We start from the raw sequence: 57,671 nt of genomic DNA, 5'->3' as shown, positions 1-57,671 counted from the left end.
CGTCTGCTTACTCGAATAACATTTTATTAAATCATTGTACAACATTGATTGTAGAATACCCTAAACTGCTTTTTTCTAATTTAATTTGGGTAGTGATTCGTTCTTTCAGAGCGCTCACGTGCGAAATTACTCCAACTGATTTATCTCCTTCGTTTTGCATCTTTTCAAGGATTGTGATGGCCTGATCTAAAGTTTCTGGGTCTAAGGTTCCGAAGCCTTCATCGATAAACAGCGATTCTATTTTTACGTTTCGAGAGGCTATATCGGACAAAGCAAAAGCCATTGCTAGGCTTACCAAAAATGTTTCTCCTCCAGATAGCGTTTTTACCGAACGGCGGGCATTCCCCATATACTTATCAAAAACCTTTAAAGTATCGCTTTTATCGGCTTCTTTAGTTGTTGGAATATCGAGTAAATAACGATCGCTAAACTCGGTTAAACGTTTATTGGCAAAACCGATAAGTTGTTCCAAAGTTAAATCTTGTACGAAATTTGAAAATTTATTACCTGTTGCATCCCCAATTAGGTCGTTCATGGTTTTCCACAAAGCTTGATCTTTTTTAAGGGAATTTAGTTCGGTTATAAACAGTTGCTGTTTTGCTCGGGTTTCTGCATCTTTTTTTAGGCTCTCGGTAATTTTTCCGATTTTTTCTGAAAGTTCGCTCCATTTCTGTTTAGTCATTTCAAACGAATCGGTTAAGCTTTCCATTGAAATAGTATTATCATCCTTCTCGTTGAGCTCTTTCAATTCCTTGCAGATTGATTTCTCTATTGCAGACAATCGGGCAGCGCCATCTTTTAATTGCGCGTCTTTTTTTCGATAACTAGCTGCTATTTCTTCATCTAAAATGAAAGATTTTAATTGCGCTATGCTGTCTAAACCTTCATTTATAACTATCGTATCTAAAAAACTTTGCTTGATCGATTTTTCAGATTTTAATATACCGAGCTTGGCTTGTGTTTCATTACATTGCGAATTTAGACTCGAGATGCGCACGGTAGATTGTGTTATTTTAACGCTTAAATCACTTGTTTCTCGATCTATGTTGTTTCTCGAATACAGCTTTGTTCGTTCTTCTTTTAGGCTCTGGAATGTGCTCAATGTTTCTTCCCATTGTATTGTGCTTTTTTTGATGTCTTCAAGGATTGCACTAGCCTGAAATGCTTGTTTCGATTTTTCTAATAACTCAATTTGTGAATTTAATTGAAGACGTTTCGCTTGTAAAACCTCCAAATTGTCTTGATAATTCCAAGATAAAGATTGGGATAACTCTTTAAGTGTATTTATAAGTTGGGTGTATTCAGTAGTTTGAACCTCAATTTCATTTTTTACTCTTTCGTTAATTTCTAATTGAAATTTGACTTTTTGTCGGTGACCGATTTCTAATTCAGACTTTGTTTTTAGTAGTTTTTGGTTTTCTTTTAGAACATCTTCTTTTATATCAAAAAGTGGTTGCTCCGAAGCGTATGGGTGTTCCAACGATCCGCAAAGAGGGCAGGGATTGTGTGGTTTTAACTGTGCGCGGTGATCATCCAAACTTTGGTGTTTCCGTTGGTGTTCCAATATTAAAACTTGTGCTTCAATCTCTGATTCTAGAACACCTCTTTCTTTTTTAAGAAGCGTTATTGTTTTTGAATCCTTAGCAATGTTTTCTTCACCATTTTCCAAATTCTTTTTAGACGTTTGCAGGTCTTTTCGAAGCTTTATCGATTGTTGTTTTTTACTTAGGAATTCAACTGCAATATCGTTCGACTTTCGAAGCGAGTCTAATTTTGAATTTAAATTGGCAAGAGAATCAATACCTGAAGCTTCAATGCTTTCCTGAATTATTTTGTGAAGTGACTTTAATTCGGGTTTGAGTTCTGAAGGGTTTTTAGGTTTTTGAAAATTATATCCTAATTGAATTATGTTTTTTCCATATCCAAGAATTTGAGTAAGAATAAGGTTAGCTTCAGTTTGCTTGGTGTTTTCTTGGGCCTGAATATTTGTAATTTTTGTTCTAAACTGTGCTAATCGCTCATTAGCATTTGAAACGTCAAGTTGTTCATGAACCAATTCAGAACTGCTTTTTAAATGCATTTTTAGTCTAGTTTCTTCCTCCGCTTTTTGTTTTAGTAAACTTGCTATTTGTGACTTGTGACTTTCAACTTCTTTTAATATAGCATTATAGTCACGTAAATCGTTGGTGTATTTGGAGAACTTTTCGTGTCGTTCAAGTTTCTCTTTATTTTCTTTAAACCTTTCAAGATGGTCCTTTAGAACTTTCTTGTTATTATTTAATGTTTGTTGCTCTGCCAGCTTTTTAAGTAATTCTTTCCGCGTACTTATTTTTTGGTTTGCACTTTGGTATGTTGCCTCAACCTCAGGCTTCGCTGCGTTTAAAGACTTTAATTCTTCAGTTTTTGCTTTAACAATTTCTGGGGCAAGGACATCCATACTTTCCAAGCCAGCTTCTTTAAGCTTTACTTGATCTTTAAAGTGTATATAACGTTGAAAAACTGCTTTACCTATTTCACGGTAGGAGCGTGCGCCGGTTATATCTTCGAGTAGCTTATTGCGCTCGTTTCTGGGTGCTTGGAGGAGTTTACTGAACTCTCCTTGAGAAAGCACCATTGCTTTCACGAACTGCTCATAGCTAAGCCCTATAATGCTTTCGTTTTTTTCAGGGGTTTTGGTTCCCGATTCTAAGATGGTTCCTGATGCTATTTCAACGAGCTCTTGTTTACGGTTGTTTAAATTGTTGTTTTTATTTCGCTCAATAGACCAATGGCTTCGGTAGGTCTTACCATTTACATGATATTCAACTTCGGCAAAACAGTGTTGCATATTTCGGGTCATAATGCCGCCATCTTCTTCTAGAACAGTTTTGGTTATAAACTTTTCTACTCGTGCAATGCGATTGTAAATGGCAAGCGTAATGATATCTAATAAAGTAGACTTTCCAGAACCAGTAGGCCCTGTTATGGCGAATAATCCAGCTTCTCCTAGGATTCCGCCTGCGAAATCTATTTCGTGCGTTCCTTTAAGGGAGTGAATGTTCTCGAAACGTATTTTTGTGATTTTCATGTTTTAAAGGTTCAATTCTTCTAAGATTTCGCGAAAAGCATTTTTTAATTCCTCTGTATTTTCCATTTCACTTAGCAGCTCGAGTTTCTTTTCAAACATTTGCATTGGTGTTACATCTGCAACATCGGTGCCCACAACGAACGCATCGGTAGCACCTCTGATTAACTTGGTGAAAATAAGTCGCGATTTTACGACTTCAATCTTTTCATTGGATTGTGAAGTGATTAATTCCTCGAATGCTTGTCGGATTTCTATACTTTCTGATTGTTCATGTACGATTATTTCAGCTAAGGATTTTAAAGTTGTTTGTTCTGAAAATGTGCTCAGGTTTTCTTGTACCATTTCTAAACTTCCTTGAAAAGTGATTAAGTTTCTGTGTTTTGGAATGGGTACTACTTCTACATTTTCGATTTTATTATTTTGAATATGAATTACGTTAATTTGCTTACAATCTTCCTTTTCAGAAAAACTCAAAGGAATTGGCGAACCACAATAATGAATGTTGTTTGTTCTAGAAATAACTTGTGGTTTGTGAATATGTCCAAGGGCTACATAATCTGGAACCCCTTCAAATATACCGGGTTCTATGCCTGCCTGATTCCCAATTTGAATATCGCGTTCACTTTCTGAAAGCTGACTCCCTTGCACATATAAATGGCCCATAAGAATGTATATTGCATCGGAATAATTGTTTTTATAATGTGCATTGATATTTGAGAAATATGTCTGCAATCCCATTTTTATTTGTTCGATTTTAGTCGCGTAGGTTTCGCCTGCAACAGATTTTCGAATATCCCGATCTTTTAGGAAAGGAATGGCTGCGACAACAATTTTTTCACCATTTTTTTCGAACTCGACGAACATTTCTGAAAAATCCTCGGTGGCACCGCCTATAACACTAATGTCAAAAGTTTTTAGCAATTCTTTGGGTGCATTCAATACGGAAGCGGAGTCGTGGTTTCCGCCAGTTAGGATAATCTTGCAGTCGAGATTTATCAATTGCTTTAATAGATCGTAATATTGTTTGTAAGCTGCTTGCGAAGGATTTGCTTGATCGAATATATCGCCAGAAATGAGTAGCACGTCGATGTTTTCATCCTTTATATAAGTAACAATCCATTCAAAGAAGTAATTTAAATCCTCGCTTAAATCGTATTTGTGAAGCTGTTTACCAATATGCCAATCGGAGGTGTGGAGAATTTTCATGTTTTAGAAGTGTTTGTCACAAATTTATTGAAACTAAAACGAAATGTTAGCGGTTTTTAGCTTTGAAAGAGTTGGTGGGCTCAATCTTTCAGATTAAAAAGAGCTTTATTTTTTATTTGACGCCATAAATGATGGAAAAATTGTAAAAAAGCAAACTTATTGTTGTTCCTCATCATTTTGTTTTTATCTTTGCACCCGCTAAAGTATAAGGTTGTATTTATACGAAGTTAAATGGCGAGGTAGCTCAGCTGGTTAGAGCGTCGGATTCATAACCCGGAGGCCTCGGGTTCAAGTCCCGATCTCGCTACAAAAATCCTTCTCAATTTGGGAAGGATTTTTTCGTTTATGAGGGTTTTGAAAAGCCACCAGCACGATTATGGATCAAGTACAATTGTTGTATTTATGCCAAGATTGTAGTTTACCTTACTAGAAAGAATTGTCTGTTATTAGCTCCTCTGAACTATACGGGTTCGACTGCGCTCACTCTGATTTACGTAAGTTTTAAAACAGTGTGTTTTATGGCAATTTATGTTCCTGGTTTACGATAGCAAAGCGTATTCTAAAAACCTCTTTTTTACGCAATATAAAAGGAAGGTTGAATGTATGATATATGAATGTAATACGGTTAATACACCCTAAAAATACCCTAAAAACACGCTATAAACACGCTATAAACACGCTATAAACACGCTATAAACACGCTATAAATACGCTATAAAGATACTGTAATCATACTTTAATTAAAGGGGGACTCGCTTTCTGGAATTGCTATTAGCTTGTTGTTGGATAATTGCGAAGGATGAGGAATACATCTAGAGATGATTAGTTGCTAATCAATACTATGCAAGTAATAGGAAAGATTATCCTTCATTTTGAAGTTTTTGTAATATTTTGAAATGGAAATATTATGACAAAAAAATGGGATAAAATTCAGATTCTATCCCATTTATCACGTCTAATTTAAATTTTACATTTAGTTATCCACCAAAACCCAATCTCCTTTATCTAGTAAAGGAATGGCTTGTTTAAACTTCATTGTTTTGTTTTCTCCACTAAGCACATTCTTGATAGTTACTTTTTCGTTGCGGTTTATTTTTGGCTGTTTACGCACAATGGTTTCTGTAACTTGCTGTTGTGTTGGAGTATTGCCCGCAGCTCTTGATTGGGCAGCACGCTCATCCATATTCGGGATTTCATCCTTCTGTTCGCTTAGTTGTTCTTTTCGTTTTACTTCGCGAGCTTCTTGAATTTCTTGTTGGTCTTGCTCTGGTAATTCTCCTTTGAAAAGGAAAGAAATTACGTCTTTATTCACCTTTTCAATCATCGCTTTAAAAAGCTCAAAGGCTTCAAACTTATAGATAAGTAACGGATCTTTTTGCTCGTGAACGGCAAGCTGAACAGACTGTTTAAGTTCGTCCATTTTACGAAGGTGTGTTTTCCAAGAATCGTCAATGATTGCTAGTGTGATATTTTTTTCAAAATCGTGCACTAACTGCTTCCCTTCGGTTTCGTATGCCTTCTCAAGGTCGGTAGCAACGTTTAAAGTTTTTGCACCATCGGTAAAAGGAACAAGAATACGCTTATACTTATCCTTTTGAGTTTCGTATACCTGCTTGATTACTGGGAATGCAATTTCTGCATTGCGCTCCATTTTTTGGTGGTAATGCTTGTATGCCGCTTTATACACTTTTCCAGCAATTTCTAACGTATCCATTTTTTCAAATTCCTTCTCAGAAATAGGAGAGCTCATTGAGAAATAACGAATCAGTTCAAATTCGAAATTTTTATAATCCTGGGTTAATTTGTTACTTTCGGCAATTACCTCGGAGGTATCATAAATCATATTTGCAATATCCACACGAAGTCGGTCTCCGAATAATGCGTGATAACGTCGTTTGTAAATTACTTCACGTTGGGCGTTCATTACGTCATCATACTCCAAAAGTCTTTTACGAATTCCGAAGTTGTTTTCTTCTACCTTTTTCTGGGCGCGTTCAATAGATTTTGAAATCATTGAGTGTTGTATTACTTCGCCTTCTTCTAGGCCCATACGGTCCATCATTTTGGCGATACGCTCACTTCCGAAGAGACGCATAAGGTTGTCTTCCAAAGAAACATAGAATTGTGAACTTCCTGGATCTCCTTGACGACCACTACGACCCCTCAACTGTCTGTCTACACGACGAGAATCGTGACGTTCGGTACCTACAATGGCCAAACCGCCTGCTTTTTTCACCTCGTCGCTTAACTTAATATCCGTTCCACGACCAGCCATATTGGTTGCGATAGTTACAATTCCGCTTTTTCCAGCTTCGGCAACAATATCTGCTTCTCTCTTGTGAAGCTTTGCGTTCAATACGTTGTGATGAATGTTTCTAATACTCAACATTCGGCTGAGTAATTCTGATATTTCAACCGAAGTAGTACCAATCAATACAGGTCTTCCTGCATTTGAAAGGGCTACAACCTCTTCAATTACGGCGTTATATTTTTCACGTTTTGTTTTATAAATTTTGTCTTCACGGTCAAAACGCGCTATTGGGCGATTGGTTGGGATTTCCATAACGTCCAATTTGTATATTTCCCAAAGTTCTCCTGCTTCTGTAACGGCAGTACCCGTCATTCCAGAAAGCTTGCGATACATTCTGAAATAATTCTGAAGGGTAACGGTTGCAAAAGTTTGTGTAACAGCCTCGATTTTCACATTTTCTTTAGCTTCAATAGCTTGATGTAATCCGTCACTATATCGACGGCCATCCATAATACGACCTGTTTGTTCGTCAACGATCATTACTTTATTGTCCATTACTACATATTGATCGTCTTTTTCAAAAAGAGTATATGCTTTAAGTAATTGAGTCATTGTATGAATTCGTTCACTTTTCACTGAGAAATCACGGAAAAGATTTTCCTTAAGCTCAGCCTCTTTTTCAGGAGGAAGTCCTTGACTTTCAATTTTTGCGATTTCGGTTCCAATTTCTGGCATCACAAAAAAGTCGGGATCGCCTTTTCCTGAAAGATAATCTACACCTTTGTCACTAAGTTCAATCTGATTATTTTTTTCATCGATTACAAAGTACAATTCCGCGTCTACTTTAGGCATTTCGCGGTTGTTGTCGCTCATATAATGATTTTCAGTTTTCTGAAGAATTTGTTTTACTCCTTCTTCCGAAAGGAATTTAATTAGCGCCTTATTTTTAGGCAAGCCTCGATACACGCGAAGCAACTGGAATCCACCTTCTTTATGGTCACCTTCTTTAATTAATTTTTTTGCTTCAGCTAACACACCTGTTAAATACTTCTTCTGTACTTCAACAATATCACTGATTTTTGGTTTTAGCTCGTTAAACTCGTGCCTATCGCCTTCTGGAACTGGTCCAGAAATAATGAGAGGAGTTCGGGCGTCATCAATCAATACCGAATCCACCTCATCGACGATTGCGTAATGATGTGGGCGTTGTACCAAGTCGTCTGGTGAATGCGCCATATTATCACGCAAATAATCGAAACCAAATTCATTATTTGTTCCGTAGGTAATGTCGGCTAAATAGGCTTTTGCACGTGCGGCAGAATTTGGACGATGATAATCAATGCAATCAATGCTAATTCCGTGGAATTGAAACAATGGTGCCATCCAAGCACTATCACGTTTTGCTAGATAGTCGTTTACGGTTACTAGGTGAACCCCTTTTCCTGCTAATGCGTTTAGGTACATCGGTAAGGTTGCAACCAGTGTTTTTCCTTCCCCGGTTTGCATTTCGGCTACTTTACCTTCGTGTAAAGCAATACCTCCAATTAATTGTACGTCGTAATGAACCATATCCCAAGTAATGGGTTTTCCTGCGGCATCCCAAGAGTTTTTCCAGATTGCTTTATCGTCTTCTAAGGTAACATACTCTTTTTCCGAAGATATTTCTCGATCAAATGGACTTGCGGACACCGTGATGGTTTCGTTATTTTTAAAGCGTTTAGCAGTTTCTTTCATTACGGCAAAAGCTTCTGGAAGGATTTTGTTAAGCGTAGTTTTTTCTATTTCATACAAATCGTCTTTAAGCTTATCGATTTGATTGTAATACTCTTCTTTTTTGTTGATGTCTTGCTCTTCTTCAGATTGTTTTTGAAGATCGTCTATTTGTTTCTGAACATCCGTCTGAGCGTCTTTTATAGTATTTCTGAAGTATTCTGTCTTTGCCCGAAGTTCGTCGTGGGAAATTTTTTCGAGTGCGGCCTCGTGTTTCTTAATTTCATTGACAATTGGCTGAATTTGCCCAATATCCTTTTTGGATTTATCTCCTACAAAAACTTTTATTACTTTGTCTAATATTCCCATAATGTGTTTTTATTTTGAAACGTTGTTGTAAATCAACGTCTTTCAGTCTGTTTTATTCGGTCTATTGGATGGTGTAATCCGTGTCCCAAATTAGTGATTTTAATTTAGCTTATCTATTAACAAACCCACGATTTACACGTATTCGTGTGTTAATTTTACAGCTATGTTGAACGAAAAAAAGCCTCTTAAAAGAGACTTTTTTTTCATATTTTATTTAATTCCCTGTCAAGGGGTTAATACTCATCTTCGTTCCAGAGATAATCATCGTCTGTAGGGTAATCCGCCCAAATTTCTTCGATAGAGTCGTACGAATCTCCTTCATCCTCGATAGCTTGAAGGTTTTCTACCACTTCTAACGGAGCGCCTGTTCTGATTGCATAATCAATCAATTCATCTTTGGTAGCAGGCCACGGAGCATCGCTTAAATAAGATGCAAGTTCTAATGTCCAATACATAGCGATTAGGTTTTAATTTTCTGCAAAAGTAATTTTTTAGATCAAAAAGTCAAGGAAAATCTCAATTATTTCTGCTATATTTTAAAGAACGTTGTTTGTTATCTGAAAACCAGCGAGTTGTGTTTAGAGGTTTAAAGGTGTTATTTCTTAGAAATCTGCAATTATTCGTAATTTTTAAGAAAACTACAGGTTTTAATTAATCTAGCTGCTCAGGAAGCCATTGAATTTCATCTGCATTTAAGTCATTTGACAATTTTCGTGCCAGTACAAAGAGATAGTCAGATAGGCGGTTTAAATATTTTAAAACTAGTGGATCTATGGGTTCTGTTTCGTTTAGAAGGGTGGCACGGCGTTCTGCACGCCTACAAACAGTTCGTGCTATATGACAATATGACACGGCAGTGTTTCCGCCAGGTAATATAAAATGAGTCAATTCTGGAAGCGCTTCGTTCATGGTGTCCATTTCAAGTTCTAAAAGCTCAATGTGAGCCTCATTTACTTTTTCTATCTTAAGTCTTTCCTTCCCGCTTTTTAAAACTGCTTTTTCTGGAGCTGTGGCTAATGTTGATCCAACAGTAAACAGCTTGTTTTGAATTTTAATTAATGTGTTTTTTGTGTGTTCATCAATTTCCTGACTACGAATCATTCCTATATACGAGTTGAGTTCGTCGACCGTTCCATAGCTTTCGATGCGCGCGTTATGTTTATGAACTCTGCTTCCTCCAAAAAGAGCTGTGGTGCCTTGATCTCCTGTTTTAGTATAAATTTTCATATTAATTGTGATGTTGCGTGAGTATAGAATTTTCAAAATTACAAATTACGATATTAATACTGTTCATATTTTACTTGATGTGTTAATGTGAATTTTAGGTCGTTTGGTTTTTAGGTTTTTATGAAATGAATACCCTCCAATTATCTAAATTTCAATTTTTAAAAATTCAGAAGGTCAATCTCCGTTAATTTTATACTTTTACGACCGTTTAAAAATGTATTATTAATTGCTGATTTGTGAAATATTCTTGTTTACAATAAGAGTTCAATTAAAAGCCAATATATTTTTTTCAAGTTATTGAAATTGGAGCCGTAATATTCGTAAGGGCTTAAACTCGGTTCGAGATGAATATGTTTTAATAATTGTATTGTTCTTGAGCTAAAGTATTTTGAGAATAGATGTAGCGATTAGAAATGTTTAATTTATAATAGAAATAGGTTTTTAATTAGTTATGAATAATGATATTTCACATATATTTTTGAGCGGGGTTTATTTGGTTTTTAACCATTGCACATTCGGCAATGCGAATTGCAGCACCAGCTTTTATTTACGCTCTATGTTTGTTAAACTTAAGCTCTGAGCCAGTTAAGAAAGTGCGTTTGAAAGTTAAGCAAAGTGATTCTGACGAAACTTCTTGATTAATATTATTCTGAAGTATAAATGAAACGAACAATCAGTATCCTCTATATAGGAAACAAATTAGCCAGTTCAGGCAGTACGGCAACTTCTATTGAGACCTTAGGTGGTTTTCTTCTTGATGAGGGTTACACGGTTATTACATCATCTTCCAAAAAAAATAAATTTTGCCGTGTTTTTGACATGGCCTTTACTGTTATTAAATTTAGAAAAAAGGTGTCTCTAGTTTTAATAGACACGTATAGTACACAGAATTTTTATTATGCAGTCCTAGTGGCAAGTATGTGTAGGCTATTCGAACTTGATTATGTTCCTATTTTGCGGGGAGGTAATCTACCTAATCGTCTCATCAGAAGTAAGCGATTGAGCCAAAAACTATTCTCAAAGGCGAAAACAAATGTTGCCCCTTCTCAATATTTAATGAGTTCATTTAAAAATAATGGGTTTTATAGCCTTACTTACATACCCAATACTATAGCATTGAATAATTATCCTTTTAAACTTCGAAAAGCTATTAAGCCAAAATTGTTGTGGGTGCGATCATTTGCTGAAATATATAATCCCCTATTGGCATTGGAAATAGTGGAAGGTTTAAAGAAATTAAGTATTGATGTAGAACTATGTATGGTAGGACCTGAAAAAGATGGTTCCTTGCAAAACTGTAAAAAAATAGCAACAGAAAGGAATCTTCCAATAACTTTTACAGGAATTTTGACAAAAGCTGAATGGATTGCACTTTCGCAGAACTACGATATATTTATAAATACCACTAATTTTGATAATATGCCGGTGAGTGTTATGGAGGCCATGGCACTTGGCTTACCTATTGTTTCGACGAATGTTGGGGGCGTTCCTTTTCTGGTTGATACAGATATAAATGGAGTTTTAATTCCTCCGAATAACCCTAAAGCCTTTATAAATGTTATTGTTAATCTTTGTGAAAATCCTTCTAGATCAGAGAAACTATCACTCAATGGACGTGCAAAGGTCGAAAATTTTGATTGGCAAGTCGTCAAAAAACAATGGTTTGAATTATTTAGCTCATAGGTGAAATTTTGTTTACTATATTTGCAACATTATTTTAAAGGTATTGTAAAGAATGAAGTTTAAATATGAATTTTAAACTCAATTAATTCAATTGTCAACGAATTACTACTTTCCCCACACATTGAAGTTTTCCCCCTCACGTTAAAAAGAAATTTATTAAAAAAAAACAATTATTTTTAACTACTTTTAAAAAACCATAACTAACCAATGCCTAATAATATTCATTTCGATATATCTGAAAGGAAGGTACTACTCAGAATATTGGACGTTGCTTCTGTTTTAACCTTATTATATTTAGTAGGTGTCATTTTCGATTTTGAGTATTTTATTATAAACTCCGAGCATTGGGTATGGTCTATTGTTTTAAGTGTCTACTTAACTGTTTTTGCGACAATTTTCGAGCTTTATAACCTTCAAAAGGCAAGTAAATTTGAGGTGGTAGTCAAAAATGTAATTATTACATCTTCTATTACGGTACTTTTTTACTTGTTAACACCTTTTTACACGCCAAGCTTACCAACCAATCGTTTGCAAATTGTCTATTTCTTTTTAGCTATTAATGTAGCCTTATTATTATGGCGATATGCTTATATTTCTTTCGTATCAGCTCCGCGATTTTATAAACGTACATTACTGGTAGCACACGGAGAACATGTAGATACAATAGTGGGATCTCTTCAGAAGTCTGACCCGAATTATAAGGTAGTTGGATATTTTGATACATCGTCAAATGATTCTATCGTGATAAGTGATCAAGAAATTGTAAAGCTTAATTTAGATGATTTTGCTCTCATGGCCGAAGACACCACAATTTCTGAAATTGTTGTGTGTACGCCACTCTCTGAGGGTATTACGCTAGAATTGAATAATAAACTTATCAAATTGCTTGAGCGAGGGGTGTCTATACGTGAGTATATTCAAGTATATGAAGAACTAACTCACCGGATTCCCGTTCAGCACGTGGAAAGGGATTTTTATAGATATTTTCCCTTTAGCCGCAATAATCAGAACAAGCTTTATTTGTTTTTTAATAGGATTTTAGATCTTGTGCTAGGTGGCTTGGGACTTGCTTCTGGTTTATTACTATTGCCAATTGTTCTTATAGGGAATCTTTTAGGTAACCGTGGTAGTTTGTTATACACTCAAATTCGAGTTGGTAGAAATGGCGAGCATTTTAAAATTTATAAATTGCGAAGCATGGTCAAAAATGCCGAGGAAAATGGAGCACAATTTGCACAGGAAAGAGATGTACGAGTTACCAAATTTGGAAGGTTCTTAAGAAAAACGCGGTTTGATGAAATCCCTCAGTTTCTAAACGTTTTAAAAGGAGATATGAGTGTTATTGGTCCGCGTCCAGAACGGCCAGAATTTGTTGAGAGTCTTGCAGAGAAGTTGCCATTTTATGAAGTGCGACACGTTGTAAAACCAGGCATTACCGGATGGGCTCAAGTTAATGCTAAGTACGGTTCAAGTGAAGAAGATTCTCTGGAAAAACTTCAATATGACCTTTATTACATTAAACATCGTAGCCTGTTCTTAGATGTGGTTGTAATAATTAAAACATTAAGTACAATCGTTTTTTTTAGAGGACAATAAACATTGGTATTCTGAATATCAATTTTGTTGTGATTGAAATAGATTTATTTTGAATATTTTAGCGACTTTTAAATTCTTCAAACATAAATATCTATTCAAATGAATAAACCTTTTCTTTTAATTTTTTATGTCTTTTTCTTAACTGCTAATTTCGTTAACGCTCAAACTGACGATCAACGCGCACAAATAATAAGTCATTACGACCTTCAGAAATTAAGTGAGCTGGAGCAACAATTTGATAAAACATTCATAGCAGAAAGGGCTAATGCACTACGTTTGGCTGCCATTAATGGATGGAAAGAAACAATTGAACAACCAAACGGAGGTGTCGCTATTTTGGTTGGTGTATTTAGCGATGGAACTCCAAAATATTACCAAACGCATAATCGTGGTGCAGGACAAACCACACGTGCCGATCGTGTACATACCAACGGTGGTGCTGAGTTAAATTTAAACGGTGAAAACATGATTGGCGGTGTTTGGGATGGTGGAAGAACTCGTGCTACCCATCTGCTTCTTGAAAATAGAGTAACGCAAATAGATAATCCTAGTTCGCTAAGTAGTCATGCGACACACGTTGCAGGAACGATGATTGGTACCGGAAGTGTAATAGTAGGAATCGCTAAGGGAATGGCACCAGAAGCTGAATTATTAGCTTACGATTTTCTTAATGATGAATCTGAAATGGCGGCAGCTGCTGCTACGGGCTTGTTGGTTTCTAATCATTCTTATGGGTTGAGAATAGAAAACCTGCCGTTGTGGCGTATAGGCTACTACGACGATAATGCACGAAATCTTGATAATATTGTTTACAATGCTCCATACTACTTGCCTGTATGTTCTGCAGGTAATGACCGAAGATCTGGGCAGAATTCAGGTGATGGAGGTTATGATTATTTGACTGATAAAAGTGTTTCAAAAAATTCAATTATCGCTGCTGCTGTTTATCAAGTAACAAATTATTCAGGGCCAAGCAGTGTTGTAATGTCCAGTTTTAGTAGTTGGGGACCAACGGATGACGGTCGAATTAAACCAGATATTTCAGGTAAAGGTGTAAACACGTATTCTTCAACAGCAAATACTAATAGTAGCTATTCTAGTTATAATGGAACCTCCATGTCATCACCGAGTATTGCTGGAAGTTTACTTTTACTACAACAACATTATAATAATATTCATGGCTTTTTTATGCTTAGTTCAACCTTGAGAGGTTTGGCTTTGCACACCGCAGATGAAGCTGGCAGTGCGCCAGGTCCCGATTATCGCTTTGGTTGGGGGTTGTTAAATATTGAAAAAGCTGCTGAAGTAATTTCCAATAATGGGAATGAATCTATAATTATAGAAGAAGAGTTGGCTCAAGGGGAGGTGTATACCTTTTCGGTACAAGCTGATGGTGTTAATGATCTTGTAGCTTCGTTAACTTGGACTGATCCAGCAGGAAGAAGTCCACAAGCTGGAATTAACGATTTAGACACTCCAATGCTTGTAAACGACCTTGATTTAAGAATTTCTGATGATGGTGGAATTACGTTTTATCCTTGGAAACTAAATCCAGCTATCCCCAATGCAGCTGCTACCAATGGTGATAACACTGTAGATAATATTGAAAAAATAGAAATCGCAAATCCTAGCGGTGAATATATAATTAGGGTTTCTCATAAAAATGTATTAACCAATGATTCACAGGTCTTTTCTTTAATTGTAACCGGTATAAACCGTGAGGATTTTGCCGTAACTACCCATCAAGGTTTTCAGGATTTTTGCCCTGGACAAATTAGTGCTACCTGTAATATTGATTTAGACTTTAGCGATGGTTTCAGTGACACAATTGACTTTTCAGTTTCAAATTTACCGTCTGGGGTTGAGGCTGTTTTAACACCAGATACGTTAAACTCTGAAGGGACGGTTATTCTTACATTAAATAATATCGATGCCTTAGCGCCAGGTGATTATCAAGTAAAGGTAACCGCTACTGGAGCTACAGAAACAGTAAATGTTTATCCAATTATACATATTGTTGATTCTCAGTTATCTGGTGTTGCTCTTACATCTCCCGCTAATGGTGAAATGAACCAACCTTTAGATATGAATTTTACCTGGGAAGACGCAGGTATGGACGCTGAAGAATACGATTTTCAGCTTGCTATGGATGCTGATTTCACAACCGTAATAGCTGATGTAACAATAGAAGAAAACTACACAGCAGTTGATAATTTACTTGAAAACACAGAGTATTTTTGGAGAGTTAGGGCAACGAATGCTTGTGGCGATGGGGAGTATAGTGATGTATTTAATTTCGTGACCGAAACTGTTGTCGGGGTTGATGATAATATGTTAAATGAACTGGTTATTTATCCTAACCCTGCTACTTCTGTTTTAAACATTAAAGCCAACAGTATAATAGATTCAGTAGAGATTATTAGTGTTTTAGGTAAGTCGGTTATACAGACTGTGGAGACAGATTCTAAGGCACAAATAGACACAGGTAATTTAAGAGCAGGCCATTATTTTGTGAGAATTATTTCCGAAAATAGAGTTATTGTCAAGAGATTTATAAAAAGGTAAGAAGCAGAATTTAGTCTACACTTTTTGCTGACAAAAATCTTTATTTTTATAAATACAAAACAGCCTTTAAATATATTTCTATTTTAAAGGCTGTTTTTTTGTTTACGAATAATTCTTAGTTGTCTTTAATTTTAAGAGCTTTAAAAAGGTATAAGTAGCGAATAGCTAAAGAAATGAGTAGCGGTAAAAGACCAATGGCAAATACTTGAACTCCGCTTATCCAATGAACTGTAAGTAACACTAATAATAATAAAAGAAGAAATACATACCTTTTTACAATAATAGAAATTTCTTTTTGTGCAATTACGACCGCCGTTACTATCGAAATAGGAAATGCCCAAAGTAAATTATAGTTATTAGCAGTGGCGGTATGATCTGTGGCAAACCAAAGGAATAACAGAAACACGCCAATCAATCCTGTGCAAAAGAAAATAATTAAGTCTAAAAAGCGGCTTCTAACGTTTTTCTTGTAATCCCTGAAGGTGATTAAAATTATTATAGATCCTAAAACCCCTAAAACGAACAGTGGACTAAGTAAAAAGTTATTTTGCGGCGGAGTAGGAGTGTTTTTAAAAACCGTTTTGGCTGATTTTACCAAAGGTTCGGCATCGTTGTTTCTATGAATAATTGCGTTACTTGAGCCTTCGTATATATAATTGGGTAGGAATTGATACTCAATCGGCTTAGCTTTTAGGTCTATTACGGCTCCTAAGGCTACATCAATCCCTAAACTGCCCCAAGTGTTCGCTTGAAGATTTTGTTGAATAAGATCGCGGAAGCTCAGCTCTTCTGTTATGTAGTCATCTTGATACTCTAATTTGTTTCCGAGCACTTCTTGTAATACATCACGGATTTTTGTAGCACAATTGTCAAAAAAGAAATCGTATTTATACTTTTTGTTTTCGGGAAGAGCGTTATTCCAAAGAAAATCAGAAATGGCCTGTTTTTCAGATTTGGTGAGATTTAGAACTTGCTCCTTTATCCATCGATTTTCTTCAACGTAACGCTGATAAAATGATTGATAATATTCAACTCTTAACTCATAAAGAAGTTTTCCTTGAGCAAATTTTGTGTAAAAGTTTGGAGTGTTAAAATCATAAACTCCATAATTAAAGGCAACGTCAACGCCGCTCAGGGAGTCTTTAATTCTAAATGCACTGTGGCCGAACTTGTCATAAAGCTCAGATCCCGGACCAATTGTGATTATGCTAATTTCTGCAGCAGGAGATAACGCCCCAAACTGCGCATTCGATGCAGTAGCAATAAAAAGTAAGAGTAAAAGAAAGAATTTTTTCAACACAGAGTTTTGTATTTCAACTTGAGGTTTCGTTTCTTGATAAGCTCAAAACTACCTGAATATTTCCCAGTCCAATTTTAGTGAAAACACATTGGAATATAATGCAACGCTTTGATCGCCAATATCGGTAAGAGCATAATCTACGTGTATTCCTTTATATCTGAATCCAACTCCAATATTTGGTTGAAACCCCACTGCATCACTTCCATCGAGTTGCACTGTATTTTGAAAATTTCCAACCCCAGCTCGAACATATACCATTTCGATATAGCCAAATTCAAGCCCTAAGGAAGGTGTAATGCTTGCAAATGAGGTCGAGATAACATCGTTGGTTTCAGCAAATCTGAAGTTAAGGTCTACTTCTGCTAAAAGTGAAAAATCATAATTGTAGACAAATTTGCGAGCTACTCCCAATTGTAATTTTGGAATCGTTATCTCGGTGGTTTCAGGTAATTCTTGATTTTCGCCATCTACAGCACCTTTAATTTCAGCAAACTTATCTTCATCTATACTCCACGCATTAAAAGTGGTTGTTATGTCCCTGGCCATTAAACCAAACATCCATTTGTCATTTTTAAATTGAATGGCGGCATCTAGACCAAAACCCCAGGACGAAGCAAAATCACCAATCACACGTCTTATAACTTTTGCATTAACTCCATAGTTAAAGCCATCGAGCGGTAATTTTCTGGCGTATGAGAATGTAAAGCCGTAATCGGCAGTAGAAAATAAACTGATTCTGTTGTAATCGATGTTTCCTTGTTCGTCTATCAATCTAGTTGTATTCAAGATGTCATCCACGCCAAAGCGGATAATTGAAAGGCCAACGGCACTTCGGTCGTCTAAAGGCATTGCAAAAGCAGCGTAATCGTAATTTGCGATGTTTGCAAAATACGATGCGTGCATTAGGGAGATTTGTTTGTCTTCTAGATTTACTAAGCCGGCAGGGTTCCAGTATCCTGAATTTACATCGGAAGAAGAAGCTACGACGGCATTGCTCATCCCGAAGGCAGCGGCGTCTACACCAATATTCATAAATTCATTTGAATACTTGCGTACTGTTTGGGCTCCTAAAACGGTGGAAAGAAGCATGAAAATAAGGAAGAGGTTCTTTCTCAAGTTGAAAATTTTGGACAAATATCTCACTATTTTGTAGAATACTAAACTATAAATTTGTGTACATATTGTGTTTTGATCCTAATAGACGAAAATACTTTGCTATTTTTACGATTTTATTTCAATAACGGTGAAAATAGAAATAAGGCAAGATTCAATCTATATTTTTTTGAATTATTTTTGCGAAAAAATTATACCTGTAATAGCAACTGACCAATGATAAAGCACATTCCAAATTTTATAACCGCTCTAAATATTTTATGCGGAAGCGTGGCCATTCTTTTCGCAGTTTCCGGAAATTTGATTGTAGCTGCAGTATTTGCTTTTCTTGGAATTTTCTTCGATTTTTTTGATGGTTTGGCCGCCCGGTTGTTGAATGCACAAAGTGAAGTTGGTCTTCAGCTAGATTCGTTGGCTGATGTTATTACTAGCGGCTTAGTTCCAGGAATTATAATGTTTCAACTTATGAATCTGGCTTTTGTGGGTGAAATGCAGACGTTAACCGACGTGTTTTCGGGAAAGGGTTGGAATGTTGGGGTAACTAATTATTTGCCTTTAATTGGTCTTTTAATAGTTGTAGCTTCTGCATATCGACTTGCCAAATTTAATGTAGATACACGCCAAACTACAGGTTTTATAGGTTTACCAACCCCAGCAAATACACTGTTGATTTTGAGTTTGCCTTTAATTATGGAATATCAATTTTCAGAACTGGCTGAAAGTTTAGTATTAAATAAATGGGTGCTAATTGGATTGACTTTAGTTAGTTGTATTCTGTTAAACGCAGAAATTCCTTTGTTTGCCCTAAAATTCAAAACTTGGGATTTTAAAAGTAATGCTGTTCGTTATGTGTTTATAGCGCTTTGTATTGCACTTTTGGTTTTGCTGAAGTTTTTGGCAATACCGATTATAATTCTATTGTACATAGTACTTTCCTTAATTTGGAAAGAGACGGATTAAAAGGTTTTTTTAATTCGTCCTTTTGAGCTTGCCTGCCGAAATTGCACGTAGGTAGGGGTAGGGGGCTAAAACTCTAATTTCTTTTTTCGAAGTTCAAAATTCTGTCCTAAATACACTTTTCGTACCATTTCATCTGCAGCTAGTTCTTCAGGAACTCCGTGTTTAAGAATGCTTCCTTCAAACATTAAGTAGGTTCTGTCTGTAATGGCTAATGTTTCTTGAACGTTGTGATCGGTAATAAGGATCCCGATGTTTTTATTTTTTAATTTTGCCACGATTCGCTGAATGTCTTCAACCGCTACAGGGTCTACTCCAGCGAAAGGCTCGTCGAGAAGGATAAAATGTGGGTCGGTAGCCAGAGCTCGTGCAATTTCTGTTCGTCTTCGTTCACCGCCACTTAATAGGTCTCCACGATTTGTGCGGATATGGTTAAGTCCGAATTCTTCCAAGAGCGACTCCATTTTTTCTCTTTGTTCTTTTTTTGTGCGTTTGGTAAGTTGCAGTACACTCAAAATATTATCTTCTACACTTAATTTTCTAAATACAGAAGCTTCTTGGGCCAAATAACCAATTCCGTGTTGGGCGCGTTTGTACATTGGATAATTTGTGATCTCGGTACCTTCAAGAAAAATTTTCCCTCCATTGGGCTTTATTAAACCAACAATCATATAAAATGAAGTGGTTTTTCCAGCGCCATTAGGCCCGAGCAAGCCTACAATCTCACCTTGATTCACTTCTACGGTAATGCCTTTTACGACTTTACGGCCTTTGTATGATTTTATTAGGTTTTCGGCTTTTAGCTTCATTCTAGTTTTGTTTCGTTTTTAGAAATAGAGGTTCGGAGTTTACCAGCTGCAATTTCAGAACACTACGAATATATCAATTATTTTTTCTTTCGTCTAGCGCTTCCCAATATTCAAATGCTCTTCTTAGGTGAGGAAGTACGATAGTACCTCCTATCAATAACGAGATACTCATTCCTTCAACCACTTCTTCTTTTGTAAGTCCTAGCTTATGGCATTCTTCTAAATGGTAACGAACACAATCATCGCATCTTAAAACTAATGAATTGCCTAATCCCAGTAATTCCTTAGTTTTCTTCGGAAGTGCTCCTTCCATGTATGCGTTTGTGTCTAAATTAAAAATTCGTTTGAGGATTTTATTATTGTCCTCAAGCATTTTTTCGTTCATTTTTAAACGATATGCGTTAAATTCATCTACGATATTATTTGACATGTGCACGTTCTTTTCTTTTTTGTTTCTTAATAACCATTTTTGAAATATAGATACTTACTTCATATAAAATAAGAATCGGAATAGCCACGATAATTTGGCTGGCAACATCTGGAGGGGTTATAATTGCTGATACTGCTAAAACCACTATTAGGGAGAATTTCCTATATTTTCTAAGTGCTTCGGGCGTTACCAAACCAATTTTGGTTAAAATGTATATTATTATAGGGAGCTCAAATATAATTCCGCTTGCCAATACTGAAGTTCGAACCAATGAAATGTAGCTGTCTAAATCGAATGAGTTAATCACTTTTTCGCTGACCTGATAACTTCCCAAAAAGTTAATAGATAGTGGAGTTATTACGTAATAGCCAAACAAAACCCCTAAAAAGAAAAGTAAGGAAGCAATGATTATAAACCCCCGGCTAGAGCTTCTTTCATTTTCTTTTAGTCCTGGGCTTATAAATCTCCAGAATTCATAAAGAATATAAGGAAATGCGATTATAATTCCTGCATAGATAGAGGTCCACATATGTGCAGAAAACTGTCCAGACATTGTACGGCTCTGAATTCGGAAGGGCATTTCATTAAAACAGAAGGCTTCCATTCCCATGGATCTTGAAACGTCGCAAAACAACCGATAGGTTGCAAAGTCTGGTCGGCTTGGTCCAAAAATAAGAACGTCAAAAATGAAACTTTTAAATATGAAAGCTACAACTCCGACAATTACAATTGCAAAAGTGGAACGAACTAAGTGCCATCTTAGTTCTTCCAAGTGATCCAAAAAGGACATTTCTTTTTCTGGGGAAGCTTTTTTCTTCATTAAATAATACCTTCCTTAGTAAGGTTATGTATATGTACTACGCCACAATATTTTCCGTTTTCTTCGGCAAGTATTTGTGTAATCCCGTTTGCATCCATCATTTCCATTGCTTCTACAGCCATGGCGTTATTAGATATTCTTTTCGGGTTTTTCGTCATAATATCTTTGGCAGTTAAACCAGCAAAATTGTCGGTTCTGGTAAGCATTCGCCTTAAATCACCATCTGTAATAATTCCAACAATATTACCGTTTTCAACTACAGCTGTAACTCCGAGCATTTTTTCAGATATTTCAACAATTACTTTCTTTAAGTCGGTGTCTGGGCTTACTTCAGGTTTTTCGTTAAGAGCTGTGAGATTGCTAACGCGCAGATATAGCTTTTTCCCTAAAGAACCTCCTGGATGAAATCGTGCAAAGTCACTACTAGAAAAGCCGTGTAGGTCTAAAAGGCACATGGCTAACGCATCGCCTATAACCAATTGAGCAGTAGTGCTCGCTGTTGGAGCAAGATTGTTTGGGCAAGCTTCTTTTTCTACATAAGCATTAAGTACAAAATCTGCCTGCTGTCCTAAAAATGAATCCCGATTACCTGTTATGGCTATTAATTTGTTGCCAATAGACTTAATAAGTGGAACTAAAACTTTTATTTCTGGCGTATTTCCACTTTTCGAAATACATATAACAGAGTCGAATTCTTGGATAGTACCCAAATCTCCATGGATTGCATCTGCCGCATGCATAAAGATCGAAGGGGTGCCCGTAGAGTTCAAAGTTGCTACAATTTTGGTTGCAATATTTGCACTTTTTCCTATTCCGGTTATAATTACCCTTCCTTTAGATTCAAATATATAGTTTGCAGCACCTGCAAATTCTTCGTCCACAAGGTTGGCTAAATTTGCAATTGCTTTACTTTCAGTTTCAATTGTCTGTTTGGCAATGGAAATTATTCTTTGTTGTTTATCCAAAATTTTAACGCTTTCTAATGTTTGTAACTCTTAGAGAAATTAGTATATTTAAAATTGAAATAATACTATCCAATATTTATGAACTGTTTTCCGTTCTCTATCGATGCGGGTATCGCATCAAGGTTACAAAATTACGATTGTTCTTGCTTTAAACAATATATTGCGTAACTTAATCCTGAATTGAATAACGAAAATTAAAACAACGTGGCAGAACTTGACCTTTATGCATCCTTAAAAAAATATTTTGGTTTTAGCCAATTTAAAGGATTGCAAGAAGAAGTGATAAGAAGCATTCTGGCAGGAAACAACACCTTTGTAGTAATGCCTACAGGAGGTGGTAAATCGCTGTGTTATCAGCTTCCCGCTTTGATGCAAGAAGGAACTTCAATCGTGGTTTCCCCCTTGATCGCTCTAATGAAAAACCAAGTGGATGTATTGCGTTCGCTTTCTTCAGAAGAAGGAATAGCGCATGTACTTAATTCATCCCTTAACAAAACCGAAGTTAAAAGAGTTAAAAGTGATATTGCAAATGGTATCACAAAGTTATTATACGTTGCTCCAGAATCCTTGACTAAAGAAGAGTATGTCGAGTTTCTTAGTGGTCAAAAAATTTCTTTTTTAGCTATTGATGAAGCCCATTGTATTAGTGAATGGGGGCACGATTTCCGACCTGAATATCGAAATCTAAAAAGTATTATACAGCGTATAGGCGACAATATCCCTATAATTGGATTAACAGCAACCGCTACGCCAAAGGTGCAGGAAGATATTTTAAAGAATCTTTCAATGCCAGACGCCAATACTTTTAAGGCATCATTTAACAGGCCCAATCTTTATTATGAAATAAGACCAAAAACTAAAAATGTTGATGCAGATATTATCCGATTTGTAAAACAGAACGAAGGTAAAAGCGGTATAATTTATTGCTTGAGCCGAAAAAGGGTGGAACAACTGGCTCAAGCTTTACAGGTAAATGGGATTAAAGCTGTTCCTTATCACGCAGGTCTTGATAGTAAAACAAGGGTTCGTCACCAAGATATGTTCTTGATGGAAGATGTAGACGTTGTGGTAGCAACAATCGCTTTTGGAATGGGTATTGATAAACCGGATGTGCGATTTGTAATCCATAACGATATTCCAAAATCAATCGAAAGCTATTATCAAGAAACAGGTCGTGCTGGTCGAGATGGAGGCGAAGGTCATTGTCTCGCTTTTTACAGTTATAAAGATATCGAGAAACTCGAAAAATTTATGAGTGGTAAACCAGTGGCGGAGCAAGAAATTGGTCACGCGTTATTGCAGGAAGTGGTTGCTTATGCTGAAACATCAATTTCTCGACGAAAATTTATTCTTCATTATTTTGGGGAAGAATATGACAATGCCACTGGCGAAGGTGGAATGATGGATGATAATATGCGACATCCCAAAAAACAGATTGAAGCGCAAAACGAAGCGAAACAATTGCTCGAGGTGGTTCAAAAAACAAATCAACAATATAAAACCAAAGAAGTGGTAAATGTATTGGTCGGAAAGGTTAACGCCCTAATAAAATCTCACCGGACAGACACACAGCCGTTTTTTGGTTCCGGTGGAGGAAAAGAGCCTGCTTATTGGACAGCCCTTTTGCGACAGTTGTTGGTAGCTGGCTATTTAAAAAAAGACATAGAAACTTATGGGGTTATTCATTTAACTGAAAAAGGGAAAGAGTTTATCAAGTCGCCCTCTTCGTTTATGATGACCGAGGATCATTCTTTTAAAGATGCCAATGACGACATAATTGTGTCGGCATCGCGAGGGGTTGAAACTGCAGATGAAAATTTATTTAAACTTTTAAAAGCAGAACTTAAAAAAGTCGCCCAAAAGTTAGAGCTTCCGCCATTTGTAATTTTTCAAGAACCTTCTTTAGAAGACATGTCATTGAAGTATCCGGTCACAATGGATGAACTTGCAAATGTTCATGGAGTAGGAGAGGGAAAAGCTAAAAAGTATGGTAAATCGTTTCTGAAGCTCATTCAAAATTATGTAGAAGAAAACGATATTATTCGCCCAGAAGACTTTGTTGTAAAATCTACCGGAAGTAATAGTTCTTTAAAACTTTACATTATTCAAAATGTTGATCGAAAACTAGCCTTACCAGATATTGCTGATGCCAAAGGACTTGAAATGCCCGATTTCATTAAGGAAATGGAGGCTATTGTTTTTAGTGGTACTAAATTGAATATAGATTATTGGATCGACGAAGTTTTAGATGATGAACAACAAGAAGAAATACACGATTATTTCTTAGAAGCTGATACTGACGAAATCGAGGTGGCTTTAGAAGAATTTGAAGGCGATTATGAAGAGGAAGAACTTCGCCTATATCGAATTAAATTTATAAGCGAGTTAGGAAATTAATGAATAACAAATTCATCGGATTTCGATTTAAATAAAAAAACAAAAAGCGTTCGCAATCTAGTTGTTGAACGCTTTTTTAATGTTTGCTAATCTTCGTTTATTATCCCTATCCTTAATAACTTCCCGTTTATCGTATTCCTTTTTTCCACGACAGAGTGCAATATCCATTTTTGCCAAACCTTTATTATTGGTAAAGAGTACCAGAGGAATAATAGTAAGGCCAGAGTTTTTAACTTCTTTTTCTAGTTTTTTGAGTTCACTGCGGTTTAGTAACAATTTTCGTTCACTTTTTGGACTATGATTAAAATTGCTAGCATGGCTATATTCTTGTACTGTCATATTTATTACGAATAATTCGCCGTTACTAAACTCGCAAAAACTTTCGGCAATTGAAGCTTTTCCTTCACGAATCGCCTTTATTTCTGTGCCACGAAGCACAATGCCTGCCGTATAAGTATCAAGGATTTCATACTCAAATCGCGCCTTTCGGTTTTTAATCTTTACGTTTTTCTGTATTGCCATAGTTGCAAAAATAAGATAATTAATTTCGAGAATTCAAAATTGAATTCAAAATCAAAATTGAATCTATAACTGTGTCATGTTATGCCAGGTGTGTATTCCAATTCTTTTATTTTACCGAAATGGTTTCCGCTATTGTATCTTCTCCTTTAATACTTACCTTAAAAAGTGTGGAGTTGTCATTATCGTCCATGTCTTTATATTCTTCTCTGCCAATGAGTGTGTTTACTAATGTTGGAATTGTATTGCTGTGACCGACAATTAGCACATTTTTTCCTTGGGTTTCTTTTAAAAAACGTTCTATTTCAATATTATGGGGGTCGTAAACAGTGGGTTCAATGTTTTTTTGAAGTGCTGTATTGGCTATTGTTTCTTTATTTCGAAGGTATTTTGTAGTGTAAATCTGGTCAATCTGATAATCTTCAAAATAAGTCGCCCAACGCTCTGCTCGTTTCAATCCAGCTGAATTTAAATTTGGGTCTTCGTTTTTAGGGTTCGTTCTGTCCTTTTCGGCGTGACGTATTAAATAATAGGTTGTTTTTTGTTCTACGGAACTCCTATTGTCAACTTGATGGTTGTTGTGTATCAATTCTGTGTTATTGGTTTGCTTACAAAAAGTAAAGATTGACAATAGAATTAACAAATAGATATAGCGTTTCATAGTAAGGAGTCTTTAAAATAACACTTTTTAAGATAGGTTAGCAAAGTTATAACTAAAACTCGGTATTCTTTAATATTCCTTTATCAATAATGTACGAGGTGAGGCAGTATCTTTATAAAAGTAAAAACGAATATTAATTTAACTAAAAACTATAATTATGAACGAGGATCAATTTAAAGGAAAATGGAAACAAATTAAAGGTGAAGTAAAGCAAAAATATGCTGATCTTACCGATGATGATTTGTTGTATGCCGAAGGAAAATCAGACGAATTGCTTGGTCGCCTTCAAGAAAAAACTGGCAAAAGCAAAGAACAATTAAAAGATGAAATAGCCAATTGGTAAACTAAAATCAATTTGAGATTTAGTTTCATTTGAAACAAAATCCCTTATTCCTCAAATAAATAATGAAGGATAAGGGATTTTTTCATGAAATGCCTTTATACTTTAATTTGTTTAGGGTTAGATTTATTGAGTTACTATGTTGATTATAAGGTGCAAGTGATTAATTTTAACGATAAAACTAAGCTTTGCCATAGCGATTAACTTATTGGTTGTTTATGAATATATAAGCATTTAATATTCAAACTGGAATAATTGAGCAAGGCTTTAAAAAATAATAATAAACCTTAAATATTTTGTTCAAGATTACCTAATTTTGCAGTCTAAAATTTATTTAGCAATCATAAATCTATGAAATTTCTATCTCCTCACATTTACCTACTTATTTTTTTTGGGTTTTCAACCTTTCTTCATGCGCAAGATGGAGTTGGAGTAAATACTACTACTCCTCGTACTACCCTTGAAGTGGCTGGTGATACACATATTAACGGAGCTATTAATGTTAATGTGTTAAATCAGGTTTCTGATTCCGATAATACTGCGATATTGGGACAAATTGACACAGACTTTATAAAAGAATTAAACGTCAATGCTGCCGGTACCGCAATTGCATATTTTCAAGAATACGACATATCAAATATGGGTGGTAGTGGTGATTGGATTCGCAACTTGAATACCAATGTGAGTTCCGCAAATTACGTTATGACAATCATTTCGGTTTATTTTAATAAAGAGCTGAGAATGGATTATGCTCCTAATAATTTTGTGATTCCTTATGCCTCTGCTTTTATTGAAAATGGAACATGGCATATAACAGCTGATTACGCTTCCGCTTATCCTGTTTCTAACACACCTGTAGGTCGATGGATAATAAGCACGCTAATACTTTCAAAAGATTTCTCTAAACAGTTCCCGCAACAAACCGTTAACTTATCTGGCACCAACAATGCTAGAAGAGGGGGTGCTGCAACAACTCCAGTAATTGATTAATTATGAAAAACTATAGTACACTACTTTTTATTTTCCTTTCGCAATTTATTTTTTCTCAAGTTGGTGTTGGTACAGACAATCCAACTCCTGGATATGCACTTGATGTGAACGGCTCTATGTTGGTTCAAGAGGATTTTAAAGTTAATGGGTATTCAAATGCGGGCATATCGAGTAACGATTTTAAACTTTTAGTAAGAATCCTTAATTCAACACCACCTGGTGAAGTGGCATATCTCGATATGGCTAATGTTGCTGTAGGCCCTGTAAATATCGCAGATTATGTTTTTACAAATCTTTCACGTGATAATGTAACAGATGTGGATTTACAATTTAGTGCTACAGATTATATTGTGGGGCTCGCAAATTTTCAATATATAGGACAGCATATTGTTAAAGGGTCGGGTGCTACTATCGGGCATTTTCGAACTAGAACTTTCATTCGAAATGGTACTTGGCATCTTGAAATGAGAAACGTTTCTAGAGATGCGGCTTCCAATAATGCGATAACATATAATGTAACACTCATTGTGTACGACAGAAGATATTTTAAAGAACTTCCTACTTTGTCGCTTGATATGAATGGTGGTGTTGATGGCAGTATTCCTGCCCCTGTTGGACTTTAATATTTTAAAATTATGAAATATAGTTTATTTGTTTTTTCAATACTTGTGTTGAATAGTATAAGTTTGGTGGCCCAAGTGGGTATTAACAATACCAATCCAACGGCAACCCTTGATGTGGTTGGCGATGTTTTATTACAGGGAAAGTTGTATTTAGAAGAGCCAGGCAAGTATACTTCTAGTCCCACTTCTAAGCTGTTAATGGTTGACAACGTTAACGGAGTAGTAAATAAATATGATATAGCCACTAGCTCGTTTGGTCCATTAAATTATGTGAGATTTGTTTTTATTAATACTTCAGACTACGGTCTTGATGCAGGATATGACACGAAAATTAGTGCTACAAAATATACAGTTGCGGTTCACGGTTATTCTTTTACCCGTAACGGTGATACTAACTTGACGTTGAGATCAACTACAAACAATACTTATGTTGAAGGACATCAATTTTATGCCTATGTAGATGGAAATACTAATACTTGGTGGCTAAAAGCTTTTGTAAATAACAGCCGATTTTATATAGGTACTAATTTAACACCTGTGGATTTATCTTTGGATTTAATTGTCTACAGAAATAACTTTATCACTAAAATTTGGGACACTCCGCAAACCGTAAATATGGGTGGGAACGCCACTGCTACAGCTCCTCTACCAGCAGGGTTTTAAAAGTATTAACGTTATTTTAAATCGTTTTATAACAGGCTCTATACAATTGTATTTAGCCTGTTTTTATTTGCTGCTAGTTCTCTATTCCTCTCTTTGAACAAGCCATTAAGCTATTGGTGTGTTACATTAGTACTAGTGGCTTTCATCAATCCTTTTTAAGCGAATAGTGTGATGGGTAAAAAATTTCAGTAAATTTGAAATGTGAAAAACTCCACCTCATTAACGGGCATCGCGCTCCAAAAGTTTAAAAGAAACTTCTGGGGCGTTTTCAGTTTTTGTTTTTTGTTAGGCTGCGTTCTGCTTGCCATCTTTGCCTACGCCTTGGCGCCAGATAATTCGCGCAATGCAAACCAAATGCATCTTTCAATTCATTCTAAAAACCCAGGGTTTACGGTGAAAATGTTAACCATTCCTAACGAGGTAGAAGAACAAAATCCGTTGTCTGTTTTTTTCTTCGGAAAGGAGAATGTAGATACGGAGATTCCAGTTTCAGAATTTTCAATGACAAGCGAAGGCATAGAAATTATTGAATATACTCCCGATGGATCAGGGGGTCTGCAGAAAGAATATCCGCTTTCACTTTTTCCGAAAGCTGCTGCTGTTAACCAAATCGCGGACACCTATATTTCAGAAAAGAAATTCTTGCTGGGCACGGACAAGTACGGTCGTGATCTATTGAGCAGAATGTTGATTGGGATCCGAATTTCCTTGGCCATTGGGTTTGTAGCAGTTTTTATTTCGTTGGTCATCGGGGTTACTATGGGAGCTATAGCGGGCTATTATGGCGGGAAGGTAGATACCGCTATTATGTGGCTTATTAACGTTACTTGGTCTATTCCTACCTTGCTTTTGGTCATTGCCATTACATTAGCGCTAGGCAAGGGGTTTTGGCAGGTGTTCATCGCCGTAGGCCTAACAATGTGGGTTGAGGTTGCCCGTGTGGTTCGAGGGCAGGTAATGGGCGTAAAACAGATGCAATACGTAACGGCAGCCCGAGCTTTGGGGTTTAACGATTTCAGGATAATTGTAAAACATATTTTGCCAAATAGTATGGCGCCAGTAATCATCATTTCGGCAGCCAATTTTGCAGGGGCTATTTTAATTGAAAGCGGGCTCTCCTTTTTGGGAATCGGAGCGCAGCCACCCATTCCGAGTTGGGGCGGTATTATAAAAGATCATTACGCCTATATTATTTTAGGAAAACCCTTTCTCGCCCTAATCCCTGGATTGGCAATTATGAGTCTTGTAACTGCTTTTATGCTGATAGGCAATGCGCTTCGGGATGCGATGGATGTGCGGGGATAGGTTCAAGAGCTCAGTGTTCAGTGGTCAGTAATCAGTGGACCACGAATACACGAATATTTTATTATCTGTACTCCGTGAATTGTTAAGAAAGAGCTGTTCTCAATTTTATTTAGAATGAACCGAAAATACATTTACCCGCTAGTAATTATAATTTTAACTGTCGTCTTGTATTATGCCGACGATTTGTTCGAAAAGGATATTACTTCAGTTTCGGATACTTCGATAGCAACGCAGCGAAATTCTGAAGAATTTGACGATACTTTCCTTTCTGCTTCCACCACGGGAGCCATTGTAAAACACAACTTTTACACCCTTTCCTATTCTGAAGCTCACGAACAGGCAGAGTGGGTGGCTTATGAGCTAAGTAAAAGTGACCTTTCCAGGAATGACTTTAAAAGGCCTTATTTTATTGAAGACAATAAGGTGAAGACGAAATCTGCGGACTGGCGAAACTACAAAAACTCTGGCTACGACCGTGGGCACTTGGTTCCGGCAGGGGATAGAAGAATGTCTATTGAAGCTTATAACGAAACATTTTTTACCAGTAATATAAGTCCGCAAGACCGTGAGTTTAATTCGGGTATTTGGAACCGTTTAGAGCAAAAAGTTAGGTATTGGGCAGATAAATACGATGGGGTTTATGTGGTAACTGGTGGAGTTTTAAAAGGAGATATGAAAACCATTGGCGATGAAAATGTTTCAGTTCCCAATGAATTTTATAAGATAGTCGTAGATGTAACCGATGGAAATTATAAAGCCATATCATTCATTATTCCGAACAGACCCTCCAGTCAAACTTTTTATAAATATGTCGTTTCCATTGATGAAATAGAAGCTAAAACTGGAATTGACTTCTTCCCAAACCTACCTGATTCTATAGAAACTAGCCTAGAACAACAGGTAGATGTAAAAGTGTGGGGGCGAAAATGATTTATATTGTTTTACATTAGTGTCCGATTAAAATATTTCAAAATTCCGTTCAGCCAAAGCTGACAGGCACTAAAAGAATTTTTATTAAAGCGATAGCTTGCTATTAAGCTCACCGCTAAAATGTAACAACTAAAAAGTATACTTAATCCATTTAACTTAACTGTCAACCCATTAAGAAGCAAGTCTTATGTCCTACGTCTTTCAGCGAAGCGGTCTTCCATCTTAATCGGACACGACTAATTATTTTATGAAACTTAGAACAATAATTGTTTTTACTATTTAAGAATGATACTAATTTGCTGCATCTAATTTCACAAATATAAAAAGTAGGATGGTAAAGCCCCAAAGTGCTGACCCTCCGTAACTAAAGAAGGGGAGAGGAATCCCAACAGTGGGAAAAACGCCTAATACCATTCCAATATTTACAAAAAAGTGAATAAATATGATAGCGGCAACACTATATCCGTAAACCCTGCCGAATTGACTTTTTTGTTTTTCTGAACGATAAATAATTCGGGTAATTAGTCCGATAAAGAGTAATACGACTACCATGCTTCCAAGGAATCCCCATTCTTCACCTACTGTACTAAAAATATAATCTGTGTGTTGTTCGGGCACAAAGTTACCTTTGGTTTGAGTTCCTTGCGTCCATCCTTTGCCAAACCATCCGCCATTGCTAATTGCAATTTCACTTTGGTTGGTGTTGTAACCAATGCCACGTGTATCTACTTCTTTTCCTAAAACGATATTAAATCGGTCGCGGTGATGTTGTTTAAATACGTTGTTGAAAATGTAACTTACAGAAAACGCGAATCCAATGCAAGCAGTTACAATAAAGACATATTTTAAAATTTTGGGTCGTTTTCGTCTATTCTTATAATATAAAATACCAGCTAATAAAACGATTGCAATAGCAGCCCAGATTACTCCAAAAGCGAGCGTTGAAACAAATATTACCGTTGCAAATAGCCCCAAAAGTAAGTATACTCCGTGTAAGCCTTCTCTATATAGCGGAAATACGAAAGCGGCATAAACCAACACGCTTCCTGGGTCGGGTTGCATAATAATTAAAACAACAGGCAGTGCTAATATTATGAAAGCACTAATTTGGTGTTTCAGTTCTTCCATATTTGTTTGAATATCACTAACGTATTTTGCGAGTGCAAGTGCGGTAGCGGCTTTAGTAAATTCGCTTGGTTGAATACTAAATCCGCCAAAGTCGTACCACGCAGTAGTTCCAGCAATTGTACGCCCAAAAACAAATAATCCTACCAACGAAAGCAAGGATGCAATGTAAATAACACTGGCGTAATTTTCATAAAATTTTGATTCTATGGCTAAAATGAAAATAATTAAGACTAAACTCAGGCCTATCCACATCATTTGTTTGCCATAAATTTGAGTAAAATCTAAATAGCCTTGAGCAGAATCACTTAATGACGCTGAATAAATATTAACCCAGCCCATAGAAACTAGAGCGATATATATAAATATTATCAACCAATCAAACCGTAAGTGTGTTTTTGTTGCTCCCATTATCTATTTATAGTAAATGGTTGTCCGCTATAGGGTTTGGCGTATTCGGCTTCTAGACTTCCGTTTAGAACAAATTTTTCCATATCTGTTCTAGTAATTTCACCCTTAAGATATTTTTCAATCATTAGCCCGGCAATTCGGCCCGCCCAACGAGATCCCCAATATCCGTTTTCAACAAATACTGCTATGGCAATTTTAGGATCGTCTTTAGGAGCAAATGCAACAAAAATAGAATGGTCGGTTAGTTGCATACGCTTACCATTTATTCGTGTATAATTTTCGGCTGTTCCGGTTTTTCCACAAATTTCGATTCCTGGAATACGAATTGATGCTGCGGTACCACGTTCATAAACTTGATGCATTCCTTCAACAACTGGCTCAAAATGTTCAGCAGATACGGTGCTGTAGTGCTTTTCTTTGAACTTACCCGGAATGGTATCGGGGCCAATAATATTTTTGATAATGTGAGGTGTATAGTAAAACCCGCGATTGGCAATTACTGCCGTAAAATTGGCCATTTGAATAGGAGTCAACAATACTTCTCCTTGGCCAATAGAATTTGAAATGGTAGCCAACGAAGACCATCTGTGTTGTGGATATTGGTGTATTCTATTGTAATATGTAGAGGTTGGTATATTTCCCCGCTTTCCGCTTGGCAAGTCGTACCCTAGAAAATCACCAAGTCCGAAACTGGATAAATGTGCCCGCCAATGGTCAATTCCTTCTTGAGGATTTGGATATTTATCCATTGTACTTTTATAAACAGTACAGAAGTAAGTGTTGCAAGAGTTTGCGATACTAGAAACCATTGAAACAGGACCTCGATGGTGACATCTTAAAACTCTTCTTCCAAAATGATATCCGCCTTGGCAGTTTACAATTTCAGATTCGCTTATAGCTTGTTCTTCTAAAGCAATGAGAGCAGTTAATGCTTTAAATGGCGATCCTGGTGGATATTCACCCATTAACACTCGATCATATAATGGTTTCGCAATGGTGTCATACCACAATTTGGTGAAGTTTCTTGAACGGTCTCTCCCTACTAACAAAGCAGGGTCGTAGCTAGGAGCTGTTATAAGAGCCAAGATTTCACCTGTAGCAGGTTCTATAGCAACGATGCCGCCTCGTTTATTAATCATTAACTCTTGTCCGTACTTCTGAAGTGTGGCATCAATAGTTAGTTGAATATCTTTACCTCTTGTAGGTAAGGTGTCGTAAATACCGTCTTTATAGGGGCCAATATCGCGATTGAATCTATCCTTTTGAATGTATTTTACGCCTTTTTCACCCCGTAATACATCTTCATATTCTTTTTCTACGCCGGCCGTTCCTATTAATTCCCCCATCTGGTAATACGGGTTTTTCTGAATAATAGCATTATTAACCTCGGCTATATAACCCATGACATTTGCAGAATGATCTACCTGATATTCGCGTAACGAACGTCGTTGTATGTAAAACCCTTCGTATTTATGCATTTTTTCAGACAGGGAGGCATAATCGGCTTTGTTTAACTGCGGAACCACTACAGAAGGCAATCGAGGGGAATACACTCTTGCTTTGCGGAGAATTTCTTTAAATTCTTCATTCGTGATTTTTAAAAGCCTGCAGAATTCTAAAGTGTCAAGTGGTTTAACGTCTTTCGGAATAACCATCACGTCATACGACGGTTGATTAGAAACCAACAATTTGTTGTTGCGATCAAACATATACCCTCGTTGTGGGTAGTCGTACATAATTTTTATCGCGTTGTTTTTATCTAAAGAATCTGAAGCGCCGTCGAACACTTGTAAATAGAAAAGCCGAGCAGTAAAAAGCACACCGCTTATTAAGACAAGTATGTAAAGAACAGCTTTTCTCACGTGGTTTTTTTAGTGAATATTATTAAGCTCCCAAGAATGAGTACAAATGTGAATATACCTGAAAATAACGTAGACTTCAACAAAAGTAAGGTGTGTCCAAAGCTGAAAATTTCAAGGGCAAACATTACAAAATGATGAAGAAACACGATTGATGCAACGTATAGGATACGCTCGGTTGCGCCAGATTTTTTAAGGTTTATGGTGTTGTATTCGTAACTAGTCCCAAAAGAGTATTTTAAAACTAATGGCCTGATGTAAGCAACGAAAGCGCAGGCCGCAGCGTGAACTCCTCCCGAATCTTCAAAAATATCAACAGATAAACCAAGCAAAAAACTCAGGAATATAAGAAGCGTTGTATTTCCGTCTGAAGGATATAGCAGAATAAAAAGTATGTACACATAAGGGTTTATATAACCTCCTAAGTTAATGTTATTCAGCAGAAATACTTGTAGAAAAACAAGCAGTACAAAACGGGCGATATTGATTAAGATTTCTTTAGTCTGCATCGTCCACGCCTTTTTCTAATTGCAATATTTCGGCAGCTTCATTGTTTTTAATTAAATAAACATGTTGAAGACTGGTCATATCGTTGAATAACTTTACATTGATATAATAGTAGTTGTCATCTTTATCTGAATGATAGTCTTGAACCACACCAATTAGGATTCCTTCCGGAAAAATTGTTGATCTTCCACCCGTAATAATTGTATCACCTTTTTCAATTTTCGCAATACGCGGAATGTCGATTAGCTGTACTACATTAGGATCTTTGGTGTTCCAAATTAAAGTGCCAAAGTGATTCGACTTTTTTAGTTTGGCGTTTATTCGGCTTCTGGTGTTTAGGATTGTCTGCACCATAGCATAGTTTTTCGAAATATCACTAACAATTCCTACAAGGCCGTGACTGGAAATTACTCCCATATCTATTTCAAGTTCATCGGCGCTTCCCTTATCTAAAGTTATTTGATTTTTGGTTTTTGAATAGTTATTGTTGATAACGGTAGCAGATAAATAGTCAAATTTTGGCAGGGCGATCGTATCTAATGCCGGTAAGGGTGCAATGTCTCTAAATTTTTCTAACCGCTTACGTAGAATAAGGTTTTCCTCTAGTAGTTTTTCGTTTGCAGTTCCTAAGTAAATATAATCGGTAAGACTGTTTTTAAATTTAAAAATACCTCCAGTTACATAGTTTGCAGAACTAATAAATTTATCGTTGTGATAATTATGAGTTTGGATGGTTAGCAGAATCGAGACAATAAACAGCACGGCAAACACCATGGAATTTTTGTTTCGGATGAAAAAGTAAATAATCTGCTGCATCGCCGTTCGTGCTTATTCAGGTATTTTAAGTCTCAGTTACAACCCTGAAGACATTTTTTTGCTTTGAATGGGAATCCCGAAAATTACGCCCATTTTATTAAGAATATTAGTGCTTGAATGTTCTAGAAGTGAAAATGAATTTATTTTATTAAAACACTTTTGAATTTGCTCAAGTTTTTAAGGCAGATTCCTGTACCCCGTACTACTGCGCGAAGTGGATCTTCGGCAATATAAACAGGAAGGTCGGTTTTTAATGAAAGTCGTTTGTCTAACCCTCTAAGCATAGAACCTCCACCTGCTAAATAAATTCCGGTATTATAAATATCGGCTGCAAGTTCTGGTGGGGTTTGTGAAAGCGTTTCCATTACCGCATCCTCAATTCGAAGAATAGACTTATCTAGTGCTTTTGCGATTTCCCGGTACGAAATTTCCACTTGCTTTGGTTTCCCAGTAAGTAAATCTCTTCCTTGCACTTCCATTTCGTCTGGTGGCGACTCAAGATCTTCTGTAGCAGCACCAATCTGGATTTTAATTTTTTCGGCAGTTCTTTCACCAACATAAAGGTTGTGTTGGGTTCGCATATAGTAAACAATATCATTGGTAAAAACATCGCCTGCAATTTTCACAGATTTATCACAAACAATTCCGCCAAGTGCGATTACAGCTATTTCGGTGGTTCCGCCACCTATATCTACAATCATGTTTCCTTTGGGCTGCATAATGTCAACTCCAATACCAATTGCAGCAGCCATAGGCTCGTGTATTAAATAAACTTCTTTTGCGTTAACGCGCTCGGCACTTTCTTTTACCGCTCTCATTTCTACTTCGGTAATACCGCTTGGAATACAGATAACCATTCGTAGTGATGGCTTTATCCATTTCTTCTTTAAAGCGGGAATATCGCTGATAAACATGTTTATCATCTTCTCGCTAGCGTCAAAATCAGCAATAACCCCATCTTTTAGTGGGCGTATTGTTTTTATGTTTTCGTGGGTTTTGCCTTGCATTAGTGCGGCTTCTCTACCTACAGCAATTATTTTTCCTGATGAACGGTCTCGAGCCACAATAGAAGGCGCATCCACTACAACTTTGTCGTTATGGATGATTAAAGTGTTAGCGGTACCAAGATCAATGGCTATTTCTTCAGTTAGGAAGTCAAAAAATCCCATATTTTATTATTCGTGGAGTTGGGGGTTAATGCTTTATGGTTTGGTTTTAACAAATGTAACAAAAATTAATGCTTAAAATGGCGAATTCCAGTAAATACCATTGCCATTTTATTCTCGTTACAATAGTCTATACTTAGGCTGTCTTTTATAGATCCACCTGGTTGGATAACGGACTTTATTCCTGCCTTGTTTGCAATCTCAACACAGTCTGGAAACGGGAAAAACGCATCGCTCGCCATAACGGCTCCTTCTAGATCGAAATCAAAAGATTGTGCTTTGTCGATTGCTTGTCGTAACGCATCTACTCTACTAGTCTGACCCGTACCACTGGCAAATAGCTGTTTTCCTTTTACTAGAACAATTGTGTTACTTTTTGTGTGTTTGCATATTTTAGATGCGAACAACAAATCTTCTAACTCGTTTGGGCTAGGCTTATTGTCTGTAGCGTGTGTTAAAATTTCTTCCGTGTCGGTTATTTGGTCCTTATCTTGAACTAAAAGACCATTAAGGCAAGTTCGTACAGATTTAGATGGTAATGTAACTTCTTTTTGAACAAGTAAAATACGATTCTTTTTGCCCTGCAGCAGGGTTATAGCTTTTGGCGTAAACGATGGCGCGATTACTACTTCACAAAATAGATCGTGAATTTCGTTTGCTGTAACTTCATCAATTTCGGTATTGCTGATTAAAACACCACCAAAGGCCGAAACTGGATCTCCAGCTAATGCAGCTAAATAAGCTTCTTGTAATGTATCTCGTTGTGCCAGTCCGCAAGCATTGTTATGTTTTAAAATGGCAAAAGTAGGAGCTTGGCCTTTAAATTCGCTCATCAAATTTACAGCGGCATCAACGTCTAATAAATTGTTGTAACTCAATTCCTTTCCGTGAAGTTTGTCGAATACAGCGTCAAAATCCCCAAAAAAATGACCTTCTTGATGCGGGTTTTCGCCATATCGAAGCTGTTGTCCGTTGGTCTCACTTATTTTAAAAGCAGGTAGCTTTTCTTCAGTATTGAAATAATTGAAAATTGCTGTGTCGTAATTTGAAGAGATGTTAAATGACTTAGCAGCAAATCGTTTTCGGTTTTCTAATGAAATAAATCCGTCGTTTTCAGAAATTAATTCAAGAAACTCAGCATAGTCTTCAACCGAAGAAACGCAGATGGTGTCTTTAAAGTTTTTTGCTGCAGCACGAATCAATGATATTCCTCCAATATCAATTTTTTCGATGATGTCTGCTTCCGAAGCTCCCGATGCTACAGTTTTTTCAAACGGATACAAATCTACTATTACAGCATCAATTTGAGGGATGTTATACTGAGCCATTTCGGCAACATCATTTTCGTTATCTTGCCTATTCAAGATTCCGCCGAAAACTTTTGGGTGAAGCGTTTTTACACGACCACCTAAGATTGAAGGGTAATTGGTAATATCCTCTACAGCTACTACTTTAATTCCTAGGTCGTTAATAAATTTTTCTGTTCCGCCAGTAGAATAAATTGTAACGTTTTGTTCGTTCAATTTTCTCACTATAGGAGCAAGGCCTTCTTTACTAAAAACAGATATTAATGCCGAAGTTATTTTTTTCGAATTGCTCATTTAGAAAACTATTTGAATGTCATTTTTTGGAAAGATGCAAAAGTACATAATTGATTAGTAAATTTGTAACGTATACACGTATAAAACGTCATACTTTTATCAACTTGTAAAAAGGAATTTTTTAATCGATAAAAATCCTTCAAGTTTGGTAGATTTAACAGGAAAATCGAATAGATGCTAATTTATTTAAGGGTTTTAAAGGAAAGTTTCAACTTCGCTCTCAATGCGTTGACAAACAATAAGCTACGAACTTTTCTTTCGCTAGTGGGTGTAACTATTGGAATTTTCTCAATTATTGCCGTCTTGGCAGCGGTAGACTCGCTAAAAAAGGAAATTGAAGGTAGTATTAGCGGGCTTGATAATAGTACGGTAATAATAATGCGGGTCAACTTTGGTCCTACAGATATTCCACAATGGAAATGGCAACAGTTTCCTGATGTTACCTACGATGAGTATCAATATTTAGAACGAAATACACCAAATTTAGATTACGCAACTTTCACGCTCAACGTTCCTAACGAAACAGTGAAATATGAAGATAACCAAGTAGATAATGTTCCGGTTGGTGCTGTTACCGATAGCTATTACAATATTGAATCGCTTAAGCTCGACGAAGGAAGATTTTTTAATGCATCCGAATCTAATAGTGGTTCTATGGTGGTGGTGTTAGGACATGAAATTGCAAACAAACTATTTGGTGGTTCTGCCAATGCTATTGGGAAAAAAGTTAGAATATACGGTAGAAAATTTTCGGTGATTGGAGTATTGGAAAAAGAAGGAGCTGGAATTTTTGGAAACTCAAAAGATACTTCTATGTACCTGCCTGTAAACGTGGTTAGGCGAATTTATGGAGATAATAACAAGGCGTCCTTCCCGCAGATAGTAATCAAACCCAAAAAAGGTGTTGATCAGGCCGAATTTAAAGCAATGTTAACGCAACAACTTCGTGTAAAACGAGGCCTGAAACCCGATCAGATTAGCAACTTCTTTGTAAATCAAATGCAAGGTCTTACAGATTTTATAGATGAAATTACAGGAAGCATGAATGTAATAGGCTTAATTATAAGTGGTTTTTCGCTCTTAGTTGGTGGCTTCGGAATTGCAAATATTATGTTTGTGAGTGTAAAAGAACGTACCAACTTGATTGGTATTCAAAAGTCATTGGGAGCCAAGAATAAATTTATCCTCTTTCAGTTTTTGTTTGAAGCAGTTATTCTAGCTGTAATTGGCGGGTTAATTGGGTTGGTCTTGGTGTATATTGCTTCGATAATCGTGTCGCAATTTACGGGTGACTTTCAATTTATTCTTTCGCCTTGGAATATGTTCCTGGGTACGGCAATTTCGGCTATAATTGGTCTTATTTCTGGAATACTTCCCGCAATTTCGGCTTCCAAATTAGATCCTGTTGAGGCTATTAGGACGGGAATGTAAAGCTGAGTAAATCTCAATTCACAAGTGTTAAATAACAAAAAAATATCCAAAGCTCAAACTCCAAACTCCAAAGGTTAAACAATTGGTTTTGGGATTTGTGTTTTGTATTTTGGAATTTAAAAAGTAATTACGCTCAGAATTTTAAATAAAAATGACTATAGTTTTTCGGCAACTACTTGGTTTACCCATTCTAGAAAGCGTTCGTCTTCTTCAGAAAAAGGATCGGCTACGTGAGAGTCTATGTCTATCTGACCAATGTTTTTACCATTCTTAAATAAAGGAATTACTATTTCAGATTTCACATTAATGCTGCAAGCGATATAGTTGTCCTGTGCTTTCACGTCGGGAACCACAAAATTTGAATTGGAAACGGCAACTTGCCCGCAAATTCCTTTTCCGAAAGGAATAACCGTATGGTCTGTCGCTTCACCTGCAAAAGCTTTTAGGTGCAACGTTTTTTCAGCTTCGTTTGCAAAATAAAATCCTACCCAATCGTAGTACTCAATGTTCGATTGCAACAGTTCACAAACTTCTGTAAGTAGCTGTTCATTGTTTCGGTTTTTATTAGCTAAAATGGTCTCTATCTTGGGTTTAAGTGAATTGAAAGACATACGATGTTATTTTGAATTTTGTTTGTTCAAAGGTATTTCAAAACTAAGACTTTGTGCATACAACAATTACTGTATATTTGTTAAAAATATAGAAAGAAATCCTTTGAAAGAACTCTTTAAAAAATACAAATCGGTCATACAGTTTCTAGCAATTTTCTTAGGAACTTATTTAATACTCAGTGCCCTCTACGCCTATTATTTAAAAGTTTCGGTTACTGGTGGATTTTATCCAGATTACATTACCAACCTTGTGGCAAGACAAAGTGCGGCGCTTTTAGAAGCTTTTGGATATGTTGCAAATCTGCAAGTAGATACTGTGCGCAAAGGGGTACTTATTATTATTGAAAATAATTATGCCGTTAACATTGTAGAAGGGTGTAACGCAGCAAGCGTAATCATTCTTTTCGTTTCTTTTATTATTTCGTTTGCCGAAAAATTTAAGAAAACATTCCTATTTCTTTTGGCGGGAGCAGTGTTAATTTATGTTGTAAACATTATTCGAATTGCGCTACTCACAGTTGCATTATACAAATATCCTGAGTATCAGGAAGAGCTTCATTCTGTAGTGTTTCCAGCTGTGATTTATGGAATGGTGTTTATACTCTGGATTGTTTGGGTAAAAACGTTGAACTCAAAACCTGCTAAGTGAAACAAGTAATTAGAATAGTAGGTATTGCTCTTTGTTGCATTCTTTTGCTCGCTATTCGTGCTTTTGAAGGCAGCTGGTTTTATGACCCGCTTCTTGAGTTTTTTAAAAGCGATTATAAGGAATTACCGCTTCCTGAAATGGATAACTTGGCACTATATGGTGGTATTGCAGCACGTTACTTGCTAAATACTTTGGCGTCATTGGCAATACTTTGGTTGGTTTTTTTTGATAAAGGAATAATCAAACTTTCTGCGTTACTATACCTTGTGCTCTTTGTGCTATTTTTCGCTGTTTTCAGTTTTATGATTTATACATCAGACGGAACAGACAACCTCTTGGTATTATTTTATATACGAAGGTTTTTAATTCAACCCTTATTTCTACTTATCCTGCTACCTGCCTTTTATTTTCAGAAGCGAAAAGTCAATTGAATTTTTGGTATCTTTGCCTTTCTAAAAATTTTACACACATGAAAAACCTATCAATTCTTTTTTTAGCGCTATTAAGCGTTTCGCTTTTTTCTTGCAAAGACAATACAAAAGAAGCTGAACTTGAAGTAGTAACTGTAGACACTGCTCCAGAATCAAAAGAAACTTACGAAGTGGCTCAAACCGATGCTGTTTTTAAAGACTCTAAGGTAGAAGCTGTTTTTAATCAATATATTAAAGTAGAAGCCGCCTTGGTTAATACTGATGCCCAAGCAACCTCAAGCGCAGCTAAAGATTTAGAATCTATGCTTAAGGAAGTTAAATTAGATGAAGAAGTTCAAAAAGCGGTTTCGATTATCGCGAGTTCCGATGACATAAAAATACAACGTGAGAACTTTGAGCATTTAAGTGATGGTATTGAGAAAATGCTTGAAGGTTCTTTAGAATCTGGTATGTTATACAAACAATACTGCCCAATGGCTTTTAATAACAGAGGAGCTTCTTGGATAAGCAGTAGTAAAGATATTTTGAATCCTTATTTTGGTGATAAAATGCTAAAATGTGGAAGAGTAGATGCTGAGATTAAGTAATCGGTTATCGGTGATAAGTATAAAAATTTTGATGCGATTTTATTCAGAATTATACTGTTTATCAAATTTCCGTACACACTTAAACTTATAAAAATTTAAACTCATAAACTTAAGTTTCTATAATTAAATGAAAAAAGCGATTTCCATACTTCTTTCCGTGCTTATGCTTGCCAGCAGTTCTGGAATAGCGTATGCCCAGCATTTTTGCAGCGGTATGGAAATCACTTCTCAAATTACCCTTGGCGAAAAACATCTTTCCTGTGGAATGGATGATGCCGCTGCTTCTTCGTGTGATGATGAATTGTTACTGATGGAAGAAGATCATTGTTGCCAAAACGAATTTACCCAAATTCAAACAGATGAAAACTTTGCGAAAGCCTCATTCAATATCGACTTTGAAAAGCCTTTCATCAATGCCTTTATTTCAGTTTTTGTTGTACAAAATTTTGAAATAAGCACTTCACAAAAAACTTTCTTCGCGGATTATAACCCGCCACCTATCGAACGGGATTTAAATATTCTGTACGATACTTTCCTGATTTGATTATATCCGCGCAGGCGGAAATCTCATGATTATAACTCCTTTTTTCTTAGGGGTTTTACATCGTTTTAATCAAATTATTAATTATGCATATCTTTTTAAAACAAAAGGCTGAGGTCGAAAATTCCATCACGGGAATATCGTTGATGTGGTTTGGTATTTAATTTTCGCTAAGAGACAATTTTAGGCGAATCATCTTTTTGTTTGAAAGTTTGTCTAACCAAAAATGTTTAAAAATGACACACACATATAAAATACGCGGAATGACTTGCAATGGCTGTCGTGGCCATGTCGAGAAGATTTTGAATTTAGTAAATGGAGTTTCAAAAGCATCGGTAGATTTAGAAAATGCAGAAGCAGTTATCGAAATGGAAAACCATATTCCTTTAAATGTTTTTCAACAAGCATTAAAAGATGATGGAGGACGATATAGTATTTCTTTAACTGAGGATGTTAAAGCAACTGAAGAAACTGGTGCGGAGACTCCTGCCGAAGTTTATACTGAGCCAACCCGAAGGGCAGGAATTACGTATAAAATACACGGAATGACCTGCAATGGTTGTCGTACCCATGTTGAAGAGCTTTTAAATTCGGTTGAAGGAGTTTCCAAGGCCACCGTAAATCTTGAGAAAGAAGAAGCTGTTGTTGAAATGGATAATAATACTTCCCTTCAAACCTTACAAAAAGCCCTTGCAGACGATGGCGGCAGCTACACTATCTCAAAGCTTGGAGATGAGAAGGCAGAAGCGCAACATAAAGCAAAAAAGGAAGCGGAAAAAGCTAAAAACAGCGGTCCAGGAACCTATTATTGCCCAATGCACTGCGAAGGCGATAAAACCTATGACAAACCTGGCGATTGCCCAGTATGCGGCATGGATTTGGTAAAAGAAGCAAAAACCTCATTGAGTCCCACTCAATATACATGTCCGATGCATCCAGAAGTTATAAGCGATGATCCCGGAGCTTGTCCAAAATGTGGAATGGATCTAGTCCCAATGGAAGCGGATGAGTCAGAAGAAAACAAATCTTACAAAGCGCTTCTAAACAAGTTTTGGATTGCAGTGGCCTTCACGGTTCCAATCTTCGTGATTGCAATGTCCGAAATGATTCCAAATAATCCGCTATACGATTTAATGTCATTGAAATATTGGAATTGGGTTCAATTCGCGCTTTCAATTCCTGTGGTTTTTTATGCCACTTGGATGTTTTTTGAACGCGCGTATCGTTCCATAAAAACGTGGAATCTCAATATGTTTACGCTAATCGGCATTGGTGCAGGCGTGGCTTGGATTTTCAGTCTTTTTGGCTTGTTGTTTCCTAACTTTTTCCCAGAACAATTTTTAACAGAATCGGGAACGGTTCACGTTTATTTTGAATCGGCTGCGGTGATTCTGACTTTGGTTTTAATGGGACAAGTACTAGAAGCACGAGCCCACAATAAGACCAATTCTGCTGTAAAAGAATTATTAAAGTTAGCGCCCAACAAAGCCGTTCGTATTGTAGATGGAAAGGAAGAGACAATCGCAATCGATAAAATTGAAGTAGGTGACAAACTTCGGGTAAAACCAGGAGAAAAAATCCCCGTAGATGGAAGCATTTTAGAAGGACAAACTTCTGTTGATGAATCCATGATTTCTGGCGAACCTGTGCCTGTTTCCAAGGAAGAAGGCGATAGCGTAAGTGCAGGAACTATCAACGGATCGCAATCTTTTGTAATGATTGCCGAAAAAATAGGTAGCGACACCTTGCTTTCGCAAATTATTGAAATGGTAAACAAAGCCAGTCGAAGCCGAGCCCCCATTCAAAAACTTGCAGATAGAATCTCGGGATGGTTTGTGCCTATTGTGGTTTTAACCTCCGTTATCACATTTGGTGTATGGGCGATTTTCGGACCAGAACCTTCGTATGTCTATGCTTTAGTTAATGCTATTGCAGTGCTTATCATAGCTTGTCCTTGTGCTCTTGGTCTCGCAACGCCAATGTCTGTAATGGTTGGAGTAGGAATGGGCGCTAGAAACGGTGTGCTAATTAAAGATGCAGAATCCCTTGAAACCCTTAATAAGATTGACGTCCTGATTATTGATAAAACAGGAACTATTACGGAAGGAAAACCTTCAGTTGAAAAAATAGGAGCCTCACAAGATGTTTCAGAAGAAGAAGTGCTTCAATACATCGCTTCCTTGAATAATTTAAGCGAACATCCACTTGCCGATGCTACGGTGAAATATGCGAAAGAGAAAAACACCGAATTCTTAAAAGCATCCAATTTCAATTCAGTTACAGGAAAAGGAGTTACGGGAGAAGTTAATGGAAAGAAAGTCGCATTAGGAAATCAAAAAATGATGGACGAAGCAAACGCTTCCCTTTCAGAAGAAATAAAAAAGGAGGTTTCTGAGGAACAGAAAAAAGGCAAAACAGTTCCAATGCTCGCAATTGACGGAAAAGTTATTGGCTTTGTAGTAATTTCAGACAAGATAAAAGCAAGCAGTAAGAAAGCTTTGGCCGAGCTTCAAGAACAAGGGATAGAAGTGATAATGCTTACAGGCGACAATCACGACACCGCAAAAGCCGTTGCTTCAGAATTGAATCTCACCAACTTTAAAGCCGAAGTATTACCGCAAGATAAATTAGCTATGGTTGAAAAACTTCAAGCTGAAGGCAAAAAAATTGCAATGGCGGGTGATGGAATCAACGATGCTCCAGCCCTTGCTCAAAGCGATGTTGGTATTGCAATGGGCACGGGAACCGATGTGGCGATTGAAAGCGCAGGCATCACATTAGTAAAGGGAGATTTACACGGAATTGTAAAAGCGTTTCATTTAAGTAAAAAAGTGATGAGCAATATCAAACAAAACTTGTTTTTTGCAATGATATACAACACCCTTGGAGTGCCAGTTGCCGCAGGAGTGTTATTCCCATTCTTCGGATTGCTACTGTCCCCGATGATTGCAGCTTTGGCGATGAGTTTCAGCTCTGTATCAGTAATTGCAAACGCACTTCGATTGAGAGGCGCAAAAATTGATTAACTAGGGTCATCTTGAGTCCTTAGGCTTTCGCTCAGGATGAACTAAAGTCGATAGATTTATCAAAAACGTCTCGACTGCGCTCGACGAGACAATTATTAAATAAAAAACAACAATAAATATTTGACTTAAAATGATGTTCGTAAAGCATTATTACGCTTTTTTAGTCCTATGTCTTAAGTCCTATTATCCTACGTCAACAAAGTAAAATATGAGAAAAATACTATTAATAATCCTCCTTTTCCCGTTATGCGTTTTTTCACAACAGAAAATTTCGGGTACTATAACTGAAACAGTTAATACAAAGGAAGTTCCCTTAGGTGGTGCAAACGTCTATTGGTTGAATACTTCAGTAGGTTCGGTTACAGATTTTGAAGGAAATTTCGAGATTCCCTATAAACCAGAATACAAAAAAATGGTCATTAGTTTTATCGGGTATAAAACGGATACAATTACGGTGAATTCTGCTAAAAAAATAACCCATTCTTTAAAATCCACAGCCGATTTGGATGAGGTTACAATTTCGTCGCGGCAAAAGGCTAGTTCACGGTCCTATCTGCAATCACAAAATGTTATAAACGTGAGTAGTGCAGAGCTACTAAAAGCGGCTTGTTGCAACTTGGCTGAGAGTTTTGAAACCAACCCATCCATAGATGTAAATTTTGCTGATGCTATTTCGGGAACCAAGCAAATAAAAATGCTAGGGCTTACTAGTCCTTATATAATGATAACTACTGAAAATGTTCCGAGTATTCGAGGAGCTTCTCAAGCGTATGGTTTGAGTTTTATTCCGGGAACTTGGGTAGAAAGCATTCAGATTACCAAGGGTTCTGGAAGTGTAGTAAACGGCTATGAAAGTATTGCGGGACAAATTAATGCCGAACTTCAGAAACCACTTACAGATGATCGGCTTTTTGTGAATGCTTATGGTTCAGGAAATGGGCGTTTCGAGCTGAATACACATTTGAATACTAAGGTCACCGAGCGTTGGAGCACCGGCGTTTATATTCACGGCAATATGCGCGATACTGAATTTGACAAGGACAACGATTCATTTTTGGATGCGCCTTTGATGAAGCAAGTAAACGTAATGAACCGCTGGCAATATACCGATCAGGAAAATGGATATGTTGGTTTTGTTAATGTTAGATATTTGAATGATGAAAAGCAGACGGGTCAAATTAATTTCAATCCCGATACAGATCGTGGAACGACCAATGCGTGGGGAAGTGAAATAAAAACGCAGCATTTTGATATCTCTGGGAAGCTTGGTTTCGTAAATCCAGATTTGCCGTGGCGTACAGGCGGATTGCAAGTAGCGTATAGCCATCACGATCAGGAATCCTATTTTGGGTTGAAAGATTATAATATTCAGCAAAACAGTTTGTACGCCAATTTAATGTACAACTCCATTATTGGCGATTCACGCCATAAAATTAAAACAGGAGTTGATGGCACGTACGATAGCTACGAAGAGCTGGTACTCACAGAAAATTTTAACCGCGTTGAGAATTCAGTCGGGGCATTTTTTGAATACAACTTCGACAACCTTGGTGATGTAAATTTGAGTGCTGGAATTCGAGGAGATATCCACAATAGGCTAGGAGCATTTTTAACCCCCAGATTTCATATGCGATATACTCCGTGGGAAAAATCGGCTTTTAGGGTTTCAGCAGGAAGGGGAAAACGAAGTGCGAACATTTTTGCTGAAAATCAAAAGCTTTTTGCAAGTTCACGAAACTTGAATATTTTAGGTGAAGGTGGAAAGATTTATGGCCTAGATCCAGAAATAGCTTGGACGTATGGTGTATCCTATATGCAAGGTTTCAATCTTTTTAAAAGAAAGGCCGATATCACGGTTGATTTTTACAGAACCGATTTCCAAAACCAAATTGTAGTGGATTGGGAAAACCCGAATGAAATTAATTTTTATAATTTAGATGGAGAAAGTTATTCAAACAGCTTTCAAGTAGAGTTTAACTATGATGTCTTTGAGCGTTTCGATTTACGTATGGCATATAAGTTCTATGATGTCGAAACGAATTATCAAAGTGGAAAAAAACAAAATCCACTTACCTCAAGTCATCGGTTTTTTGCAAATGCTTCATATGAAACCAACCTCGGAAATAAAGGAGGAAATTGGAAATTTGATGCCACTTATAATTATTTAGGAGAGCAGCGATTCGCTTCCACCGAAAGTTATTTGAATACCATTGGCCTTTCTGAATTTTCACCCAGCGTTTCCACTTTAAATGCACAAGTAACAAAAGTGTTTTCATCGAGTTTTGAAATTTATGTGGGTGGAGAGAATTTAACTAACGTAAAACAAAATAACCCGATTGTAGGGAGTGACGACCCTTTTGGGACAAGTTTTGATACAACCTATGTTTACGGACCAATTTTTGGAAGTTCGTATTATGCAGGTTTGCGATATAGATTAAATTGATAAATTTAGAATCACTTGCGTCGCCGATGTGTATGATTCAGCGCAGAATGCAGAGGATTTACATGAACTGAGATGGTTTGAGGTATTACGAGGAAAAACGTTCAAAAGAATAGAGAACTTCGCGACTTGGCGTCTTTGCGAAAGAATTTCACGCAGGGTATTGGCAGGAGCTAAAAATAAAGAATACTAATATTAATGATAAATATAATAAACATGAAAAAAGCAATAGTAATTATTGGAATGATGCTAATGGGTATCACAGGATTTTCCCAAAACAAAAATGCAAAAGCTTCTATCGAGGTCGATGGGGTTTGTGGAATGTGTAAAGAGCGCATTGAAAAAGCTGCTGTTAAAGCTAAAGGAGTGAAATCGGCTAATTGGAACGTTGAAACTCACGAACTAAAATTAATTTACAACGAAGGAAGAACCGATTTAGCTACAATACAACAAAGTATTGCCGACAGTGGCCACGATACAGAGAAATTTAGAGCTAAAGACGAAGTTTATAATGAAATAGATCCTTGCTGTAAATATCGCGATCCGAAAGTAGTTGATGACCATAGAGATGGCGGACACTAAACTTTTTTATTTTTTATAATTTATTTAATATCAGTGCCTAATTGAAATTTGTAATTTGAATCTCAAAACAAATATTATGAGAAACGAAAAACTAATTCACGCCTTAGGCAATTGTATAAACCACTGTAATTATTGTGCTGATGCGTGTCTCGATGAAGATGATGTAAAAATGATGGTCAACTGCATTCGTATAGATAGGGTTTGTGCGGAAGTTTGTAGTACGTTAAGTCAAATTTTAGCAACTGGTTTTGAAGATGTAGATGATTTAGTGCGTTATTGTATTAAAGTATGTACACTTTGTGCCGAAGAATGCGAAAAACACGATATGGATCATTGTAAACAATGTGCCGCTGCGTGTCGAAATTGTGTTACGGAATGCGAGAAGTATTTAGCGTAATTAAAAGAAGTTAGGCTCTTTTAAATATTACTTATAAGTAGTCATATTATAACTACTTTAAATAATAGTATAATCCATCCCTCGAAAGACGGATGGTTTTTTGGTTAAGGCTATTTTAGAGTGCTAATTGTAAATTCATCCTAATTGCATAAACCCATTCCCCAATTAACTAATCTCCATTTAACCATTTAACCAATTAACCCATCCCCAACTAACCATTCCCCATTCCCTCCCTTCCCCACAAAAAAAAAGGACTCTGCAGCAAAAACCGAAGAGCCCTTCTCTTTAAAACAAATCCTTAACAGCTATTGCTTCTCCAGCCAATTTCTAAGCCGTGTCAACAGGATTGTTACCGCAAAACTCGTTACTGTTCCAAATGTAGCCATACAGATGGTTGTCACAATATTCTCAATTGGTAAGTTGGGTAATATTCCGCAAACCATCCCTCCAAAAATACTGATCCTATAATTATTCATAACGAAAACACTATCGGTTAGTATTCAGCAGCGGATTTGACTCCGGCACAATCTGACCTTCGGGTGGGGGATTGTCATCGTCAGTACCGTCATTTATTACCGTCTGGCTTACTACGGTAGTAACAGTACCTGCAACTACTAAATATCCAGCTATTTGTACTAACAAAGGTGGTAGTAGTATAGGGCCGGCCATTATAGCTCCACCAATTGCCGTCAATCCAAGTCCAATATTCCGTAGCCTCCGAAAAAAATGAGGCGTAGGCCGTTCTAATCGTTCAAATAAATCCATAATCTATAATTTAAATTAATTCCTTTTTTCAATCATCTCGTTAGGTAACCCCTATTATCCTTATAGTTTAAAGTAAATGATGCAAAAAAATCTTCTAGCACCTGCCCAAGCTCTACTTTGCCAGACACAATTGCCTCTCAAATTAGTTTTGAACAAAATTCTTGAGGAATTTGACACTACAAACCTGTCATTCACAAGTGATTTTATTGTAAATAAACAATCAGAATAACCTCTCTGAGATAAACTAAAGTAAGTGGAGTTTGTAACCTTATATCTACTACCTGCCTGATAGGTCGGACAGGATTGTCAAAGTCACTTCCTCATCCCACTCCTTAAATCCTTCAATTCGCATTAAGAGTAGGTCAAGAGCCTTTCGAGAACCTAAACCCTTACCTATTCCTGTTAACTGTGAAACAGGAGCAATGCACCCACGTAATTCGTTTAGAGCATCATTGGCTGGGTGAGTCAGTATCCCGCTTCTGTCAACAACTTCTTTTACTCTCAGATTGTGATTGAAGCTAGGTGAGTAAAAAAGCTCTAGCTCGTATGTACCATCAGGAATACAGGACAAATTTGGCAAGTTAAGCCGCCAAGGAAGTTCAATGCTGAAGCAAAGAAACTGTTGCTTATGAAAAATAGCACCGTTCGTTCCATTCCTGTAGTGGATTCTGTGAAGATAGAGTTCCATAACTTTGGTGTTTTAAATTATAACTGGTCAACGCCAACAATGGCTAAGGCATTGAAAGATCCGATTCGTAAGGAATACATCTCTCCATTCACTTCTTGGAAGAAACTCACGCCTAACACTTGAATCACAGGAAGAAGACTACCCGCGGTAATTGACGAACTGAGAGTCAGAGCCGTCTGCTGTTGTTGATCCCAAGGGATTATCGGAGAAAGAGCTCGGTCTTCTTCAAATTTCCTTCCCGGAAAATCCAGCGCACAAACTCCTGTTGCTATTTGTACGTGTGTGTGCCCCGGGGAGCATCAATGGTCTCAATTGGCACAAATTCAGGTATCACGACCTCAAGAGTGCCGGTTGAACGGTCAAATGATGGTGTATAACCATTAAAAAACACCGTGTTTAGCTTCCCTTTCAGATTAAAATCAAAACCTTCCAACAGGCTCATATCACCATCTTGCACTGTTCTACGTCCTCGATCGTTTAATTGGTCTGTTTTAATCACACTCATCAACAACTGTAATAATCGAGACGTCAGTCTGCGGTCTCTGGCCTGGCGTATCAGCATACGCTCCGCTTTTCTAATAAGTTGGCCTCCTTTACCCGCAGTGCCAAATTCCATCCCATTTTCCCGAGTACGCTTAAATGCCGGATCAGTCAAAATGCGGTTTTTTTCGATTCCGCCCTTCTCGCGGGCTAAATATCCATCACCCGACTTGTAAAAGGTAATATCTCCCATAGTACCTTTTAATTTCAAAATTCCTTTTTGCTTTGCCATAATAACAAATTTTAATGTTAAACAATGACCCAAAACTACGACCCAAACCACTTAAAATCAGTTCTAAAAACATAAACAGACACTTTTTGCACACTTCTGCATATTACTATACAATCCTGCACATTTCTGCAATTTCTTACATTCTTTTAGAGGAGGTAAGGCAGGACGAAAGCTTTTGGTTCATCCGTATTATGGTGTCATCTCGACCTATTCACTGCGGTAAATAGCGGAGTCGAAGTGCAGTCAAAGTGCCGAGTCCCAATCCCCAATTAACTAATCAACCAACTACCTCCCCTTCGGGGAGGTCACAACTGCCTTTTCCGGCAGTTGTGAGTGGGGACAGTTCTAGGAGGAGACAATTACCTTCACGCCTAATTCACCAACCATAGAAGAGTAGGCAAGTGGAGAGACAAAATGTGGCACAATTTGAACCAAAATATCTGGCACTATGAAACCGAAATCATCGACACAAATCGAATAAAAATATCCAAGAGGAACAGGTTTGCCTACTATGCGTAAAACCATGAAACAAAATGGCTCTCCAAGCGCTATCTGCGAGAACGATGAGCAAAATACTTTTTTTGACCACCTTGCCTTTGTCAGCCTAGTGGTATTTCTCTGTTCTCTGTGCTTGTTTCTTTCCTCGAACACAACTAAAATCAAGGATCAATCTCAGAAATATTTTAGTAGATTTTCAAGAAAACAACTAATATTCACTATATTTCTCGAAAATTTACTACAATTGAACCTGTCCGACTTCATAAAAGAACGATTATCATTTGAAAGTTATGCTTTCAACTGGGACGAACTTCTTATTGCTAAAGCAGATAAGTCCCAAACTTCGATACAGAGTCAATTATCTTACGCAATACAAAAAGGAGACATCATTCCCTTGCGCCATCACTTTTATTTAATCATTCCACCACGATATTCAAAATTTGGGAAACTACCCATCGAGCTTTATGTGAATAGCCTATTTGAGTTTTTAGACCGTAATTACTATATAGGTTTATACTCGGCAGCAAGATCTTATGGTGCTGGACATCAGCAGATTCAAAAGGAGTACGTATTTCACGACAAAGCACCGTTGCTATCCATCTCTAAAAATTCCATCAATCTTGATTTTTTTACCGTGTCTAATTGGCCAACCAAAAATATAGTATCGAAAAAAGGAGATGCAGGAATGTACAATATATCCAGTCCTTGCCTAACAGCTGTGGATTTAATTTACCATCAAACTAAAATAGGCGGATTAAATAGAATGCTTTCCGTTTTAGAAGAGTTGACAGAAGAAATGAAAATGGAAGATGCAAAAGATTTGTTGTCTTGGTATTCACAAAAAAGCGTTTTACAACGTTTAGGTTTTTTATTGGACGAAATCAATCCCGAATCTGACATAGCGAATCTCATATATGAACATCTAAAACATAAAAAGTTCTATCCAGTTTTATTGAGTCCAAGGTCAAATGAAAAGGCAGGTGCGGTTGAGAATAGATGGAAAATTGATGTAAATATTAAAATGGAAAGTGATTTATGATACCAAGACCCGATATTGCAAAATGGCAGATGAATGCACCTTGGAGAGAGTTCTCACAGGTAGAACAAGATTTAGTGATCAGTCGTGCTCTTGTTGATATATTTTCTGATGAATTCTTAAATGAAAATCTGGCATTTAGAGGTGGTACGGCACTTCACAAGTTATACCTAAACCCTGCACCACGCTATTCAGAAGAATTCGATTTGGTTCAAATTAAACCAGGACCTATAAAACCAATTATGCAACGCATCGCTGAAGTGGTTACTTTTTTCGAAGAAAAAAGAAGCACTAAAATCGGTGGTCACTGTGCAAAGGCGATGTATCGATTTACATCGGAATATGAGAATATTCGACTGCGCTTAAAATTGTAAATTAATTGCAAAGAACATTTTAACGTGTTGCCTTGGATTGAATTTCCATTTGAAGTAAAAAGTAATTGGTTTGAAGGTAAAACCATTATCCGAACCTATGACATCAATGAATTATTGGGAACAAAACTAAGAGCATTGTATCAAAGAAGCACAGGAAGGGATTTGTTTGATTTGGATTATTCCAGATTAAACCACAAGTTAGAAATCCCAACAATTATCGATTGTTTCTATGAGTATATGAGCGTTTCCGTTGGAAAACCGCCCACTAAAAAAGAGTTTTTGCTCAATATGGAAGAAAAGGAAAACAATCCGGATTTTACTGGCGATATGGAAGCATTATTACGACCCGAAATTAAATATGACCAAAATGCAGCCTTTGAATGGCTGAAAAATGAGATTGTTGAAAAGCTATAATAAAATAAAAATGGTAGTTATTACTAGACCAACAATCTCTAGTTTCTCAATTAAACAACCAATCCAGCCTTTCCATCTCTCAAAAACCTAAATAGACCATCATACCCACGCTACATTAAAACTCCGAATTACCTCCGCCGCCGCCGCGGATCAAAACGGATCAAGTCCAAAAGTTGTGGAATTTCAGGATTATGCAAAAATTGTTGTTAGTCTAAATAGGAAAAAATGGATCAAGAACAATTGTTGTGTTTATGCAAAAATTGTAGTTAATCTAAATAGAAAGAATTATATGTTTTTAGCTCCTCTGAACTATGCGGATTCGACTGCGCTACTCTGATATACGTAAGTTTTAAAACAGTGTGTTTTATGGCAATTTATGTTCCTGGTTTACGATAGCAAAGCGTATTCTAAAAATCTCTTTTTACGCAATATAAAAGCAAGGTTGAATATATGATATATGAATATAATACGCTTAATATACGCTACAAACACGATACAAACACGCTATAAACACGCTATAAATACGCTATAAATACGCTATAAAGATACTGTAATCATACTTTAATTATAGAGCTGCTTGCTGCCTTTTCTGGCAGTTACCTGCCCGTCCGAAGCTCTTAGCAAAGGCGGGTGGGTGGGGACAGCTTCCTGCACGCATAATTTATTAGCCGTAGTAGGATAGGCGAGTGGGGGCAAAATTTGACACAGTTTAAACCCTTTTAAATAACCAAACAAAATCTTAATGTCCACAAGCCAAATAACATTATAAAATGGATATAAGTAATGCTTAAAAGACATATTGAATACTTGATAACCAAATAGATTTATATTCAGGTAATCAAGAATTATAAAACACTATAACACCCTCAAAACGCTATTCACAAGTTTTAGAATAAAAGAATTAATCCCGATATTTGTATTAAATAGAAAGAGGCTGTCTAAAAAGGGCGGCCTTTTTTCATGGTAAATCGGCATGTATTTCGTATCTTCATGCTATGAAAGCAAGCCCTGTTTGGAAGACCAACAGCCAGAACCAATTGAGTCTTCTTCCTCCCAGTTATGATGATCTCGTTCCAGAGCATCATCCGGTTCATATAGTCAACACCATTATAGACCAGGGGAAGGCTACAGGATATAACGACCAGCATACCAACTCCACTGTAGACGATTTTGAATATGACAATTACGGTAACCTTACCAAAAATCGTGACAAGCTAATAACTCAAATCAGCTATAACCATTTAAACCTTCCCACAAAAATAACCTTTCAAGGAGGAGAAACAATTGAATATACCTATCTTGCAGACGGCACCAAAATAAAGAAAACCGCTATGGACAGCCAAAGTATGAGCACCAATACCGAATATATGGATGGGTTTCAGTATACAGACGGCATTCTGGACTTCTTCCCGCATGCAGAAGGCTATGTAAAGGCCACTCCCGCTGGTCTAGGAGGAAATAGCACCTATACTTTTAGTTATGTCTTCAATTATACCGATCATCTTGGGAATATCCGCTTAAAGTTCACAGAGCACCCCCAAACTGGCGAAACCAAAATTTTAGAAGAGAACCATTATTATCCGTATGGTTTAACGCACAAAGGCTACAACGGCCAACATAGTGTGGTGGGCATTGGAGATATGAGCTCCTATATTACAATTGTTCCTGTTACACCGCTGTTGGCCGATAGTTACAAGTATAAATTTGGAGGTAAGGAACAGCAAACGGAGTTCTACATCAACACCTACGACTTCGGGGCCCGCAACTACGACCCCGCCCTCGGGCGCTGGATGAACTTGGACCCATTGGCGGAGATGATGCGCAGGCATTCGCCGTATAATTATGCTTTTGATAACCCCGTTTACTTTATAGACCCGGATGGGATGATGCCGGGAGGTTTTGCAAACACAAATTCTGTTACTTCTACGGGGTCTTTTGAATCTTATGATTTTGGTTCTGGGAATGAAAGTGGGGCGTTAAAGGGTAATGGTAACAAAGGCGGTAGTGGCGAGGGCAAATCCGAATCTACGGGGCTCAATGCCGACACATCGGCACCCACAATGAGTAAGCAGAAAGATATTGCAGGTACTGGTTTTGCTATGGGGGCTGATGGGGTAGGAGATATAAATGGCAATAGTCAAAAGAAATCTTCACCCAGTCCAAAATGGTACAAGGAGGCTTTTAAATCAGTTTTAATGGATAAATTTAAAACAAACTTTACCTTTGACGATGCAGTTTGGCATTACCGCTTGGGAGGTGGGATGCCTGTAGATGTGAATACTAATTCATTAGATTTCAGTTCCCTTTCCGTAAAGGATTTTCAAAATCCTGATTTCACACATCAAGAAAGTCCAGGAATCTTTCTTAAACTATCTGATATATCCAATGCTATATCTAACACTAATCAAGCTTTAATTTATGGAACAATTGAAGTAGTTTATATTGGAGAAAACACCATTATGGTATTACCTAATGATTATGATTTCGATATAAAGTTAACCCCAACAGTCAGAGGAGTTTTAAGGGATTTTGCCACTATGCTCGGTCATATGTATAACGGTTCTGGCACACCTTATACTATTAACTTCATGGGTACGGCTAAAATAAAAAATTAAAAAAATGAAATATTTGTTATGTTCTTTTTTAATGTTTTTCGTGATTTCCTGCGAAGAAAACCACCAGAAATTTGTAAATAATATTGAAGAATTATTGAATGTAGAGCTTAATTATGACTATCAAATAAAAAACCAAAAGGATACATTCGGATTTGGAAAATACTCTACAAGGTTTGATATGGTTTTCAACATACAAGATTTCAATTCTTTGTTAAAAATTCTTGATTTACAAAAATTTAGAAAGATTGATTTTAGAGAGTTGGGAATTCCTAATGATTTTAACTATTCAAGGAGCTATTCCAATGGGAATGTAAGGGAAGAAATATTGATTAGTATCAAAATGAGAACCTTGAGATATTCTAGAATTGATAAATAGCTAACCCTTCTCTGGCGCGAACTTCCGGCCCGTGCCCTCCGCTAACCGATTGCACCTCCTAGTCTTTTAATCTCTTTTTTATCAATCCCAATTTCCCCCGAAAAAACTCTCTTCCAAAATAAGATAAATTTCAATACATTTATTCCCACTCCCTTTTTCCAGAGAAGGAGCATTAAAACCAAAAGTAAGTGACGAACGGCACTACAAAAACTGCGATAAAACACCAAGGCTACAACAGCGACCACCAAATATTCTCGGAGGAAGCCGGGGGGCAGATTGTATTGACCCCCGTCAATAACTTTTTGGGCGACAGTTACAAATACAAGTTCGGCGGGAAGGAACAGCAGACGGAATTCGACATCAACACCTATGACTTCGGCGCACGGAACTATGACCCTGCTTTGGGGAGATGGATGAACCTTGACCCGTTGGCTGAAATGATGCGCAGGCACTCGCCCTATAATTATGCGTTCAACAATCCCAACTATTTTATTGATCCGGACGGGATGGCGCCGATCGCCACAGATAGTTATGGAATGAGCACAAATACTGGGTCAGTGGAAAGTTACAGTTTTGGTTCTGGGAATGAAAGTGGGGCTTTGAAGAGTGATGGGGGTGACATATTACGTCCAACCTTCCAAGATGCTGCAACCAAAACGGCTTATCAAAATACAGTGCAAAACGCAACAGGTGGTTTATATCAAGTTTCACAAGACCCATTAATTAATGGAGGAAATGCTAGCTTTACACAAGTAGCTGAAGGTCCGTTAACTCAAGAGCAACAAGCCTTTGTTGATGCATATAAATCTGTTATTAATAGTCCTACAGTTGTTTATCAAGATATTGTTTCAAACGATATCAATACTGATGTTGGTAGTTTTCAAAACAATACAATGGATATGGCTGACATTGCACAATTTGATGCTGTAGGAAAAGGTGCAACATCAAGTGCGGGTGCGTTTATACATGAAACTGTAGAGCAATTAGAAAAGGCCAAATTAGGAATTGACAAAGGAAGTATGGGGGGTGAAGTAATAAATTCGGCAGGAAAAACAACTTATCCTAATTATATAAGTTCGCATTCAACCGCTATACAAGCTGAAAATAAAGTAAATGGGAATGTTAGAACAGAAGGTTTTCGTGTAGATTCCTTTTTAGAAAAAAATGGAAATGTTACCCGACAAGCCATTATTCGACAGGTGGGTGGAACAATTAAAGTAATGAAACAATGATTATAAGAAAACTTATCTATATTAATTTATCTATTTTTCTAATTGCCTGTGGGGTTAAAAATCATGAGAGCAAAAATGAAAAATTATCCTGTAATGAAAATTTAAAATTCAAGATACTTTTTTTTAAAAATATTAAAGTTGTTGAGGATTATATGAAGATGGAGGATACAACAATAATTAATAATCTTGAGGAATATGAACATTTAATGACCGATGAAAAACAAA

48 protein-coding genes, 1 tRNA gene and 1 pseudogene are annotated in these 57,671 nt (G+C 36.8%); 27 read left to right on the top strand and 23 right to left on the bottom strand.

Features of this window, described 5'->3' with window-relative positions; genetic code table 11:
- Positions 1-31: 31 nt before the first annotated feature.
- Together BLW28_RS06000 and BLW28_RS05995 are read right to left on the bottom strand one after the other, a co-directional pair.
- Entirely contained in the window at positions 32-3,067 is a 3,036-nt protein-coding gene (locus BLW28_RS06000; RefSeq protein WP_073219638.1) for an AAA family ATPase, read from the bottom strand.
- 3 nt (positions 3,068-3,070) lie between these two features.
- Entirely contained in the window at positions 3,071-4,273 is a 1,203-nt protein-coding gene (locus BLW28_RS05995; protein WP_073219635.1) for a metallophosphoesterase family protein, read from the bottom strand.
- Between the two features lie 233 nt (positions 4,274-4,506).
- Here BLW28_RS05995 and BLW28_RS05990 point away from each other — a divergent pair.
- A tRNA-Met gene (locus BLW28_RS05990) sits at positions 4,507-4,580 on the top strand.
- 666 nt (positions 4,581-5,246) lie between these two features.
- Here BLW28_RS05990 and secA read toward each other — a convergent pair.
- The 3 genes from secA to BLW28_RS05975 form a co-directional block, all read right to left on the bottom strand.
- Positions 5,247-8,603 (bottom strand): preprotein translocase subunit SecA, encoded by a 3,357-nt coding sequence (gene secA, locus BLW28_RS05985; protein ID WP_073219633.1) that lies wholly within the window; start codon positions 8,601-8,603, stop codon positions 5,247-5,249.
- A gap of 233 nt (positions 8,604-8,836) precedes the next feature.
- Entirely contained in the window at positions 8,837-9,058 is a 222-nt protein-coding gene (locus tag BLW28_RS05980; protein WP_014782927.1) for a DUF2795 domain-containing protein, read from the bottom strand.
- Between the two features lie 196 nt (positions 9,059-9,254).
- Positions 9,255-9,830: a cob(I)yrinic acid a,c-diamide adenosyltransferase gene (locus tag BLW28_RS05975; protein ID WP_073219630.1), complete on the bottom strand. Its 576-nt coding sequence runs from the start codon at positions 9,828-9,830 to the stop codon at positions 9,255-9,257.
- Positions 9,831-10,490: 660 nt separating this feature from the next.
- Here BLW28_RS05975 and BLW28_RS05965 point away from each other — a divergent pair.
- The 3 genes from BLW28_RS05965 to BLW28_RS05955 all read left to right on the top strand — a co-directional run bounded on the left by BLW28_RS05965 (position 10,491) and on the right by BLW28_RS05955 (position 15,674).
- Positions 10,491-11,513 carry a glycosyltransferase family 4 protein gene (locus tag BLW28_RS05965; RefSeq protein ID WP_073219627.1) on the top strand — a complete coding sequence of 341 codons (1,023 nt, stop codon included), beginning with the start codon at positions 10,491-10,493 and terminating at the stop codon, positions 11,511-11,513.
- Between the two features lie 207 nt (positions 11,514-11,720).
- The gene (locus BLW28_RS05960) at positions 11,721-13,109 is read left to right on the top strand and encodes an exopolysaccharide biosynthesis polyprenyl glycosylphosphotransferase (RefSeq protein ID WP_073219624.1); all 1,389 of its coding nucleotides are present in this window, start codon (positions 11,721-11,723) and stop codon (positions 13,107-13,109) included.
- Positions 13,110-13,208: 99 nt separating this feature from the next.
- Positions 13,209-15,674: a S8 family serine peptidase gene (locus tag BLW28_RS05955; RefSeq protein ID WP_073219621.1), complete on the top strand. Its 2,466-nt coding sequence runs from the start codon at positions 13,209-13,211 to the stop codon at positions 15,672-15,674.
- 115 nt (positions 15,675-15,789) lie between these two features.
- Here BLW28_RS05955 and BLW28_RS05950 read toward each other — a convergent pair whose 3' ends face one another.
- Entirely contained in the window at positions 15,790-16,974 is a 1,185-nt protein-coding gene (locus BLW28_RS05950; RefSeq protein ID WP_234946489.1) for a lipoprotein N-acyltransferase Lnb domain-containing protein, read from the bottom strand.
- A gap of 48 nt (positions 16,975-17,022) precedes the next feature.
- Positions 17,023-18,063, bottom strand: a complete 1,041-nt coding sequence (locus BLW28_RS05945) for a putative type IX sorting system protein PorV2 (protein ID WP_073219614.1) — start codon at positions 18,061-18,063, stop codon at positions 17,023-17,025.
- 240 nt (positions 18,064-18,303) lie between these two features.
- On the opposite strand from BLW28_RS05945, the gene BLW28_RS05940 reads away from it, so the two are divergent.
- A complete protein-coding gene (locus BLW28_RS05940; protein ID WP_073219611.1) occupies positions 18,304-19,047 on the top strand; it encodes a CDP-alcohol phosphatidyltransferase family protein in 744 nt (247 codons plus the stop codon).
- A 65-nt stretch (positions 19,048-19,112) separates the two neighbouring features.
- On the opposite strand, the gene lptB is transcribed toward BLW28_RS05940, so the two are convergent.
- The 4 genes from lptB to BLW28_RS05920 all read right to left on the bottom strand — a co-directional run bounded on the left by lptB (position 19,113) and on the right by BLW28_RS05920 (position 22,068).
- Positions 19,113-19,853, bottom strand: a complete 741-nt coding sequence (gene lptB / locus BLW28_RS05935; protein ID WP_073219608.1) for an LPS export ABC transporter ATP-binding protein — start codon at positions 19,851-19,853, stop codon at positions 19,113-19,115.
- Positions 19,854-19,926: 73 nt separating this feature from the next.
- Positions 19,927-20,283, bottom strand: a complete 357-nt coding sequence (locus tag BLW28_RS05930; protein ID WP_073219605.1) for a carboxymuconolactone decarboxylase family protein — start codon at positions 20,281-20,283, stop codon at positions 19,927-19,929.
- A complete protein-coding gene (gene tatC, locus BLW28_RS05925; RefSeq protein ID WP_073219600.1) occupies positions 20,273-21,103 on the bottom strand; it encodes a twin-arginine translocase subunit TatC in 831 nt (276 codons plus the stop codon). The genes BLW28_RS05930 and tatC overlap by 11 nt, the downstream gene beginning before the upstream one ends.
- Positions 21,103-22,068 (bottom strand): KpsF/GutQ family sugar-phosphate isomerase, encoded by a 966-nt coding sequence (locus tag BLW28_RS05920; RefSeq protein WP_073219597.1) that lies wholly within the window; start codon positions 22,066-22,068, stop codon positions 21,103-21,105. The genes tatC and BLW28_RS05920 overlap by 1 nt, the downstream gene beginning before the upstream one ends.
- A 204-nt stretch (positions 22,069-22,272) precedes the next feature.
- Between BLW28_RS05920 and recQ the strand changes: the two genes are divergently transcribed.
- Positions 22,273-24,465, top strand: coding sequence for a DNA helicase RecQ (gene recQ, locus BLW28_RS05915; RefSeq protein WP_073219594.1), 2,193 nt, complete (start codon positions 22,273-22,275; stop codon positions 24,463-24,465).
- 57 nt (positions 24,466-24,522) lie between these two features.
- Here recQ and smpB read toward each other — a convergent pair whose 3' ends face one another.
- The gene (smpB, locus tag BLW28_RS05910; RefSeq protein ID WP_073219590.1) at positions 24,523-24,987 is read right to left on the bottom strand and encodes an SsrA-binding protein SmpB; all 465 of its coding nucleotides are present in this window, start codon (positions 24,985-24,987) and stop codon (positions 24,523-24,525) included.
- Positions 24,988-25,093: 106 nt separating this feature from the next.
- Positions 25,094-25,645, bottom strand: coding sequence for a SixA phosphatase family protein (locus BLW28_RS05905; RefSeq protein WP_083540749.1), 552 nt, complete (start codon positions 25,643-25,645; stop codon positions 25,094-25,096).
- A gap of 157 nt (positions 25,646-25,802) precedes the next feature.
- Between BLW28_RS05905 and BLW28_RS05900 the strand changes: the two genes are divergently transcribed.
- The 6 genes from BLW28_RS05900 (at position 25,803) to BLW28_RS05875 (ending at position 30,496) form a co-directional block, all read left to right on the top strand.
- Positions 25,803-25,988, top strand: a complete 186-nt coding sequence (locus BLW28_RS05900) for a CsbD family protein (protein WP_073219588.1) — start codon at positions 25,803-25,805, stop codon at positions 25,986-25,988.
- 348 nt (positions 25,989-26,336) lie between these two features.
- Positions 26,337-26,975, top strand: coding sequence for a hypothetical protein (locus BLW28_RS05895; RefSeq protein ID WP_073219585.1), 639 nt, complete (start codon positions 26,337-26,339; stop codon positions 26,973-26,975).
- Between the two features lie 2 nt (positions 26,976-26,977).
- Entirely contained in the window at positions 26,978-27,598 is a 621-nt protein-coding gene (locus BLW28_RS05890; RefSeq protein WP_073219582.1) for a hypothetical protein, read from the top strand.
- Between the two features lie 12 nt (positions 27,599-27,610).
- Entirely contained in the window at positions 27,611-28,261 is a 651-nt protein-coding gene (locus tag BLW28_RS05885) for a hypothetical protein (RefSeq protein WP_073219579.1), read from the top strand.
- A gap of 201 nt (positions 28,262-28,462) precedes the next feature.
- Positions 28,463-29,566, top strand: coding sequence for an ABC transporter permease (locus tag BLW28_RS05880; protein ID WP_073219576.1), 1,104 nt, complete (start codon positions 28,463-28,465; stop codon positions 29,564-29,566).
- Between the two features lie 114 nt (positions 29,567-29,680).
- Positions 29,681-30,496: a DNA/RNA non-specific endonuclease gene (locus tag BLW28_RS05875; protein WP_073219573.1), complete on the top strand. Its 816-nt coding sequence runs from the start codon at positions 29,681-29,683 to the stop codon at positions 30,494-30,496.
- 291 nt (positions 30,497-30,787) lie between these two features.
- Here BLW28_RS05875 and rodA read toward each other — a convergent pair whose 3' ends face one another.
- The 6 genes from rodA to purH form a co-directional block, all read right to left on the bottom strand.
- Entirely contained in the window at positions 30,788-32,032 is a 1,245-nt protein-coding gene (gene rodA, locus BLW28_RS05870; protein ID WP_073219569.1) for a rod shape-determining protein RodA, read from the bottom strand.
- Entirely contained in the window at positions 32,032-33,894 is a 1,863-nt protein-coding gene (gene mrdA / locus BLW28_RS05865) for a penicillin-binding protein 2 (protein WP_073219566.1), read from the bottom strand. The genes rodA and mrdA overlap by 1 nt, the downstream gene beginning before the upstream one ends.
- A complete protein-coding gene (locus tag BLW28_RS05860; protein WP_073219563.1) occupies positions 33,891-34,400 on the bottom strand; it encodes a rod shape-determining protein MreD in 510 nt (169 codons plus the stop codon). The genes mrdA and BLW28_RS05860 overlap by 4 nt, the downstream gene beginning before the upstream one ends.
- The gene (gene mreC / locus BLW28_RS05855; RefSeq protein WP_073219561.1) at positions 34,390-35,214 is read right to left on the bottom strand and encodes a rod shape-determining protein MreC; all 825 of its coding nucleotides are present in this window, start codon (positions 35,212-35,214) and stop codon (positions 34,390-34,392) included. The genes BLW28_RS05860 and mreC overlap by 11 nt, the downstream gene beginning before the upstream one ends.
- A gap of 140 nt (positions 35,215-35,354) precedes the next feature.
- Complete coding sequence (locus tag BLW28_RS05850; RefSeq protein WP_073219559.1) at positions 35,355-36,383, bottom strand: rod shape-determining protein; 1,029 nt, start codon at positions 36,381-36,383, stop codon at positions 35,355-35,357.
- Between the two features lie 65 nt (positions 36,384-36,448).
- On the bottom strand, positions 36,449-37,981 hold the full coding sequence (gene purH, locus BLW28_RS05845; RefSeq protein WP_073219557.1) for a bifunctional phosphoribosylaminoimidazolecarboxamide formyltransferase/IMP cyclohydrolase: 1,533 nt from the start codon (positions 37,979-37,981) through the stop codon (positions 36,449-36,451).
- Positions 37,982-38,155: 174 nt separating this feature from the next.
- Here purH and BLW28_RS05840 point away from each other — a divergent pair, with 174 nt between their 5' ends.
- Complete coding sequence (locus BLW28_RS05840) at positions 38,156-39,412, top strand: ABC transporter permease (RefSeq protein ID WP_073219556.1); 1,257 nt, start codon at positions 38,156-38,158, stop codon at positions 39,410-39,412.
- A gap of 155 nt (positions 39,413-39,567) precedes the next feature.
- Here BLW28_RS05840 and BLW28_RS05835 read toward each other — a convergent pair whose 3' ends face one another.
- Complete coding sequence (locus BLW28_RS05835; protein WP_073219554.1) at positions 39,568-40,023, bottom strand: GAF domain-containing protein; 456 nt, start codon at positions 40,021-40,023, stop codon at positions 39,568-39,570.
- Between the two features lie 103 nt (positions 40,024-40,126).
- Here BLW28_RS05835 and xrtF point away from each other — a divergent pair, with 103 nt between their 5' ends.
- The 8 genes from xrtF (at position 40,127) to BLW28_RS05795 (ending at position 48,676) form a co-directional block, all read left to right on the top strand.
- Positions 40,127-40,672, top strand: a complete 546-nt coding sequence (xrtF, locus tag BLW28_RS05830; protein ID WP_234946488.1) for an exosortase family protein XrtF — start codon at positions 40,127-40,129, stop codon at positions 40,670-40,672.
- Positions 40,669-41,103, top strand: coding sequence for an exosortase F system-associated membrane protein (locus BLW28_RS05825; protein WP_073219551.1), 435 nt, complete (start codon positions 40,669-40,671; stop codon positions 41,101-41,103). Before xrtF ends, BLW28_RS05825 begins: the two co-directional genes overlap by 4 nt.
- 38 nt (positions 41,104-41,141) lie before the next feature.
- A complete protein-coding gene (locus BLW28_RS05820; protein WP_073219548.1) occupies positions 41,142-41,690 on the top strand; it encodes a DUF3347 domain-containing protein in 549 nt (182 codons plus the stop codon).
- A gap of 127 nt (positions 41,691-41,817) precedes the next feature.
- Complete coding sequence (locus BLW28_RS05815; RefSeq protein ID WP_073219544.1) at positions 41,818-42,234, top strand: HYC_CC_PP family protein; 417 nt, start codon at positions 41,818-41,820, stop codon at positions 42,232-42,234.
- Between the two features lie 233 nt (positions 42,235-42,467).
- Positions 42,468-45,257: a heavy metal translocating P-type ATPase gene (locus BLW28_RS05810; protein ID WP_073219541.1), complete on the top strand. Its 2,790-nt coding sequence runs from the start codon at positions 42,468-42,470 to the stop codon at positions 45,255-45,257.
- A 208-nt stretch (positions 45,258-45,465) separates the two neighbouring features.
- Entirely contained in the window at positions 45,466-47,700 is a 2,235-nt protein-coding gene (locus tag BLW28_RS05805; RefSeq protein WP_073219538.1) for a TonB-dependent receptor, read from the top strand.
- 213 nt (positions 47,701-47,913) lie between these two features.
- Complete coding sequence (locus BLW28_RS05800; RefSeq protein WP_073219535.1) at positions 47,914-48,279, top strand: heavy-metal-associated domain-containing protein; 366 nt, start codon at positions 47,914-47,916, stop codon at positions 48,277-48,279.
- A gap of 76 nt (positions 48,280-48,355) precedes the next feature.
- Positions 48,356-48,676: a four-helix bundle copper-binding protein gene (locus BLW28_RS05795; RefSeq protein WP_073219533.1), complete on the top strand. Its 321-nt coding sequence runs from the start codon at positions 48,356-48,358 to the stop codon at positions 48,674-48,676.
- 486 nt (positions 48,677-49,162) lie between these two features.
- On the opposite strand, the gene BLW28_RS05790 is transcribed toward BLW28_RS05795, so the two are convergent.
- From BLW28_RS05790 to BLW28_RS05780, 3 genes are all read right to left on the bottom strand, one after another.
- The gene (locus BLW28_RS05790; protein ID WP_073219530.1) at positions 49,163-49,441 is read right to left on the bottom strand and encodes a hypothetical protein; all 279 of its coding nucleotides are present in this window, start codon (positions 49,439-49,441) and stop codon (positions 49,163-49,165) included.
- Positions 49,442-49,718: 277 nt separating this feature from the next.
- Entirely contained in the window at positions 49,719-50,129 is a 411-nt protein-coding gene (locus BLW28_RS05785; protein ID WP_073219527.1) for a DUF5675 family protein, read from the bottom strand.
- A gap of 268 nt (positions 50,130-50,397) precedes the next feature.
- Complete coding sequence (locus BLW28_RS05780; protein WP_317042269.1) at positions 50,398-50,901, bottom strand: hypothetical protein; 504 nt, start codon at positions 50,899-50,901, stop codon at positions 50,398-50,400.
- A gap of 742 nt (positions 50,902-51,643) precedes the next feature.
- On the opposite strand from BLW28_RS05780, the gene BLW28_RS05770 reads away from it, so the two are divergent.
- The 6 genes and pseudogenes from BLW28_RS05770 to BLW28_RS15700 form a co-directional block, all read left to right on the top strand.
- Positions 51,644-52,438, top strand: a complete 795-nt coding sequence (locus BLW28_RS05770; protein ID WP_073219669.1) for a type IV toxin-antitoxin system AbiEi family antitoxin — start codon at positions 51,644-51,646, stop codon at positions 52,436-52,438.
- Positions 52,435-53,223, top strand: a pseudogene (locus tag BLW28_RS05765) (nucleotidyl transferase AbiEii/AbiGii toxin family protein). Before BLW28_RS05770 ends, BLW28_RS05765 begins: the two are co-directional and overlap by 4 nt.
- Before the next feature lie 995 nt (positions 53,224-54,218).
- The gene (locus BLW28_RS05755; protein ID WP_092842542.1) at positions 54,219-55,838 is read left to right on the top strand and encodes an RHS repeat domain-containing protein; all 1,620 of its coding nucleotides are present in this window, start codon (positions 54,219-54,221) and stop codon (positions 55,836-55,838) included.
- Positions 55,839-55,842: 4 nt separating this feature from the next.
- On the top strand, positions 55,843-56,214 hold the full coding sequence (locus tag BLW28_RS05750; RefSeq protein WP_143036846.1) for a hypothetical protein: 372 nt from the start codon (positions 55,843-55,845) through the stop codon (positions 56,212-56,214).
- Between the two features lie 188 nt (positions 56,215-56,402).
- Positions 56,403-57,446: an RHS repeat protein gene (locus tag BLW28_RS05745; protein ID WP_092842541.1), complete on the top strand. Its 1,044-nt coding sequence runs from the start codon at positions 56,403-56,405 to the stop codon at positions 57,444-57,446.
- A partial coding sequence (locus BLW28_RS15700) for a hypothetical protein (RefSeq protein ID WP_177165878.1) occupies positions 57,443-57,671 on the top strand: 229 nt, incomplete at its 3' end. The genes BLW28_RS05745 and BLW28_RS15700, both read left to right, overlap by 4 nt.

Origin of the sequence: Aequorivita viscosa, from assembly GCF_900106795.1 — a bacterium.
Classification (GTDB): Bacteria; Bacteroidota; Bacteroidia; order Flavobacteriales; family Flavobacteriaceae; genus Aequorivita; species Aequorivita viscosa.
Note: the sequence above shows the minus strand (reverse complement) of the source record. Positions and strands in the feature narration are given on the sequence as shown.

Coding starts and splice junctions, on each gene's coding strand:
- BLW28_RS05885 (WP_073219579.1), top strand. CDS start 27,611: ATGAAATATAGTTTATTTGTTTTTTCAATACTTGTGTTGAATAGTATA.
- BLW28_RS05940 (WP_073219611.1), top strand. CDS start 18,304: ATGATAAAGCACATTCCAAATTTTATAACCGCTCTAAATATTTTATGC.
- BLW28_RS05900 (WP_073219588.1), top strand. CDS start 25,803: ATGAACGAGGATCAATTTAAAGGAAAATGGAAACAAATTAAAGGTGAA.
- BLW28_RS05790 (WP_073219530.1), bottom strand. CDS start 49,441: ATGGATTTATTTGAACGATTAGAACGGCCTACGCCTCATTTTTTTCGG.
- BLW28_RS05815 (WP_073219544.1), top strand. CDS start 41,818: ATGAAAAAAGCGATTTCCATACTTCTTTCCGTGCTTATGCTTGCCAGC.
- mreC (WP_073219561.1), bottom strand. CDS start 35,214: ATGCAGCAGATTATTTACTTTTTCATCCGAAACAAAAATTCCATGGTG.
- BLW28_RS05960 (WP_073219624.1), top strand. CDS start 11,721: ATGCCTAATAATATTCATTTCGATATATCTGAAAGGAAGGTACTACTC.
- BLW28_RS05860 (WP_073219563.1), bottom strand. CDS start 34,400: ATGCAGACTAAAGAAATCTTAATCAATATCGCCCGTTTTGTACTGCTT.
- BLW28_RS05930 (WP_073219605.1), bottom strand. CDS start 20,283: ATGTCAAATAATATCGTAGATGAATTTAACGCATATCGTTTAAAAATG.
- BLW28_RS05995 (WP_073219635.1), bottom strand. CDS start 4,273: ATGAAAATTCTCCACACCTCCGATTGGCATATTGGTAAACAGCTTCAC.
- BLW28_RS05805 (WP_073219538.1), top strand. CDS start 45,466: ATGAGAAAAATACTATTAATAATCCTCCTTTTCCCGTTATGCGTTTTT.
- BLW28_RS05955 (WP_073219621.1), top strand. CDS start 13,209: ATGAATAAACCTTTTCTTTTAATTTTTTATGTCTTTTTCTTAACTGCT.
- BLW28_RS05875 (WP_073219573.1), top strand. CDS start 29,681: ATGAACCGAAAATACATTTACCCGCTAGTAATTATAATTTTAACTGTC.
- BLW28_RS05980 (WP_014782927.1), bottom strand. CDS start 9,058: ATGTATTGGACATTAGAACTTGCATCTTATTTAAGCGATGCTCCGTGG.
- BLW28_RS05975 (WP_073219630.1), bottom strand. CDS start 9,830: ATGAAAATTTATACTAAAACAGGAGATCAAGGCACCACAGCTCTTTTT.
- smpB (WP_073219590.1), bottom strand. CDS start 24,987: ATGGCAATACAGAAAAACGTAAAGATTAAAAACCGAAAGGCGCGATTT.
- BLW28_RS05905 (WP_083540749.1), bottom strand. CDS start 25,645: ATGAAACGCTATATCTATTTGTTAATTCTATTGTCAATCTTTACTTTT.
- BLW28_RS05820 (WP_073219548.1), top strand. CDS start 41,142: ATGAAAAACCTATCAATTCTTTTTTTAGCGCTATTAAGCGTTTCGCTT.
- rodA (WP_073219569.1), bottom strand. CDS start 32,032: ATGGGAGCAACAAAAACACACTTACGGTTTGATTGGTTGATAATATTT.
- BLW28_RS05755 (WP_092842542.1), top strand. CDS start 54,219: ATGAAAGCAAGCCCTGTTTGGAAGACCAACAGCCAGAACCAATTGAGT.
- BLW28_RS05850 (WP_073219559.1), bottom strand. CDS start 36,383: ATGGGATTTTTTGACTTCCTAACTGAAGAAATAGCCATTGATCTTGGT.
- BLW28_RS05835 (WP_073219554.1), bottom strand. CDS start 40,023: ATGTCTTTCAATTCACTTAAACCCAAGATAGAGACCATTTTAGCTAAT.
- tatC (WP_073219600.1), bottom strand. CDS start 21,103: ATGAAGAAAAAAGCTTCCCCAGAAAAAGAAATGTCCTTTTTGGATCAC.
- lptB (WP_073219608.1), bottom strand. CDS start 19,853: ATGAAGCTAAAAGCCGAAAACCTAATAAAATCATACAAAGGCCGTAAA.
- BLW28_RS05810 (WP_073219541.1), top strand. CDS start 42,468: ATGACACACACATATAAAATACGCGGAATGACTTGCAATGGCTGTCGT.
- purH (WP_073219557.1), bottom strand. CDS start 37,981: ATGAGCAATTCGAAAAAAATAACTTCGGCATTAATATCTGTTTTTAGT.
- BLW28_RS05800 (WP_073219535.1), top strand. CDS start 47,914: ATGAAAAAAGCAATAGTAATTATTGGAATGATGCTAATGGGTATCACA.
- BLW28_RS05895 (WP_073219585.1), top strand. CDS start 26,337: ATGAAATTTCTATCTCCTCACATTTACCTACTTATTTTTTTTGGGTTT.
- secA (WP_073219633.1), bottom strand. CDS start 8,603: ATGGGAATATTAGACAAAGTAATAAAAGTTTTTGTAGGAGATAAATCC.
- BLW28_RS05945 (WP_073219614.1), bottom strand. CDS start 18,063: ATGCTTCTTTCCACCGTTTTAGGAGCCCAAACAGTACGCAAGTATTCA.
- BLW28_RS06000 (WP_073219638.1), bottom strand. CDS start 3,067: ATGAAAATCACAAAAATACGTTTCGAGAACATTCACTCCCTTAAAGGA.
- BLW28_RS05750 (WP_143036846.1), top strand. CDS start 55,843: ATGAAATATTTGTTATGTTCTTTTTTAATGTTTTTCGTGATTTCCTGC.
- BLW28_RS05965 (WP_073219627.1), top strand. CDS start 10,491: ATGAAACGAACAATCAGTATCCTCTATATAGGAAACAAATTAGCCAGT.
- BLW28_RS05840 (WP_073219556.1), top strand. CDS start 38,156: ATGCTAATTTATTTAAGGGTTTTAAAGGAAAGTTTCAACTTCGCTCTC.
- BLW28_RS05780 (WP_317042269.1), bottom strand. CDS start 50,901: ATGGCAAAGCAAAAAGGAATTTTGAAATTAAAAGGTACTATGGGAGAT.
- BLW28_RS05890 (WP_073219582.1), top strand. CDS start 26,978: ATGAAAAACTATAGTACACTACTTTTTATTTTCCTTTCGCAATTTATT.
- BLW28_RS05785 (WP_073219527.1), bottom strand. CDS start 50,129: ATGGAACTCTATCTTCACAGAATCCACTACAGGAATGGAACGAACGGT.
- BLW28_RS05795 (WP_073219533.1), top strand. CDS start 48,356: ATGAGAAACGAAAAACTAATTCACGCCTTAGGCAATTGTATAAACCAC.